The organism is Rhodococcus ruber NBRC 15591 (assembly GCF_001894945.1).
GTDB lineage: Bacteria > Actinomycetota > Actinomycetes > Mycobacteriales > Mycobacteriaceae > Rhodococcus > Rhodococcus ruber.
Window position 1 is genome coordinate 1 of record NZ_BCXE01000034.1, and the last position, 57,671, is coordinate 57,671.

Below are 57,671 nucleotides of genomic sequence, written 5' to 3' on the forward strand. Positions count from 1 at the left end.
AGGAGATTCCCGACTCAGACCGCAACCGCACCACCACCGGGAGGGAGGTGATCCGCTTGACTCACGTCGTCGACACCGGTGTGGCCACGCTCCGCCACAGCCAGAATCACTCTGGCAGCGTTCCGGTCCCGGCACGCGGTATGCCCGCACGCCCAGCACCGGAAGATACGTTCCCCGAGTCCGAGGGGTTGCTTGGCTCTCGCGAAACACCTCGAACACGTCATGGTCGTGTACGCGGGCCGCACCAGCACCACCTTCCGGCCGGCCCGCCTGCCCTGCTCGAGCAACTCCCGTTTCACCGTCGCGATCGCGGCATCGGCGGCCGTGCGCGCCATCGTCGACCTCGACAGGAACCGGGGTCGGAAATCCTCCACCGCGACCAGATGATGCGCCTCGACCACGGCCCGGGCCCAGATCCGGCCGTCGTGCCGGCTGCGTCGGGCCGCTTTCTTCTGCACCTTCGCGGCCCGGGTGCGGGCCCGGCGATAGCCCCTCGAGGGTGGGTGCCCCGTGCCTCGGCGGCGCCGCGCCATCGTCCGCTGCGCTCTCGCCACCTGCGCCGCACACCGTTTCCGGTGCCCGTGCTGCGGCAGGTCGAACCCCTCCTCGGTGGCCGTCGCGGTGCGGGCCACGCCCCAGTCGATCCCGACCGCGCTGCCCGGGTCGGCGGCCGGGATCGGCTCCACCTCGCGGGTCACCACGAACGAGGCGTACCAGTGCCCCAACGAATCGCGGGTGATGCGCACACTCGACGGCTCCGACGGCAGTGCCCGCGACCACACCACCGGCACACTCACGCCTTTGGGCAGCACCAACCGGCCGTGGCGGATCCGGAACCCGCGGCGGGTGTACTCGAGCGACGGCAGGGTCTTCCTCCGCGCCTTGAACCGCGGCCGGCCCCGGCCCTCGACCGTGAACGACGCGTCCAACGCCTGCGCGTAGGTACGCAGCATCTGCTGCTGGGCGACCTGGGAGCCGTCCCGCAACCACGACGAGCGGGCTCGGGCTTCGGTCAACTGTTTGCCGAGTGTCCCGAAACTCGGTGGGCGGCCCGTGGCGAACTGGTGGACGGCTTCGTTCCACAGGAACCGGCAGCGATGCCACTCGGCGATCAGGGCAGCCGCGGCGGTGGTGCCCGGCCGCAACCGGTAGTTGTAGCGCACCACCTCGACCCCCATGCCGGCACGCTAACCGACCCCACCGACAGGTTCGCCCGACACCACCACTCCCCCGAAAGGAGGACGGCGCTTCCTCTCCCTCGTGAATGAGGCAGTATCGCGCCGCACATCAGATGACCGAAGACATGACCGAACACAAGGTAGCCCTCGTCACCGGCGCGAGCCGCAGCGTCGGCAAGGGCATCGCGTGCGCACTCGGCTCCGACGGCTGGACGGTCTACGTCACCGCCCGCGGCCCGGTCGGCACCGACGGCCCACTGGACCGCACCGCCGCCGAGGTCACCGCCCGCGGCGGGACCGGCATCGCCGTGCAGTGCGACCACACCGACGACGAGCAGATCCAGGCGCTGTTCCGGCGCATCGCCGACGAGCAGGGCGGCCGGCTGGACCTGCTGGTGAACAACGTGTGGGCCGGGCCGCCCGGTTTCGCGGGTTTCTCCGAGCCGTTCTGGCAGCGCCCACTCTCGGACTGGGACTCGCTCGCCGGCCTCGGGCTGCGTGCGCACTACGTCGCGTCCGTCGAGGCGGCGAAGCTCATGGTGCCGCGCGGCAGCGGAACGATCGTCAACATCTCCTCGTTCGGCACGCGCGGCTACCTGCACTCGGTGCTGTACGGCATCTCGAAGGCGGGGCTGGACAAGATGGCCGCCGACATGGCCGTGGACCTGCGCGGGACCGGTGTGACCGCCCTGTCGGTGTGGCCGGGGCTGGTCAAGAACGAGGCCATGCTCGCCCGCGGCATCGACAACTTCGAGGGCTTCTCCCTCGCCAACGCCGAGACCCCCGAATTCGTCGGACGGGTGATCGTCGCGCTGGCGAACGACCCGAAGGTGAACGAGCGCAGCGGGCACACCCTGATCACCGCAGAGACCGCCCTCGACTACGGGGTCCTCGACGTGGAAGGTAATCAACCGGATTCGCATCGGGCGGCGTTCGGCGGCGGCCCGCTGTACTGATCCGCGGAGGGCCCGAAATCCTCTGTGGTCCTTCCCGGGGACGAGATAGCCTCCGGGAAAGGGCGAGAGGGCGGGCACCATGCACAGTGAGAACATCCCCGTCGCCGGCTCCGGCGGCACGGAATCGACGGCGGTGCTGGATCTGCCGGGAGACCCGCCGCGCGCGTTCGCGTTGTTCGCCCACCGCTCCGGCACGGCAGCGTCGCGGATCTCGGAGACCCTCACCGAGCACGGCCTCGCCGTCCTGCGCGTCGCCTGCGGGACCGGCGAGGGCACCGCCTCGAGTTCCGAGGTCACCGCCCTCGTGCACGCCGCGGATCACCTGCGCGACCACTACGCCGCTCCCAGCATCCTGATCGGCCACTCCCTCGGTGGCTCGGCCGTCCTCGCGGCGAGCAAGCACGTGCCCGAGACGCGAGCCGTGGTCACGATCGGCGCCCCTGCGGCAACCGAACAGATCCGCACGCTCGGTGCCGCACTGCTGGTGATGCACTCCCCCGACGACGACACCGTCGACATCGACAACGCCCGGCAGATCTTCGAGGCGGCCCGTCACCCCAAGTCCTTCCTGTCCGTCGACGGCGCCGACCACCTGCTCACCCGGCAGTCCGACGCCCGGTTCGTCGCCTCGACGCTGGCGGTCTGGGTGGGCAGATACCTCGACGAGCACACCGCGCCGCAGCCGTCCCCGGCCGAGGGCGTCGTCGACGTCTCGTGGAACGGAGCCACCCGGTTCGGGCAGCGCATCACCATGGGCCGGCACCTGGTGACCGCCGACGAACCCCCTCCCGCAGGCGACGACACCGGGCCGTCACCGTACGACCTGCTGCTCGCCTCCCTCGGCGCCTGCACGTCGATGACGCTGCGCATGTACGCCGACCGCAAGCAGTGGCCGCTCGAGAACGTGTCGGTTTCCTTGCATCACAGCCGCATCCACGCCGCCGACTGCGAGGACTGCGAGACCCGGACGGGGCGGCTCGACAGGGTCGAACGCGTGATCCGGCTCGCCGGTGATCTCGACGAGCAACAGCGGCAGCGCCTGCTCGAGATCGCCGACCGCTGTCCGGTGCACCGGACCCTGCACTCGGAGATCGTGGTGGACACCGCCCTGGCAGCCGGTGATCGGACCGACGACGTGCCGCCGCCCTGAGCGCCGTCCGTCAGCGGGTGTCACGCCAGGTGGCAGGCCACCTGCCCGCCCCCGGGCACCTCGGTGATCTCGGGGCGGCGTTCCCGGCACACCGGCAGCACCTTCGGGCAGCGGGTACTGAATGCGCACCCGGCGGGCGGGTTCGCCGGGTCGGGCAGCTCGCCCGTGAGCCGGATCCGTTCGCGGCGGCGTTGACGGGCCGGGTCCGGCACGGGCACCGCCGACAGCAGAGCCTGCGTGTACGGGTGCGCCGGCTCGGTGAACAGCCGCTCCGACGGCCCCCACTCGACGATCCGTCCCAGGTACATCACCGCCGTGGTGTGGGCGATGTGCCGGACCACCGCGAGGTCGTGCGCGATGAACAGGTACGCGATGCCCAGTTCGGCGGAGAGCTTCTCGAGGAGCGCGATCACCTGGTTCTGGGTGGAGACGTCGAGCGCGCTCACCGCCTCGTCGGCGACGACGAGTTTCGGCTCCACGGCGATGGCCCGGGCGATGGCGATGCGCTGGCGCTGCCCGCCGGAGAACTCGTACGGGTAGCGCTCGGCGTGTTCGGGTCGCAGCCCCACCTGTTCGAGCAGCTGCCCGACCTTCCGGCGGCGGGCAGTGGCGTCGAGGTCGGTGTGCACCTCGAGCGGTTCGGCGACGGCGTCGCCGACCGTACGCGACGGATCCAGCGACGAGTACGGATCCTGGAACACCATCTGCATCTCGCGGCGCGCGGCACGCAGCTCCGACTTTCCCAGAGCGGTGACGTCGACACCGTCGAGCACCACCGACCCGGCGGCGACGTCCACCAGCCGCAGGATGCCGCGCGCGGTGGTGGACTTCCCCGAGCCGGATTCCCCGACCAGGGCGAAGGTTTCGCCGGCCCGGATGTCGAACCCCACCTCGTCCACCGCGCGGATCGTGCGCTTCTTCGCGAACGGGCGCCCCCGCACCGGGAACTCGACCCGCAGGCCCCGCACGCTCAGCAGCGGCGCGTTCGTGTCCTTCTCGACGACGGTCATGCGGTTCCCTCCAGCATCAGGTCGGTCACCCGGGCGCAGCGCGCCGTCCGGTCGTCGCCCACGGCGAGCAGCGGCACGTCGCCGGCGCACTCGTCGGCGCGGTGGGGGCAGCGCGGCGCGAACCGGCAGCCGACGGGGATCGAGCCGGGCGGCGGCGGTGAGCCGGCGATGGTGTGCATTTCGCTGCGCCCGCCCACGTCGGGCACCGAACGCAGCAGGCCTGCGGTGTACGGGTGGCGGGGCGTCGCGTACAGCGGCTCGGTCCGTGCTCGTTCGACGACCTGCCCCGCGTACATCACGACGACCTCGGTGCACAGGTCGGCGACCACCCCGAGGTCGTGGGTCACGAACAGCACGCCCATCCCGAACCGGCCGGCCATCTCGCGGATCAGGTCGAGCACCTGCGCCTGGATGGTGACGTCGAGCGCGGTGGTGGGTTCGTCGGCGATGAGCAGCTTCGGTTCGCACGCCAGCGCCATCGCGATCATCACCCGCTGCCGCATGCCGCCGGAGAACTCGTGCGGGTACTGCCGGATCCGGCGGGCGGCGTCGGGGATGCCGACGAGGTCGAGCACCTCGACCGCGCGGGCCGTCGCCGCCTTCCGGTTGACGCGGCGGTGCCGCCGTACCACTTCGGCGATCTGGTCGCCGACCGTGAACACCGGGTTCAGGCTCGTCATCGGCTCCTGGAAGATCATGGCGATGTCGTTGCCGCGCACCGCTTCCAGTTCGCGCGACGGCATGTTCAGCAGGTCGCGGCCCTGGAAGCGGATGCGACCGGCGACGGTGCGGGACTGCCGGGGCGGCAGCAGCCGCAGCACCGACGAGCAGGTGACGGACTTGCCGGAGCCGGATTCGCCGACGAGGCCGACGAGTTGCCCGGCCGCGACGTCGAAGGAGACGTCCTGCAGCACCGGCGTCCAGCCGGACGCGGTGGCGAACTCGACGCCGAGACCGTCGACGCTCAACAGGGGTTCGGTCACTTCTCGCTCCGATTCTCGCGGCCCACCGAATCGCGGATCCCGTCGCCGAGGGTGTTGCAGGCGAGCACGGCGAGGATGATCGCGACGGCGGGGATCAGCACGGGCCAGGCGGTGTAGTTCCACGCCTCGCGGCCCTCGGCCAGCATCCGCCCCCAGCTCGGGTCCGGTGGTTGCACGCCGAGTCCGAGGAAGCTGAGCGAGGATTCGGCGAGCATCGCGAAGCCGCACGCGAGGCTGATCTGCACGATGAGCGGGGAGAGGGTGTGCGGGAGGATGTGCTGGCGCACGATCCGTGCGGTGGGGGTGCCGATGCTGCGGGACGCCTCGATGAAGGTGTTCTCCCGCACCGCGATCACCGCGCCGCGCACGACGCGGAAGAACCTCGGGCCGAACACGATTCCGATCGCGAACATGGCGTTGGTGAGGTCGGGTCCCATGACGCCGACGATCGCCATCGCCAGCAGCAACGGCGGGAAGCTGAGGAACGCGTCGGCGATGCGGGAGAGCAGCGCGTCCCAGCGGCCGCCGAGGAACCCGGCCACGAGGGCGGGGATCACGCCGATGAGCAGGCCGACCGTCACCGAGATCGCCGCGGCGGTGACCGCGACGCGGGCGCCGTACAGCAACCGCGACAGGGTGTCCCGGCCGAGGTTGTCGGTGCCGAGCAGGTAGCCGTCGGACAGCGGCGGCAGCCGGCGGGCCGTGAGTTCCTGCACCAGCGGGTCGTGCGGGGCGATCAACGGGGCGGCGAGCCCGAGCACGGTGATCAGGGCCAGGAACACCGCCGCGGCGACGGCGGCCCGCCGGCCCCGGAACCGGCGCAGGAACCGGCGGCGCGGCGATTCGACGGCGGCCGGCGCCGCCTCCACGACGGGCTGCGAGGGGGTGAGGGTGTCGCTCATGCCGCGCTCCTGGTCCGAGGGTTGAGGTACCCGTACGAGATGTCGACGAGCAGGCTCATCACGACGGTGGCGAAGACACCGAAGATGACGACGCCCTGGATGGCGGGCAGGTCGCCGGACAGCACCGCCTGCACGGCGAAGTCGCCGAGTCCCTTGAGCCCGAACACCGACTCGATGACGGCCGTGCCGCCGAGCAGGAACGCGATCTGCATGCCGAGCACGGTCGCGGTGGGGATGAACGCGTTCTTCAGGGCGTGCTTCCACAGGACCGAGCGCCGCCCGAGTCCCTTGGCGGTGGCGGTGCGCACGAAGTCCTGCTGCATCACCTCGATCATGGAACTGCGCAACTGGCGGGCGATCTCGGCGGCGGCGGCGAGGCCCAGCGCGATCGCCGGCAGCAACAGGTGACTGAGCCACGGCCACACGCCCTTGGCGAGCGGGGTGTAGCCGGTGGCGGGCAGCACCCTCAGTTGCAGCGCGAAGACGAGGACCAGGATGAGGCCGAGGACGAAGTTCGGGGTCGCGACGCCCAGGGTGGAGCCGACGCTGGTGGCGCGGTCCTGCCAGCTGCCCGGCCGGCTGCCGCCGACGATGCCGGCCGGGATGCCGACGGCCAGCGCGACGAGCACCGCCACCAGGGTCAGGGACACGGTGACCGGCAGCCGGTCGACGATCATCTCGAGCACGGGCGCCTTGTAGGTGAAGCTGGTGCCCAGATCACCCCGCACCAGTCCGCCGAGGAAGTCGGCGTACTGCACGACGACGGGCTGGTCGAGCCCGAGTTCGGTGCGCACCAGTTCGATCTGTTCGGGTGTCGCGGTCTCACCGGCGATCCGGTGTGCGGGATCGCCGGGGATCAGGAAGATCAGGCCGAAGGTGATGGCGGTGGCGATCAGCAGCAGCGGTAGCACCGCGAGCAGCCGTTGCCCGATCAATCGAAGCATCCTGCCGGTCCTTTACATCTGTCGAGGTGTCGCTCGGGGCGGTGCCGCCGCGGTCATTCGGCGGCGGTGAGGCCGATCCCTCCCCATTCGTCCAGTGCGCGGTACGGCTGGTAGCCGACGACCCGGTCGGTGAGGGTGGCGCCGAGGTCGGAGAAGGCCAGGGGGATCATCAGTGCCTGGTCCACGACCGTGGCGGAGACCTCGCCGAGGAGCTGTCCGCGGGCCTGCTGGTCCGGTTCGGCGTTCGCGGCGGCCAGGGCCTCGGCGAAACCGGGGGTGACGTCGTGCGACGGGTTCTGCGGCGAGTCCGGGGCGAAGTACGTGGTCAGCAGCAGCGACGGATCGGCCCGTCCGGAGAAGGTGGTCAGCACGGCGTCGAGCTCACCGCGGTTGAAGACCGGCGACATCTCGGCGGGGCTGAGCAGCCGGATCTGCATGGTGACGCCGATCGCGTCGAGTTGCTGCTGGACGATCTGCGCGATCCGCTCGTTCTCGGGCAGGTTCATCACCCCGGCGGTGAAGGTGAACCCGTCCGGCAGTCCGGCCGCCGCGAGTGTCTCGCGGGCGGCCCGCTCGTCGTAGGCGTAGCGGTCGGCCAGCTCCGGGTTGTAGGCGAAGTAGCCCTGCGGGAAGTTCTGGCTGGCCGCCTCGCCGTGACCTTCGAGGGCGGAGCCGACGAGGGCCTGCCGGTCGATCGCGGTGCTCAGCGCCCGGCGCACGTCCACCTTGCCGAATTCGCTGCGGGTGCGGTTGAAGTGCAGGACGTAGTGGTTCAGGCTCGTCTGCACCTGCGAGTTCAGCCCCTGGGCGGCAGCGGGGTCGATCGAGAGCGGGGTGGCCATCGCGATGTCGAGTTCGCCCGACGCCAGCGCGTTGATGCGGGTCTGCGGGTCGGTGACGACTTCCCATTCGAAACGCTCGGCGGTCACCGATGCCGGATCCCAGTAACCGTCCCAGGCCGCGAAGTCGTACGACGCGCCGGGCTGCGCGTCGGCCACGGTGTACCGGCCCGCACCGACCGGCCGCAGCACCAGGGCGGCGTCCTTGTCCGGCGTGCCGAAGGCATTCGGGCTGACCATCATTCCCGGCAGATCGGACAGCGTCAGGACGAGTTGCGTGCCGGGCCCGTTCAACCGCAGCACCACCGTGGTGGGATCGGGGGTCTCGATCGCCTCGACCGGAGCGAGCATCGTCGTGGTGATCGAGTCCGGCTCCTGGGCGCGTTCGAGATTGGCCCGGACCGCCTGTGCGTCCAGCGGGGTGCCGTCCTGGAACTGCAGGCCCTCCCGCAGACGGAAGGTGAGGGTGCGCCCGTCGTCGGAGAACTCCCACGACTCGGCCAGTCCCGGAATCGGATTCGCGTCCCGGTCGCGGTGCACCAACCGGTCGTACACCTGGGTCAGCATGATGTTGTCCTGCGCGACCCGGGTCTTGTGCGGGTCGAACGACGACGCCCCGTAGGTGGTCGCGTACCGCAGCGTCGCCTGCGGATCGACGACGTCGGACGGCGCGGTGCCGGCGGAACCGCACCCGGCGAGGAGCGCGACGGCCAGCGCGGCGCCCAGGGCGAGTCTCGTGCGACGAGCCATGATGTTCTCCGTTTCTCGGCGGGGGATGGAGACGGGCGTTACGGCGCGGCCACTCCCACTCCGCGCCACTCGTCGAGCACCCGGCTCGGCTCGTAGCCGACGACGGTGCCGGAGGTGATCGCGCCGAGTTCGGCGAACGCGACGGGCAGCATCGCGGCGTGGTCCATCACCACGGCGTTGACCTCCCCGAGCAGGGCGGCACGTTCGTCGGGGTCGGTGGCCCGGTTGGCCGCCTCCATCGCCGCCCGGAAGCCGGGGATGTCGTCGTGCGACGGGTTCTGCGGCGAGTCCTGCCCGTAGTACGAGGTCAGCAGCAGCGACGGTTCGGCGCGCCCGGTCAGGGTGGTGAGGATGGCGTCGAGTTCGCCGCGGTTGAACGCGGGATTGAGGTCGGTCGGCGTCATCGACCGGATCTCCATCGTGATGCCCACCCGCGCGAGCTGTTCCTGCATGATCTGCGCGATGAGCTGGTTCTCCGGCAGGTTCGACGCACCGGCGACGAACGAGAACCCGTTCGGCACGCCGGCCTGCGCGAGCAGGGCCTTCGCGCGTTCGGGGTCGAAGGCGTACTGGCCGTCGAGGGCGGCGTTGTGCGCGAAGTACCCCGTGGGGAAGTTCTGGCTGGCCGCCTCGCCGTGCCCCTCGAGGGCGGTTTCGACCACGGCCTCCCGGTCGACGGCGTGGGCGAGGGCCTGCCGCACCTCGAGGCGGCCGAATTCGCTGCGGGTCCGGTTGAGGTTGAGCACGTAGTTGTTGAGGGTGGTCTGCACGTCCGCTTCGAGGCCCTGCTGCTCGGCCGGGTCGACGGACAGCGGCGTGGCGATCGCGGCGTCGAGCTGGCCGGAGGCCACCGCGCTCACCCGGGTCTGCGGATCGGTCATGACGATCCACTCGAAGGCGCGGGACTGCACCGCCTCCGGATCCCAGTAGCCGTCCCGGGCGACGAATTCGTACTGCGCACCGGGCTGTGCCTGCGCGACGGTGTAGCGACCGGTGCCGGCCGGGGTCAGTACGAGGGCGGCGTCCTTGTCGGAGGTGCCGAACGCGTTGGGGTTGACCATCATTCCGGGCAGGTCGGAGAGGGTGAGCACGAGCTGCCCGCCCGGGCCGTCGAGCCGCAGCACCACGGTCTGCGGGTCGGGGGCCTCGACCGCGGCGACACCGGCGAGCATGGCGGCGGTGATCGAGTCGGGCTGCATCGCGCGTTCGAGGTTGGCCACCACCGCGGCCGCGTCGAACGGGGTGCCGTCGGAGAACGTCACGCCCTGCCGCAGGCGCAGCGTCAGGGTGGAGCCGTCGTCGGCGAACTCCCACGACTCGGCCAGGCCGGGAATCGGGTTCGCGTCCCGGTCACGGTGCACCAGCCGGTCGTAGACCAAATTGAGCATGATCGAGTCGCTGGTGATTCTCGTCTTGTGCGGGTCGAACGACGACGCGCCGTAGGTGGTGGCGTAGCGCAACGTCGCGTTCGGGTCGGCGGTCTGCGCGGCGTCCGTCGCCGCGGAGCTGCCGCACCCGGCCACCGCGACGGCGACGGCGAGCACGGACAGGGCGGCCTTCATCGATCTGCGAAACATGACAGTCCTCGGGGTGATTCGGGTCGTCGACGGGTTCACGGGGCGGCGACGCCGACGCCGCGCCACTCGTCGACGAGCAGGGTGGGTTCGTAGCCCACGACCTGATCGGTCAGGGTGGAGCCGAGCTCGAAGAACACCAGCGGGATCGCGAGCGCGTTGTCGCTCACCAGTTTCGACACGTCGCCGAGCTTGTCGGCACGCGCCTGCAGTTCGGACTCGCGGTTGGCCGCATCCAGAGCCTCCTGGAATCCGGGGGCCGTGCTGCGGGAAGGGTTCTGCGGCGACTGCGCCCCGTACAGCGAGGAGAACAGCAGGGCGGGATCGGACCGGCCGGTGAAGGTGGTGACGAGGGCGTCGGCGTCCCCGCGGTTGAACGTCGGGGAGGCTTCGGACGGCGGCATCGGCTTCAGCTGCATGTCGATGCCGACCTCGGCGAGCTGTTGCTGCACGATCTGCGCGACCTGCACGTTCTCGGGCAGGTTGAGCAGGATGGCGGTGAAGGAGAACCCGTTCGGCAGTCCTGCCTGCGCCAGGAGCTGTCGTGCCCTGTCCGGGTCGTACGGGTAGGCGCCGGCCAGGTCGGGCTCGTAGGCGAAGTAGTCCTTCGGGAAGTTCTGCGTCGCGGCCTCGGCGTGACCTTCCATCGCCGTGTCGGCGATGGCCTGCCGGTCGATCGCGTGCGCCAGCGCCTGCCGCACCTCGAGCTTGCCGAACTCCCCGCGCGACCGGTTGAGGTTGACGGCCATGTGGTCGAGCCGCAGCGCCGTCTCGACGCGCAGGCCCTGCTGCTCGGCGGCATCGATGGTCAGCGGGGTCGTGATGGCGGCGTGGAGGTCTCCGGAGGTGACGCCGGCGAGGCGGGCCTGTGGGTCGGTCATCACCGTCCACACCACGCTGTCGGTGCGGACCGCGTCGGGATCCCAGTAGCCGGGCCGCGCGGTGAACTCGTACTCGGCGCCCGGCTGCGCGCGGGTGACCGTGTAACGGCCGGCACCGGCCGGGGCGAGGGCCAGCGCGGCGTCCTTCTCCGGTGTCCCGAATGCGTCGGGGTCGACGATCATTCCCGGCAGGTCGGACAGCGCGAGGACGAGTTGCGCGCCGGGCCGGTCCAGGGCGAGCACGACGGTGCGCTCGTCGGGAGTCGTGATGCCGGTGACCCCGGCGAGCATCGGTGCCGTCACCGAGTCCGGTTCGAGCGCGCGGTTCAGGTTGGCCTGGACGGCGGCCGCGTCCACGGGGGAACCGTCGGCGAAGCTCACCCCCTCGCGCAGGTGCAGGGTGAGGGACTCGTCCGTCAGCTCCCACGATTCGGCCAGGCCGGGGACGGGTTGCGCGTCGACGTCGCGGTGCACGAGCCGGTCGTAGACCAGGTTGAGCATCGTGGCGTCACTGGTGATCTTCGTCTTGTGCGGGTCGAAGGAGGACGCGCCGAAGACCGTCGCGTAGCGCAGCGGGATCGCGGGGTCGGCGACGCCCGAATTCTCGGACACCTCGGAGCCGCACGCGGTCACGAGCACCGCGCACGTTCCGAGGGCGGCCGTCCACCGCCGGATGGAAAACCTGCCCGTTGCGACCGGCATCTCGCCCCTTCCTCGAAGCGCTCGCGCGCACAATCGATTTCAGGACGGACGCCGATGCGCACGGCCCTGTTGCCGACCGAACGTAGGGGCTTGTGACGTGCCGCACATCGCCGTTCCCACTGAACGAGACCGTGCGGCAGCCGGTGGTCAGCCGAGCGCGCCGAGAACGGCGGCGTTCACCTCCGCGGCCGGGACCATGGGCATCGTGTGGTGCGTCGCGCCCTCGACGAGCACCGGGCGCAGCCGCGGACTCGCGGCCTCGACCGTGGCCGCCACCGTCGCACTGTCGTGGACCTTGCTGCCGGCCGCGAGGACGACCGTCGTGTCCACGGCGAGTCCGGCGAGGGCGCGGCGGGCGGGACGTTTCGGGACGACGAGCTTGCCCGCCGGGAAGTGCTCGGCACCGAGGGCGACGAGCTCGAGCCAGTCCTCGTCGAGTGACCGGCCGCCGGTCTCCCAGCGCAGGAATCGTCGCTGGCGGTCTCCGCTGGGCCGCAGCAGCAGCGGGACCGCGCGAGCCAGGTATCCGGCGCGCATCCGGACGAAGCACGAATTCGGATCGAGCAACACCATGTTGCGGATCCGCTCGGGGCGTTCGAGTGCGTAGGCGAGCGCGACCATGGCCCCGTACGAGTGGCCGGCCAGGTGGAACGAGGACAGGCCGAGCGCCGCGGCGACGCCGTCGAGCCACGACCGCAGGTCGTCCACGTCGCGCACGGGCCTTCCGTGCGCGACGCTCCGACCCACGTCACCGATCGGATCCACGGCCAGCACCCGGTACCGGCCGGCGAGCGCGGCGGCGTTGGCGAACCACACCGTCGACGTCGCTCCCCCGCCGGGCAGCAGGACGACCGGCGGCGCGTCGTCGCTGCCGCAGACAGTGACATGCGTTGTGCCGAAGTCCGATTCGACCGTCACCGGACGGACGTCTGCCGGCCATTTCGCCAGCACGGCATCGTAGGCGCGGAGGAACCGTTCCCCCTCGGTGGTGGTTGCGAACCCTGTCGTCGACGCGCGCGGCATCGTCTCCCCCTTTCGTCCGGATCAGCCGGTCGGTCCGGCCATCCCGTAGAACCGTTCCACCCGCATCCGCAGCACGAGCCGGCGGTCGGCGACCATCGCGTCCCGGAACTCGTCCCAGTCCGGATGTTCGCCCTGCACCTTCCGGTACAGGGCGACGAGGTCCTCGACGGTGTCGTCGTGCGGGTCCGCCGCGACGGGCGACAGCTCGGCCGTGCCCTCGGCGACCGCGTACGCCCAGCCGCCGGCGGCGCTGACGTACAGGCTCACCCGGGGGTCGCGGCGCGCGTTCGCGGTCTTGGCGCGGCCGTCGGTGACGGAGACCGCGAAGGTCCGTGTGCCCGGGTCGTAGTGGTAGACGATGTTGGACAGCTGCGGCCGCCCGTCCCTCTTCAGGGTGACGAGGGCACCGATCGTCGAAGTGGCGAACAGCGTTTCGAGACTGTCGGCAGTCACGACCTCACCATCGCTTTCCGTGGGATCGGTAGCGTTTGACGTACTCCACCCAGTTCCAGGTGGACAGGAAGCCCTGCGCCGCCTCGTACCCCTTGGCGAACTGCGCCTCGATCTCGGACTTGTCGATGTCGAAGTCCAGGACGCCGACCTCGGTGGAGTCGACGCGGATCGTGCGGGCGCTCACCCACGGCTGATTGAGATGCGCCTGGTCGCGGCCGACGAGGACGGTGGTGACGATGCCCTCGATCAGCTCCGGGGAGTCACCGAGCGCCGAGAACGGGCGCAGCAGCCGCAGCGGGGGCAGGACCTTGTCGTTGCCGGCGGGCAGGTTCGGCAACACGGTGACACCGAACGTGGGCCAGCGGGGCTGCTCGGTGTCGATCCGGTCGAGCGAGTCGATGGGGAAGTTCGACAGCAGCCCGCCGTCGACCAGCGTCGACCGCAATCCGGACGTGGCCGTGAGCGTCGCGGGCCGGAAGTAGAACGGGATCGACATGGACGCGCGCACCGCGTCGGCCACCGACTGCTCGTCCGGATCGAGGCCGTAGACCGAGCGGTAGTCCCACGGCAGCCGGACCAGCAGCCCTCGCGTGATGTCCGTGACCGTGACCACCAGCCGGTACCGTCGCTCCTCGGGGAGGTCCTTGTCGTCCGTCCGCAGATCCCCGAAGGTGCTGACGCCCAGGTCCTTCAGCGTGTCCCGGATCCAGGCGTGCGCGTAGTCGCCGCGATAGAGGCCCGATCCGCGCAGCACCCCGAACGCGGGACCGAACAGGGGAATCCGCTCGACCGGTCCCGGGTCGAGGAACTTGTCGTACTCGATTCCGAAGACGGCGTCGCGCATCTGCTCCCCCGTCCACCCGGCCTTCGATCCGGCCGCGACGACGGCGCCGACCACCGCGCCCGCCGAGGTGCCCGAGACCCGTTTGAGCCGGTAGCCGGCGTCGGCGAGCGCCACGACGGCGCCGGCGAGCCCGATGCCCTTCACCCCGCCGCCGGCGAGGACGAGGTCGGCGGGGCCCGGGTCGGCGGTCATCGCCCGCCCCCGAGGCCGCGTCCGCCGCTCGGAGCGATCCGTTCACACCCGTCCATGGCCGCCCCCTCCTGCAGCTTTCCGGGAAAGGAGTCTTGGCTCCCCGTGCTCCCACCCTATGCCGCGCACCGCGGAGCGTCGGCGGTAATCGCAGCGTGTCCCCGTTCAACCCACGATGCTGTCGAGGGCGGCGATGATGCGGGACGGCGCGTGCCGGCTCTCCGTGCGCCGGATCATCCGGATCCAGGTGGCGAGCGGTTCCTCGGGTCGCGGAATCGGGCACAGGGACGGTCGTTGCGATTGAATCGCAACCGGACGGGTACGCCTCCGGCAGCGAAGACCACGACCGGAGGAGACAAGCCCGTGAACACTCACGTCACCGCGGACACGCTGCGCACGCTGCTCGAGTCGTCGCTCGACGGTGCGACGCTGATCCTGCAGGGCGGCCGGCCGCAGGTCGTCGCCGCGGACGACCTGACCGACGAGAACCGCGCGCTGGTGATCGTCACCCGCGACGAGCTGCGCGGGCAGTTGCCGAAGGACCGGGACTACAACGACACCGATCTCGAACTCCACGCCACGACGCTCGAGGCGACCGTCGCGAATCTCGGCGGCTGACCGGGACGAGCCGGCGCCGCGGGCGCCCGGTCAGCTCGGCCGGGCGTCGGGATGTTCGCGCACGAAGTTGAGATACGCCTTCGACGGCGTCGGCCCGCGCTGGCCCTGGTACTTGGAGCCGACGGCGGCGCTGCCGTAGGGGTGCTCGGCGGGGCTGGTCAACCGGAACAGGCACAGCTGCCCGATCTTCATCCCCGGCCACAGCGTGATCGGCAGGTTGGCCACGTTGGAGAGCTCGAGGGTGATATGCCCGCTGAAACCCGGGTCGATGAATCCGGCCGTGGAATGGGTGAGCAGCCCGAGCCGGCCGAGCGACGACTTGCCCTCGAGGCGACCGGCGAGATCGTCGGGCAGGCTGCACGTCTCCATCGTCGACCCGAGCACGAACTCGCCCGGGTGCAGGACGAACGGCTCGCCCGGCGGGGCCTGCACGAGCGAGGTGAGTTCGTCCTGCCGCAGCGCGGGGTCGATGTGCGTGTAGCGGGTGTTGTTGAAGACCCGGAACAGGCTGTCGAGCCGCACGTCCACGCTCGACGGCTGCACCATCGCGACGTCGAAGGGGTCGATGCCGAGACGCCCGGAGGCGACCTCGGCGCGGATGTCGCGATCGGAGAGCAGCACGGGGTAGAGACTAACAACCCGCCCCGGGCCGCCCCGCGGCTCGCGCGCCGGGCGGGCGCCGGCGGCCGGGCGCGGCGACTAAGCTCGGCCCCACATGGTGCACGATCGGTCCCTCGCGCCGTGCCCGGTGACAGACTGGAGCAACGAGCGCCGCAAAGCGTGCCTGCGCTCCACGCGGCTCGGGCACCGCTGGCGGCGGTTCGGGCGCGTGCGCCGCGGTCTCGCGTGGCTGGCGCTGCTGACGGTCCCGGTCTCGATCCTGGGCGGGCAGTACTGGATCCACGACGTCGCCCCCGAACGCGACCGGCTGGCCCACACCCGGCCGCACCTGCATCCGATCTTCGACGCGGCGGATCCGGCCGATCGCGCCACCGCGGTGGTGAGCATGGTCGGACTCGGCAATCTCGATGCCACCGACACCGCCCGTGCTCTACCGGCGCTGGCCGCGCTCGGGCAGGTGTGGGCGGTGCAGTACGACAACACCGGCCTCGACACCGCGGTCATCAGCCGGATGATCGTCGACCACGCGGAGCAGGCCGGGGTGGAACGCGTCGTGCTGACCGGGCACAGCATGGGCGGCATCATCGCCCTCGAGGTGGCCGGCCACGTCGTCGCCGACCCGGACCTGGATCTGCTGGCGGTGATCCTGGACTGCACTCCCGTCGATCTGCACGCGGTGCGGGCCGACAAGCGCGACACCGGGGAGGATCTGCTGCGCTGGGTGGGGTGGGTGCCCGGGGCCCGTGAGAGCCGCACCCTGCGGCTGGTGGTCGAGACCGCCGCCCGCAAGGACCGCTACGTCGTTCCGCATCCGCACGGCCTCCCCACCGTCGATCCCGGCGGGCTGGTCGACGCGGTCACCGAGGTGCTCGAGGACAAGATCTTCGACCGCGACGTGGCCAGCACCGGGCTGATCGAGTCCCAGTTCGAGGCCATCGTCGCCTCGGGTGCGCTCGATGATCTGCGGGCGCTGGCGTCGCGGCGCGGGGACAGTCGCGGGCCGGCGGTGGTGTTCGTGCGTCCCGGGCGCGGCACCGACGACGACGTCGTCGACGTGGACTACAGCCAGCGGGTGCTGTTCGAGCGGGTCGGCGGTTCGAGGGGTTCGCTGCTGGTGGTCCGGTTGGCCGGCACCGGGCACGCCAACCCGATCCAGCAGCCGCAGGCCTACGACGCCGCCGTCGCCACGAAGATCGTGCCGTTCGTCGATCGGCTCGCCGAACGGGACACGCGGCCGGTGCGGGCGAGCGAGCGGTGACCGACGCCGCGGTCGACCTCCGCGCGGCGCCGACGGAGGGTCAGGCGCCGGTGGCGTGCTCGCCCAGGATGGTGGTCAGTTCCTCCGCGTACGCGAGCTGGGTGCGCAGACGGGCGCAGCTGTCCTCGGCGCGCCGGTGGAACTCCGCGAGCACGCCGCGGGCGCCGGCGGCCGCCTGTCCGGAGGGCGCGGCGTCGGCGATCCGATCGAGAGCGGCGAGCAACTCGCGCATCTCCTCGAGGGTGAAGCCGAGCGGCTTCATCCGCCGGATCACCAGCAGGCGCCGTACGTCGTCGTCGGTGTAGAGACGGAACCCGCCGGTGCTGCGGGCGGACGGGGTGACCAGGCCCACCTCGTCGTAGTGACGGATGGTCTTGATCGACAGTTCGGTGCGCGCGGCCACCTGCCCGATCTGCATATGCCCCGAATCGATGGTCACAGCCGCACCCTTTCCTCCCGGTCGTCTCCACCGTAGCGAGCGGCCCGACCCTCGATTCGAACTCTACCCTCACCGGAGGGTAGAGTTCGGCGGGTTCCGCGGACGCGACGATGCCGTCCCGCCCGCGCACGGGGGTGCCTCGCCCCCGGTTCCCCATCCCGGCGCCGGAAAGAAGACCCGACTGTGACCACTCCTGCCGGCAGCGCGCCGGCCGTTCCCGAGGCGGACGCCGACCCCGCCTTCTCGGTGCGCGGCGCCCTGCGCTCCCCGAAACGCCTGAAGACCGAGGTCCTTGCCGGACTGGTCGTCGCGCTGGCGCTGATCCCGGAGGCGATCTCGTTCTCCATCATCGCCGGGGTGGACCCGCGGGTGGGGCTGTTCGCCTCGTTCACCATGGCCGTGACCATCTCCATCGTCGGCGGCCGCCCGGCGATGATCTCCGCCGCCACCGCCGCGATCGCGCTGGTCATCGCGCCGGTGACCCGCGAGTACGGCCTCGACTACCTCGTCGCCACCGTCATCCTGGGCGGAATCTTCCAGGTGGTGCTCTCGGTGCTGGGGGTGGCCAAGCTGATGCGGTTCATCCCGCGCAGTGTCATGGTCGGCTTCGTCAACGCCCTGGCCATCTTGATCTTCACCGCGCAGTTGCCGCACCTGATCGACGTCCCGTGGCTGGTCTATCCCCTCGTCGCGGTGGGGCTGGCGGTGATGTTCCTGCTGCCGAAGCTCACCTCCGTGGTGCCGGCGCCGCTGGTGGCCATCGTGGCGCTCACCGCCGCCGTGCTCGTCTTCGGCTGGGACGTGCCGAACGTCGGCGACGAGGGTGAGCTGCCCGAGTCGCTGCCGGCGCTGTTCGTCCCCGACGTGCCGCTGACCACCGAGACCCTGTCGATCATCGCGCCCTACGCGCTGGCGATGGCGCTGGTCGGCCTGCTCGAATCGCTCATGACCGCCAAGCTCGTCGACGACATCACCGACACCCACTCGAACAAGACCCGCGAGGGCTGGGGCCAGGGGGTGGCGAACCTGGTCACCGGGTTCTTCGGCGGCATGGGCGGCTGCGCGATGATCGGCCAGACCATGATCAACGTGAAGGTCTCCGGGGCGCGCACCCGCATCTCCACCTTCCTGGCCGGGGTGTTCCTGCTGATCCTCGTCGTGGCCCTCGGCGACATCGTCGCACTGATCCCGATGGCGGCCCTGGTCGCGGTGATGATCATGGTCTCGGTCGCCACCCTCGACTGGCACAGCATTCACCCCCGCACCCTGAAACTGCTGCCGCGCAGCGAAACCCTGGTGATGCTGGTGACCGTCGTCGCGACCGTCGCGACCCACAACCTCGCGATCGGGGTGATCCTCGGGGTGGTCACCGCGATGGTGCTCTTCGCCCGCCGCGTCGCCCACATGATCAGCATCGAGAAGGTCTCCGAGGCCGACACCGACCACGACGGCACGGTCGACACCCGTGTCTACAAGGTGCACGGCGAGCTGTTCTTCGCCTCGAGCAACGACCTGATCTACCAGTTCGACTACGTCGGGGATCCGCGCAACGTCGTCATCGACCTCACCGGCGCCGACATATGGGACGCGTCCACCGTGGCCACCCTCGATGCGATCCGGCACAAGTACGCCGCGAAGGGCAAGCACGTGGAGATCGTCGGCCTCGACGGCGCCAGCCTCGACCGCCTCGACCGGCTCTCCGGCCGACTCGGCGACGGCCACTGACCGCCGCCGGGCGGACGGCGGCTGCGTCAGCGCGCCTGCGACGACATGGTGAGCAGGAAGTCGGTGCACGCGTCGATGACCTCGTCCTGGCCGAGCGGGCTGTCGCCCTCGAGCCACGCCGTGAGGACCTGGGCGAGGCCGCCGACGACGAAGTGGGCGGCGAGGTCGAGCCGGGGCGTGGAGCTCACCTCGAAGAAGTCCACCGCCTGCGCCGTCACCAGGCCCGCGAACATGCGTGACGACTCCAGTCGCCGGCTCACCAGGTGCGGATTCGCCTGGCTGACGGAGAAGACGAGTCGGCCCAGGCGCGGGTCCTCGGCGACCTCACGGACGATGTTCTCCACGCCGGCGCGGACCACCGCCCGCTCGTCGCGCGGCGCCTCCGTCACCGCGCGCAGGGTGCTCTCGGCGATGCGCTGGATGACGTGGTCGTACACGGCGACGGTGAGTTCGTCGCGGTCGGCGAAGTTCTCGTAGAAGTAGCGGGAGGCCAGGCCGGTGCGCTTGCACACGCCGCGGACGGAGAGCGTGTGGTCGCCGTCGGGTCCGCCGAGGATGTCGAGCCCGGCCTCGATGAGCTGCGCCCGTCGTTCCGCCTGCCGCTGTTCTCCCCCGCGTCCTCCGTAGAGCCGTCCTGTCACCATCGGTCCATCTTCGCAGGCGACCCCTTTACCCCGGTCATATATGTGACTACAGTCGTGTTCACATATAGGACGGACGAAGGGATCGAACTCGTGACCACCCTCGAGAAGCCTGCGGAGTTCGACGACGTCATGGACGGGCTCGGCCTCATGGCCGGCGCGGCGAACGTCATCATGCAGCTGTCCCACCCCGGCGTCGGCTACGGCGTCGTCGAAAGCCGCGTCGCCTCCGGACGGCTGTTCGACCACCCGATCAAGCGCACCCGCACGACCCTCACCTACCTGGCCGTCGCGGCCACCGGCACCGACGAGGAGAAGAAGCTCTACCGCAAGGCCGTCAACACCGCCCACCGGCACGTCCGCTCCACCGAGACCAGCCCGGTCGAGTACAACGCGTTCGACCCCGACCTGCAGCTGTGGGTGGCCGCGTGCATCTACCGCGGATTCGAGGACGTGCACAACGCGCTCTACGGGCCGATCCCCGCCGAGGCCGTCGACTGGTACTACCGCAAGGGCGCCGCGTTCGGCACCACCCTGCAGGTGAAGCCTGATATGTGGCCCGCGGACCGCGAGGCGTTCGAGAAGTACTGGAACGACGCGCTCGCCCAGGTCGACATCGACGACGTCGTGCGCGAGCACCTCTACGCCATTGCCACCATGCGCTTCCTGCCCCGCCCGGTGTCGCTGCTGTTCGGCCGGCTCAACCTGTTCCTCACCACGGGCTTCCTGCCCCCGATGCTCCGCGACCGGATGCGGCTGCCGTGGAGCCCGCGCGACCAGCGCCGCTTCGACCGGCTCACGCGCACCCTCGGGGCGGTCAACTCGCGGATTCCGGTGGCGCTGCGGGAAGCGCCCTACCGGCTGCTCATGGCCGATCTGCGCCGGCGGATCCGGACGGGTCGTCCCCTGGTCTAGGCGCTCCGGGACCGGTGCGCAGCCACCTCAGCAACTGCCGGTAGACCTCGTCGTCGTTGAGCAGCGTCAGATGGTGCGCCGGCGCCCGGTGCATCCCGTCCTCCGTGCGGAAGCCGATGCGCCGGGTCCGGCCGTTCCCCGACGCGCTCGGCACGAGGACGAGTCCGTCCCCGAGCAACCGGCCCAGCGGATGCGTGGGACTGCGAGTCAGGGTCGCCGACACGAAGCAGTGCATCGCCCCGTCGAGCAGCGGCACCTCCCGGCACACGGCGCGCCGCAGGTCGTCCGCGTCGCGACCGGACCAGTCCTCGTCCACCACCGCGCCCCGGTTCAGGTCGCGGATGCCGGCGCTGCGCCGTCGCAGCAGCGTCCCGAACGGCTTCGACTCCGGGATCGCGACGAGCGCCGCGCTCGCATAGTGCACCGCCTGCTCGAGCGGCGCCCCCAGATGCGGGGACCCGAGCGAAACCACATGGCGCACACGGCGAGACCACGCCTTCTCGGTGCCGTAGAAGCAGGCGCTGCGCGCGACGAGTCCTCCCATCGAATGACCGACGAGGGCGATCTGCTCGACCTCGCGCGGCCACGCCCGCACGAGCGCGTCGAGCAGCTCCGACAGCTCGCGCCCATTGACGGAGATGTGCCGGCCGGTGTTGTAGCGCACGAACACCGACGTGCAGCCGAGATCGTCGACGAGCCGTTCGCCGTAGGTTCGGCGGCCGCCGAACCGCCACGTCGCCTCGGTCTCCATCAGCCCGTGCACGAACACCACCACGCGGTTCGTCGCGTGCGGGAGCGCGCGAGCGAGGGCGTCGGCCGTGAGCGGCACGGCCCGGCCGTCCACCCGCACCGACACGGGCAGCGCCAGCGGTGATCCCTCCGACTCGAGGACGTCCCCGATGAGGCCGTCGACCGCGGCGATCGCCATCGCGCCGCGAACGGTCTCCGACGGCGCCCGGTCCCCGGCGGACTCCGCGAGCCCGAACTCGGCCAGTGCCGCCGTCGCCGACGCGGCCTCCCGGATCACGGAATAGACCCCGTCGGTGATCGCGTCGTGCGCGGCCTTGACCGCCAGCGCCGGCGTCCCGACCCCCAGCGCGACCGCCCCGAACACCCGGTCCGCGATGCGGCGGTGCACCGCCTGCACGCCGCCGGTCGCCGCGCCCACCTCGTCGAGCAGCAGCCGAGCCAGCTCGGACGCCTCGGACCGCCCCGCCGTGGCCTTCATGCCTTCAGTGTGCGGGAACGGCGCGTCGCTGTCGTCTTGTCCGAGCATCTTGTCCGAGCGGGAGGATCTCGCGACGAACGGGCGGTTCCGGACGTCGCCACTCGGCGTTTGCCGCAGCCACGCCCCGTTCGACGCAGGAACGTCCCGGTCGGTGTGACAACGGCCGCGCGGAGTCTGCTACAGTGTGCGACGAGCTTGGGACGACGCCGAGAAATCGGCAAAAGCCCAGCGTGCCGATGTAGTTCAATGGTAGAACATCAGCTTCCCAAGCTGAATACGCGGGTTCGATTCCCGTCATCGGCTCTCCCGAAGGGCCCCGGCCGGCGCACCGCGCAGCCGGGGCCCTTCGCCGTCGGTCCGACTCGGCGCGCCGACTCGGGCCCGCGGGACGATGCACGGCTCAGCCGACCAGCAGAACTCCGGTGAGCGCGATCGTGACGACGATGACCGTGGAGGCGGCGGCGAGAGCGAAAGGTCGCCATCCGATACCACGCAACACGGACAGCCGGACCCCGGTACCGAGGGCGAACATCGCGGCGGTGAGCAGCGCGGTCTGGGTCACTCGCGCGGCGTCGAGCCACGCCGGTCCGAGAACGCCGGTGGCCCGCAACGCCACGCAGGCGAGGAATCCGATCAGGAACAGCGGCACCAGGGGCGGCCGCCTCGTCTGTGTGAGAGTGGCGGCGCGGCGTCGTGACGCCACCCCGATCCATGCGACCACCGGCGCCAGCAGCGCCACCCGGGCCAGCTTGACCGTCACCGCAACGGCCAGGGCGCCGCCGCCCACCGCCGCGGCCGACGACCCCGCGTCGAGCGCGCCGCCGGCAGCGACCACCTGCGCCACCTCGTGGATCGCGGCGCCGGCCCACATCCCTGCCTGGGCCGAGTCCAGGCCCAGGGCGGCCGCAGCCGCGGGCAGAGCCGGAATCATCACGGTGCCGAAGACGACGACCAGCGCGACCGTGGTCACCAGTTCCCGTTTGCGTGCGTTCACCACGCCGTCGACCGCAGCCGCGGCGGCGGCACCGCAGATCGAGAAACTGCACGCGATCAGCAGCCGTTGCGTCCAGCCGATCCCGAGCATCCTCCCGAGCACCATCGACCCGGCGATGCCGAGGCCGACCACGGCAGCGACCACCGCGAGCGTCCCCCATCCCAGCGCCAGCACGTTCGGCAGCAGCAATTGCAGACCGAGCAGCGCGACTCCGATGCGGAGCAGTCGCCGCGACGCGACGGTCACACCCGGTTCGAAGACCGCCGGCAGGGTCCTCACATTCGCGACCACTGCGCCGAGCAGGATCGCGATCAGCAGCGGACTGATCCCGCCGAACACGCGTGCCGCGACAACGGCCACTGCCGCCGCCGCGGCAGACAACACCAATCCGGGTAGCGATGCACGCACGCGCTCGAGCGAGACGTGCCGCGTGACTCCCGTACCACGGCCGCCGTTGCGTCCCCGGTCCCCCGGCTGGGCAACCTCGTCCGCGACCGGTCGCGTGTCCGGCCCGGCCGACCTGTCGTGTTCGGGATCTGTGCGGTCGGTCTCCGCGGCTGCGGTAGCACCCTGCACGCTGCACACTCTCTTTCTTCCACGTGTCGGCACGAGGACCCGGCCCGGCCGAGATATTCGGGCCTGTGGCCGGTTCGGACGTCGCCGTGATCGAGCGGGCCACGGTCGAGCGGCCCCGCCGAGGGATCCCCCTACGGGACCCCGAATGCGACGTACCTCACAGTATCCGGATCCGGCACGGCATACTTTTCCCAGCGGGACACGGTGTATTCGATACGGGACGCACCGAAGCGCAATTCTCGAACCCCCGACTACCGAGCCACGTCGATCGACGACGTGACACACCGCCCGGGGAGTCGGTGTGATGCCGGGAGGCGACCCGGATCAGCGTGGGGACTCGTCGCCGGGACGGGCGAAAACACGCCGGGGCCGACTCACGATTCGGGCCGGGTCGCCATGGCGCCGTTGCCGGACCGAAATGCCTTGGCAAGACACGCACAACCGTCGGTCCGGAAGCTCCCGCTCATACCGGCACGTCCCCGGCTCCGACGCCGGCATCGGTCCGGTGCTCGGCACGCCACTGTCGCGGACTGCAACCGAATTCGTTGCTGAACCAGCGGGAGAAGTTGCTCGGGGAGGAGAAGCCGAGCAGGTCGGCAACTTCGGTGAGCGAGTAGCGCCGACCGGCAACGAGGTGTTCGGCCAGGTCCACGCGGGTGGCATTGAGCACCGCGGTGTAGTTCTGCCCGGCCTCGGCGAGGTGACGGTGCACGGTGCGCCGGTCCACCCCGAGGCTGCGGGCGACCTGCTCGACCGAGCATCGCCCGGTGGGCAGCAGCAGTTCGATCAGCTCGCGCACCCGAGTGACGAGCATCGCGTCGGGCCGGGTGTCGAGGCTGTCGAGGTACTGGCGGGCATACGGACCGATCGAGGGACCCGACATGGCATTGGGAGCGTCGAGATCGCTTGTGTAGAGGACGATTCCGGTGAACTCCTGGTCGAACTTGACCATGGGCCCGAACACGTCGAGGTGGGTGCTGATGTCCTCGGGGGCGAGGTGGGTGAAGCAGACCGCCAATGGCCGCCAGCGGCCACCGCGGAAATCGCGCAACAGCCCGTGCAGGACCCCCATCACCAGTTCCATGGCCTGCCGGGTGTCGGCAGGTTCACCCAACTCGAGCGTCACCCGGATGGTCGCCACGTCCTCGGCCTCGACCAACCGCATCCGCAGGGCCTCGTTGTACATGTGCTGATAGCGCATCAGGAACTTCAGCGCGCTGCGGACGTCGGGTTCCTCCCGGAGGACCAGACTCACCGGGCCGAGGCTGGCGAAGCGCCGTCGCTCGACGAGCCGCAGCCCGAAGTCGGGGCAGCGGGCGGCGGCCGCCGAACGTTCCAGCAGGCGCGCGATCGCGACGGCAGGGATCCACCGGTCCGGCAGACCCAAACCCGTGGGATCGAGCCCGACGCTGCGCAGCAACGGCGTGGGGTCCATTCCGAGCGAGGCGCACAGGTCGGCATACCCGGTGATGGCGGCGTAGCGGGCCAACGGCTTCATGTCCGACCCCACATCCCGTCCCAGAGGGAACAACCCAGGTCACCTCAAGATACGCTCGCCCCGGCACGGGCGGGCGGGGGCATGCCTCGGTGATCGTCACGGCCGTCGTCCGGCTTCGTGGAGAAAGGCCTCGATCACCGGGGCGAGCCCGTCCGCGTCGGTGATCAGTTCGATGTGCCCGCCGTCGTGCCGGTGCAGGGTGGCGTGCGGCAGCAGTCGGTGCAGGATGTGGGCGTTGGCGATCGGGACGATGGGATCGTCGGTGCCGGCGACGATCAGGGTGGGCTGGCGGATGGCGGGAAGCAGCGGCAGGCTGGTCCACACGGCACCGGCCAGCAGCTGATGCAGGTAGCCGATCGCCGATCCGGCGTGGGTCTGGGCGCCGAAGAGGGCGGCGATGTCGTGGCTGCGGTCTGCCGCGGTACCGCCGTAGATCCGGCCGGCGATCGCCGCCGCACGCCCGGGGTCGGTGAACCGGCGACCGGTGACCATCTTGGCGAGCACCCGGGGGTGCCCGGGCACCATGAGCGCCCCGGTGGCAGTGGCGACGAGCACGAGTCGCCGACACCGGCGCGGGTTCTGGAACGCGAACTGCTGGGCCAGCGCCCCGCCCCAGGACAAGCCGAGCACGTCCACCGTGCCGATACCGAGCCGGTCGAGCACCCGCCCCAGGAGCCGTGCAAGGTAGCCGAACCCGTAGGGCGCGAGCGCGGGCGGCGACCCCCCGGCGCCGGGGACGTCGAACCGGACGATCGTGGTGGCCGGATCGAGGGCGGCGACGAAGGGGTCGAGCACCTCGAACCCGGCGCCGATCCCGTTGCACAGCACCAGCGGCACTCCGAACCCGTGCCGGACCTGGACCCGGATGCGTTGCCGGCCCACGAGGATCTCGTGCCGCGTGGTACGAGCGCCGCCGGTCATCGGTAGACGATGACGACCTCGGCCACGCACACCGGCCGCACCCCGCCCCGGATCTCGTAGGTGAGCGTGAACACCGCCTCGATGCCGGCTGGCTTCTCCACCGCGGCGGTGAGGGTGACCGTGGCGCGCAGTTCCGATGCGACCGGCACCGGCGCAGGAAACCGGACCTTGTTCGTCCCGTAGTTCACTGCCATACCGAGGTCGTCGAAGACCAGTACCTCGGCGAGCACGATCGGCGTCAGCGACAGGGTGAGGTAGCCGTGAGCAATGGTGGTGCCGAACGGTCCGGCCGCGGCCAACTCGGGCTCGGTGTGGATCCACTGGTGATCACCGGTGGCGTCGGCGAACCGGCCCACCTGTTCCTGGGTGATCTCGCGCCAGTCGGTGCGGCCGAGTTCGCGCCCGACCAGATCGAGCAGCGCGCGCGGGTTGTCGAGTGTGGTGGTCATGATGTCGTCTCCTGGGGTCAGCTGTGGTGAACGTAGGTGCCCGGTGCGGCGTCGAGCGGGGAGTGGGCGGCACCGCCGACGGTGGTGGGGGCAGGAACGGTGGGGCCGCTGCGCGCAGCGAGCCAGGCGGTGTAGTCGGGCCACCACGAGTCTCGGGTGACCTCCGCGCGGTCGAGCCACTGCTCCGGGGTGTCCGCGTCGACGGTCCCGACCCGGAAGGACGCCTTGGGGTTTCCAGGGGGGTTGACCAGCGCGGCGACGTGCCCGCTGGTGGAGAGCACGAACCGGGTGTCGGCACCGCCCAGCAGGGCGGCGCTGCGGTAGCAGCCTTGCCACGGCGAGATGTGGTCGGCGATCCCGCCGATCACGTACGCGTCGGCGGTGACCGCGCCGAGATCGATCGGGGTACCCGACAGCTCCATCGTGCCGGGGGCGGCCAGCGCGTTGGTGACGCCGATGCGGACCAGGTCGCGGTGCAGGCCGGCGGCCATGCGGGTGGTGTCGGCGTTCCAGTGCAGCACGTCGAACGGCGCGGGCGGGCGGCCCTGCAGGTAATTGTTGACCCAGTAGCGCCACACCAGGTCGGTCGGGCGCAGCCAGGCGAACACCTCGGCCAGCTCGTCCCCGTCCAGGTAGCCCCTCGACTGCGAGCGTTCGATCGCAGTCGCGGCGGTGCGTTCGTCGAGGGCGGCGGCGGCGAACCCGGCCCGCGCCTGGTCGAGCACGGTCACCGCCAGGGTCAGCCCGGCAACCCGGTCGCCGTGTCCGGTAGCGGCCAGGTACGCGGCGGTCGTCGCGGCCAGGATCCCGCCCGAACAGCTGCCTTGCAGGTGCGTGCGGCCGGTCCCGGTGATCGCCTGGACGGCGTCCATCGCATCGACGATCGCCGTGACGTACGTGTCGAGGCCCCAGTCCCGGTGTTCGGCATGGGGGTTGCGCCAGGAGATGGTGAACACCTGCTGGCCCTGGGCGACGAAGTACTCGATCATGCTGCGGCCTGGGGCGATGTCGGTGATGTAGTACTTGTTGATCACCGGGGGCACCATCAACAGCGGCACCTCGTGCACGGTGTCGGTGTGCGGCGCATACTGGATCAGCTCGAGTACCGGGGTTCGCAGCACCACCGCCCCGGGTGTCACCGCGACGGTCTCGCCGAGGGTGTAGGCACCGGGTTCGACCATGGCGGGCACCCGCGGCTTGGTGGCCATGTCGCAGGCGAATGCACGCGCCCCGCGCAGCGCGGACAGTCCGCCGGTGTCGATGAGCGCCTTCCATCCGAGCGGGTTGAGTACCGGATTGTTGCTCGGCGCGAGACCCTCGACGAGGTTGTCGAGCACGAACCGCATCCGTTCGGTGTCGCGCCAGTCCAGGCCGGCGTCGGCGAGCAGGGCATAGGCGGTGTCGGCGGTGGCGAGGTAGGCCTGCATGCTGCGACGCAACCACGGGTTGTGCTGCCATGCCGGGTCGGCGAATCGCTTGTCGCCCTTGGCGGGTGCGCGGTCGGCGCGGCCGGCGGCGACGGCGGCGAGTTCCCTGGCCAGGGTTCCGCCGCGGTGCGCGAGCGTGCCGGGGCGCGCGGCCAGTCCGCCCGCGAGCCGGGCCCAGCCTCGATCGGGCAGCATCCGGCGGGCCAGGCCGCGGGCCGAGCCGGCCAGCAGCAGGTCCACCGGCGCGGCGGGTTCGTCGGAACGGTGCACGGGCTCGGTGGTGGTGACGGTGGTGGTCATGCTCGGTTGCTGCTGCTTTCGAATGTGGGGATGGTGATGTCGCGACGCAGGATCTTGCCGGTGGGGCCCTGGGGCAGGGAGTCGAGGATCCAGACGTGGCGCGGATACTTGTAGGCGGCGACGCGCTGTCTGACGAATTTCACGATCTCGACGGGGTCGGCGCTCATGCCGACTCTGAGCGTGACCGCGGCGCCGATCTCCTCGCCGAGGGTGTCGTGCGGGATGCCGACCACCGCGGCCGCCGCCACGGCAGGATGCTCGTAGACAACCTCCTCGATCTCGCGGGGGTAGACGTTGAACCCACCGCGGATGATCAGGTCCTTCTTTCGGTCCACGATGTAGAAGTAGCCGTCGGTGTCCATGCGGCCGATGTCGCCGGTGGCGAACCAACCGGCCGCGTCGATCGCGGCCGCGGTCGCCTCGGGCAGGTTCCAGTAGCCCTTCATCACGTTCGGTCCCGCGATCTGGATCTCGCCGGGTCGGTCGGCCGGTACCTCGACACCGGAGCCGTCCACCACGCGCATCCGCACCCCCTCGATCGGGGTGCCGATCGAGCCCGTCTTGCGGACGCGGTCCGGGTGATTGAACGAGGCGACCGGCGAGGTTTCCGACAACCCGTACCCTTCCAGGATCACCGCGTCGAAGGTCCGCTCGAAGTCCTCGAGAACCGCCACCGGCAACGATGCACCGCCGGACACGCACACTCGCAGGCTCGCCGTCGCCGCCGCGTCGAATTCCTCTGCGACACCCAGCATCGCGGCGTACATCGTCGGCACGCCCTCGAACACGGTGACCCGGTCGCGGGCGATCACCTCGAGCGCGGTCCGTGGGTCGAAGCGCGGCACCAGGGTGAGCATGGCGCCCACGAGGACCGAGGCGTTGAGCCCGCACGTGAGTCCGAAGACGTGGAACAGCGGCAGTGCGCCCATCACCACGTCGTCGGCTCCGACCTGGATCAGGGTGCGGGCGGTCACCTCGGCATTGCCGGCCAGTCCGGCGTGGGTGAGTTCGGCGCCCTTGGGCTTGCCGGTGGTACCCGAGGTGTGCAGGATCACCGCGGTGTCCTCACCCGCCCGCGGCACCGGGGCGGCCTGCGCCGGCAGGTCGGCGATCAGCCGGGCGAGGGCGTCGTCGTCCACCAGCCACAACCGGGCGTCGGCCACATCGGCCGCAGCGCGGGCCTCCTCGGCGAACACCGGGGTCGCGAACAGCGCCGCCGCGGCGGTGTTCGTCAGGAAGAACTCGATCTCGCGGGCCTTCAGCAGCGGGTTCATCGGCACCGCGACCGCCCCGCGGCGCAGAATGCCGTAGAACACGATCGCGAACGCCGCGGTGTTGGGCAGCATCACCGCGACCCGGTCACCGGGTGCGATCCCCGCCCGTGCGAGCAGGGTTGCCACCCGCGCCGCGGCCGCGTCGAACTCCGCGAACGACAGCGTGTCCTCGCCGCACCGCAGGGCGGTCTTGTCGGGGTAGTTGCGCGCCGACACAACGAGATTGGTACTGAGGTTGGTCATGTAGTGGGTCTCCGGTGTGGTTCGAGAAAGGGGTCGTGGTCAATGGTCGTATCCGAGCCGGCGCGGGGCCGAGGGGGCACGCACAGCGCCGGAGCCCAGCGGATGGAGCCGAGCACCCAGGCCAGCCACGCGATGCGTGCGCCGGCGTCGAGCCGGGTGGGCCTCGGACGAGCGAGCCATTCGGTGGATTCGGCCGGGTGAGTGGTCGGCGCGGTGATGCTCACAGTCCGAGGTCCCGTCCGATGATCTCCTTCATGATCTCGTTGGACCCGGCCCAGATCTTGGTCACCCGCGCGTCCTTCCATGCCCGCGCAACCCGGTATTCGTTCATGAACCCGTAGCCGCCGTGCAGTTGCACGCAACTGTCGAGTATCTGGTTCTGCACCTGCGAGCTCCACCACTTGGCCTTCGCGGCGTCCACCGCGCTCAGCCGGCCTTCGGTATGCGCCTGCACGCACCGATCGACGAATGCCTGCGCCACCTCGAGCGTGGTGACCAGTTCGGCGAAGAGGAACTTGTTGTACTGGAACGAACCGATCGCCTGGCCGAACGCCCTGCGCTCCCGGGCATAGTCCAGAGTCTCGCCCAGGATCGCCTCGGCGTGCGCGAGATTCGACACCGCCGCGCAGATCCGCTCCTGCGGCAGCATTCGCATCATGTGCGCGAACCCGCTGTCGACCTCGCCGATCACGTTCGCCGCGGGGACCCGGACGTCGGTGAAGAACAGCTCGGCGGTGTCGGACTCCGGTTGACCGACCTTGTCCAGCTTGCGGCCCCGTTCGAAGCCCGCCATGCCGGTCTCGACTGCGAACAGGGTGATGCCCTTGGCCTTCTTCTCCGGGCTCGTCTTTGCTGCCACGATCACCAGGTCGGCGTGGTAACCGTTGGTGATGAACGTCTTGGAACCGTTGAGGATCCAGTCGTCCCCATCGCGTCGGGCCGTGGTCTTCAGCCCGGCCAGGTCCGATCCCGCGGCCGGTTCGGTCATCGCGATCGCCGTGACCAGCTCCCCGGTGCAGAATCCTGGCAGCCACCGCTGCTTCTGTTCCTCGGTGGTCAGCTCCACCAGATACGGCGCCACGATGTCGTAGTGGATTCCGAAACTCGACGCGATCGCCGCACTCACCCGCGAGAGTTCCTCCCCTACCACCGCGTTGAACCGGTAGTCCCCCGCCGCGCTGCCTCCGTACTGTTCGGGTACCTCCAAACCGAGTAGGCCGAGCTTGCCTGCCTCGATCCAGATCTCGCGGTCGATGAACCGCTGCTCGATGATCCGCTCGTGCTCCGGAATCAGGTGGCGTTGCGTGAAATCACGGACCGTGTCACGAAAGGCGAGGTGGTCGGCGGCGTAGATGGTCCTGGTCATCGGTCTTCCTGGTGGGGTGGCGATGGTGGCGTCCGAGTACTCCGGGCAGGTGGCTGCGCCTGCCGGCTGCAGCGACGATCTCGGAGCTGGTGATGTGGCCCGTCGAGTGCGGGATTCGATCGAGAACCCATGCGGGTCTTCGGGTTGCGACTCCACAGTAGTGGAACCGCACTTCCCGCACTTATCCCTTCGGGTCGGCAAACTGTTCAAATCGGGACAGGAGCGTACCTGCGCCGATGGCATTGCCTGCCGCACGAATCCGACGAGCACCCCGCCGGCACGGGCGCCCGGTCGACGCGATCGTCCGACACCGTTCCGCCCCGCGCCGTCCACACCGCCCCGGAGGCGACGTCGCCATCTCAAGCCCGTCGATCGGACCGGATCCGGCTACAGCGTCTCGAAGTGAATAGTTGATGTCCCACCAGGAAAAGTAATACCGAGAACGGGCACGTAGTGTTAGGTCCATCACAAGAGGAGCAGGTCGGTGACCGACCCCACATCCCGAACCGACACAACCGAACGAACGTGAAAACTGTTGTACACCCAGTTATTTCGAGTTGACGTCAGGACGCGTGGGGCCCGGGACCGACGAGGGAGATCCGCGGGCGAACATCGTTCGTTTCCGCGAGCCACCCGACACCGTACTCCACCCCAATTCATCTAGGAGACAACGAAATGTCTGTCACGAGCGAGACGCCCCGGCGGGCACGAACGGTGATCCCTTTCCGGGTCGAGCCGTTGACCGCCACGATCGGCGCGGAGCTGTTCGACGTGAACCTGGGCGAGGTGTCCCGCGACGACGCGCTGTTCGCCGAGCTGCGGGCACTGCTGCTCGAGCACAAGGTGCTGTTCCTGCGCGGGCAGGACATCACCCGCGCCGAGCACGTCGCCCTGGCCGAGCGGTTCGGTCCGCTCGAGGATCACCCGGTGGCCGGCAGCGACCCCGACCATCCCGGCCTGGTGCGGATCTACAAGGACCTCGGCAGCCCGCCCGAGCACTACGAGAACGCCTACCACTGCGACGCCACGTGGCGGGCGAACCCTCCGATGGGTTCGGTGCTGCGCGCGGTGGAGATCCCGCCGGTCGGCGGCGACACCATCTGGGTGAACATGGCGCAGGCCTACACGCGGCTGCCGCAGTCGGTGAAGGAGCGGATCGAGGGACTGCGCGCCCGGCACAGCATCGAGGCCAGCTTCGGTGCGAACATGCCCGTCGAGGCACGCCACGCCCTCCACCGGCGGTTCCCCGACGCCGAGCACCCGGTGGTGCGCACGCACCCGGAAACCGGCGAGAAGATCCTGTTCGTCAACGCCTTCACGACGCACATCGTCAACTACCACACCCCCGACAATGTGCGCTTCGGGATCGACTACGCCCCCGGCGCCGGGGATCTGCTGCGCTACCTGATCAGCCAGGCCACGATCCCGGAATACCAGGTGCGGTGGCGCTGGACGAAGAACAGCGTCGCCATCTGGGACAACCGATCCACGCAACACTATGCGGTGCAGGACTATTGGCCCGCCGTCCGCAGGATGGAACGCGCCGGCATCGTCGGCGACCCCACCTTCTGAACCGCCCTCTCACCCTCCCCACTCTCACGACAACTCCGATCGGAGCATCACCATGCACTTCCACGACGACGCCCTGTTCCCCGAGAACCAGGAGAAGCTGGTCATCACCGTCGCCCCCTACGGCCCCGAGTGGGACATCGACGACTTCGCCGAGGATCTGCCACTGACCATGGACGAGCACGTGCAGAAGGCGGTGGACTGCTACGACGCCGGAGCCACCGTGCTGCACATCCACGTCCGTGAACTGGACGGCAAGGGCTCCAAGCGGCTCTCGAAGTTCAACGAACTGCTGGCACGGCTGCGCGAGGCGGTGCCCGAGATGATCCTGCAGGTCGGCGGCTCGATCTCGTTCGCCCCCGAAGGCGAGGGCGCGGACGCGAAGTGGCTCTCCGACGACGCCCGCCACATGCTCGCCGAACTCGACCCCAAGCCCGACCAGGTCACCATCGCGATCAACACAAACCAGATGAACATCGTCGAGCTGATGACCGCCGACGACATCGCCGGCACCTCCTTCGAGCGCCCCGAGGTGTACGAGGCCTACCGCGAGATGACCGTCCCGGCCGGGCCGGGCTGGGTCGAGGAGCACCTGCGCCGGCTGCAGGCCAACGGCATCCAGCCGCACTTCCAGCTCGCCGACATCGCCCAGCTCGAAACCGTCGAGCGGTTGATCCGCCGCGGCGTCTACACCGGCCCGCTGATGGTGACCTGGGTCGGTATCGGCGGCGGTTTCGACGGCCCCAATCCGTACAACATGATGGAGTTCGTCCGCCGCACCCCCGACGGCGCGGTGCTCACCCTGGAAACCCTGATGCGCAGCGTGCTGCCGGTCAACACCATGGCCATCGCAATGGGTCTGCACGCCCGCTGCGGCACCGAGGACACCCTGTGGGGCCGCAAGGGCGAGAAGATGACTTCCGTCGCCCAGGTCGAACAGCTCGTCCGCATCGCGAACGAACTCGGTCGTGAGGTCGCCACCGGCAAGGAGGCCCGCGAGATCTACCGCCTCGACGAGCACTACACCGACGCCGACGAGACCCTCGCCAGGATCGGCTTTGCGCCCAACCGCCGCCCCGGTCAGCGCGGCTTCACCCAGCACGCCTGACGCGGTATCCGCGTGACCGGTGGGCGCGACACCACAACCCGGTGCCGCGCCCCCGGATACGCGAAACCCCCTCCCAGCCAACGTCATCGGTTCCACCTCGGCCGTCGAGCTCGTCCCCTCACCCAGATTCAGGAAGATCATGTCGTCTGTCACCACCACCGCGCCGGAGCGGCCCGCGGCCGTTTCGGCGCCGTCGCGCCGCAGCGGGCGATCCCGGTTCTACCCGTGGCTCGTGTTCGCGCTCACCTTCGGACTGCTGCTGTCGGACTACATGTCCCGGCAGGTCCTCAGCGCGGTGTTCCCGTTCCTGAAAGCCGAATGGGCGCTCTCGGATTCGCATCTCGCATCGCTGAACAGCGTGGTCGCGTTGATGGTGGGGTTGCTCACCCTGCCGCTGTCGATGCTCGCCGACCGGTGGGGCCGGGTGCGCAGCCTCGTCGTGATGGCCGCGTTGTGGAGCGTGGCGACCCTGCTGTGCGCGGTGGCGGGCTCCTACGAGCAGATGCTCGGCGCCCGGTTCCTGGTCGGGGTCGGTGAGGCCGCCTACGGCAGCGTCGGTATCGCAGTCGTGCTCAGCGTGTTCGCCCCGCGGCTGCGAGCCTCGCTCTCGGGTGCATTCATGGCCGGCGGTTCGTTCGGGTCGGTGATCGGCGTCGCATTCGGCGGGGTCATCGCCGTACAGCTGTCCTGGCGCTGGTCCTTCGCGTCGATGGCGGTCTTCGGGCTGGTCCTGGTCGCACTGTTCTGGGCGCTGGTCAGTGAACGCAAGCTCGCCCGCCACGCCGTCGACGACGACGACGCGAACACCACCCACATCGCTGCGCCCGGCACGGCTGCACGTGCCCCGATCTCGAGCCTGTTCACCAACCCCGCGGTGCTGTGCGCCTACATCGGCGGCGGGCTGCAGATGTTCACCGCCGCCGCGCTGATGGCGTGGCTGCCCAGCTTCTTCGGCCGCTCCTACGGGCTGGCCGCGGACAAGGCCGCCGCGATGGCCGCGGTCTTCGTGCTGCTCATCGGCGCCGGCATGATCGTGTGCGGCATCGTCGCCGACCGGGCCGCCCGCATCGACCCGGCCCGCAAGTGGACGGTCGCGATCGCGATCAGCCTCGCCGCCGGAGTACTGCTCATCGTCGGGTTCCAGCTGCCGGTCGGCACCGCGCAGCTGGTGCTGGTCGGACTGGGCGCGTTCTTCTCCGCCGGCTCCACCGGCGCGGTCACCGCGATGGTCGCCAACCTGACCCACCCCACCGTGCGGGCCTCGGCGTTCGGCACCACCACCCTGGCCAACAGCCTGCTCGGGCTGGCTGCGGGCCCGTTCGTGGTCGGCGTCCTCGCGGACAAGATCAGCCTCGCCAATGCGCTGCAGCTCGCGCCGCTCGTCTACCTGGGGGCCGTCGTGGCGCTGCTGGTCGGCAAGCGCGTCTACCCCGCCGGCGTCCGCAAGCTCGCCACCGTGTCCGCCGCCTCCACGCAACGGACCGGAACCGAGCAGTGAACTCTCCCGAACCCGAGGCAGGCTACGGCCACCGGCCCGCCGCGGAGGATGCCGTCCGCGAGCTCGCCGAGGCTCCGCAGCTCCCACCGGTCCCCGTCGCGGGCTGACCCCGGACCGTGGCGGCGAACCCCCTGGGGTTCGCCGCCACGGTCGCCGTTCGACGTCGATCCCTGGTGAAGTCCTCGGCGCGGCCGGATACCGTGGACCCGACACGGACAGGTCCGGGGAGCGCCGGATGATCACGCGAACGAGGTTCTTCTCCGTTCATCTCTCGAGGTCGGCGCGATCGGGGCCTCCCCCGGACCCGCCGCCTCCGCCGGCGCCGTCGAGCTGGTGAATTCCTGACTCAACGGCCTACGACGACAGCGCCCCCGTCGAAGAGAGGCGGGAAGCGCCGCAGGCCGAACCGATGCGTCGCATCGAGCACCTCTTCGTACCACTCGCCGATCCCGGCGACCCGAGTGAGGACCTCGGCGCGGCCGGATACCGTGGACCCGACACGGACAGGTCAGGGGAGCGCCGGATGATCACGCGAACGAGATTCTTCTCCGTTCATCTCTCGAGGTCGGCGCGATCGGGGCCGCCCCCGGACCCGCCGCCTCCGCCGGCGCCGTCGTCGGGCCTGTGGTGGCAACTGGTGGCCGTCGCCGTCCTGCTCGGTGGTCTGGTGGTCGCCCTGGCGCTGCAGACCCCGACGTCGAGCACCCTGTCCTACAGCGACTTCGTGGACCGGGTCGACGCGGGCACCGTCCAGCAGGTGACGATCGACGACCGCGGATCGGCCTACGGAACCCTCTCGGACGACACGGAATTCGTCACCCAGCTGCCGACCGCACTGAACCTCGCCGGGCTCGACGCGAAGCTGCGGGCGAAGCAGGTCCAGGTCAGCGCGGAACAGACCGACGACAGCCCGTGGGCCGCGATTCTGCTCAGCATGCTGCCCTTCGTCGTGTTCGCGGGGCTGTTGCTGTGGGTCGGCCGCCGGGCACAGCGCGCCTTCAGCGGCGGCGGCATCGGGGGCATGGGCGCGTTCGGCCGCTCGAAGGCCCGCGTGATCGAGGCGAACCGGCCGACCACGCGCTTCGCGGACGTCGCCGGGTACGACGGCGTCGAGCAGGAGGTCAGCGAGGTCGTCGACTTCCTGCGGGATCCGGAGAAGTACGCGGCCGCCGGCGCGAAGGGCCCCCGCGGGGTGCTGATGATCGGCCCGCCGGGCACCGGCAAGACACTGCTGGCCCGCGCGGTGGCCGGCGAGGCGGAGGTGCGCTTCCTGTCCGTCACGGGCTCGGAGTTCGTGGAGATGTTCGTCGGGGTCGGTGCCTCCCGGGTGCGGGACCTGTTCGAGCAGGCCCGCAAGAGCCCGCCGTCGATCATCTTCATCGACGAGATCGACGCCATCGGCAGCAAGCGCGGCGTCGGGACCTACGCCGGGAACGACGAGCGGGAACAGACGCTCAATCAGTTGCTGGCCGAGATGGACGGCTTCGACCAGAGCGTCGGCATCGTGGTGCTGGCGGCGACGAACCGCCCGGAGGCGCTCGATCCGGCCCTGCTGCGGCCGGGCCGGTTCGACCGCACGGTGGTGATCCCCCTGCCCACCCAGTCGGAACGGGCCGCGATCCTGGCGGTGCACCTGCAGGGCAAACACTTCGGACCCGACGTCGATCTGAGCGTGCTCGCCCGGGCCACCCCGGGCTTCTCGGGTGCGGATCTGGCGAACCTGGTCAACGAGGCCGCCATCAATGCCGTCCGGGACGACCGCACCGTCATCTGCGCCGACGACTTGTCGTCCGCGCGTGACCGCCTGCTGCTCGGACGCCGCGAGAGCGCCAATGCCCTGCTCCCCGACGAACGGACCTCGGTGGCGGTCCACGAATCGGGCCACGCGTTGCTCGCGGCCCTGTGCCCGCACGCCGACCCGGTGGCGAAGGTGACGATCCTGCCCGCGGGCATGGCCCTGGGATCGACCCAGCAGCTACCCGAGGTCGAACGCCACCTCTACAGCGAGGGATATCTCAACGACCTGCTCACCGTCCGGATCGGGGGGCGGGCCGCGGAGCTCGTCGTGTTCGGGGAGGGGTCGACCGGTGCCGCCGACGACCTGAGCGGCGCGACCCGCATCGCCGTGCGCATGGTGCGGGAATTCGGGCTGTCCGAAGCGTTCGGCCCGGTGGGGTACGGGTCGGGCGACCCCAACTACCTGCATGCCGACACCAGTGAGCGCAGCCTCGTGCGGCCCTACTCGGAACACACCCAGCAGCTCGTGGACCGCGAGGTCGCCCGGCTGCTGCGGGCCGCCGAGGAACGGGCCGTCGCGCTCCTGACGCAGCACCGGGCGGCGCTGGACCGGCTGGCCGCGATCCTCGTCGAGGAGGAGACCGTCGACGGCGAGGTCGTACTCGACGTGCTGCGGGCGGAGGCGGACGGCGCCCGGCCGCAGCGCCTCGGCACCACCTGAGCGGCGCGCGGGCCGGATCGCACTGTGCCGACATGATTTGCCGCGCCGACATGATTTGCCGCGCGGTGGGGAAACCGGTCTGCATGGCACCTCTCCCCGACCCCGCGACGATCCGGCGCTACCGCATCCATGCGACCCCCGACGGTCACCGGTGGGTGATCGGCACCCACGATCCGTCGCTCGGCATCGATTTCGGGCCGGGCCCGGAGGCGGAGGCCTGGGCGCGGGAGGCCTGCGCCGACCTGGAATCTCCGCCGCCGCAGAACCTGTACAACTGGCGGCCGGTGCCCCCGGGGCTCACGGGCTCGCGGTTCGGGCCCGACCGGGGCATGCCCGGGCCGAGGAGATGACCGCCGGCATGCGCCTACCGTAAACGAGGTGGACGCCCGTGCTCTCGTCACCACGGCCCGCGTCGCCCGGCTGGCCACGACCGGACCGGACGGGCGGCCGCACCTCGTGCCGATCGTGTTCGCGCTCGTCGGCGACGCGCTCTACACCTGCGTCGACGACAAGCCGAAGACGACGAGACGGTTGCGGCGCCTGCGCAACATCGAGAACGACCCGCGGGTGGCGGTGCTCGTCGACCACTACGACGACGACTGGTCCCGGCTGTGGTGGGTCCGTCTCGACGGCACGGCCACCGTCCACGATCCGCGCTCGGAGCTCGGCTCGGCCGGTCTCGCGGCGCTGGCCGTCAAGTACGCGCAGTACCGCGCGGCGCGCCCGTCGGGACCGGTGCTCCGGATCGACGGGCTGCGCTGGCGGTCGTGGTCCGCGGGCGGCGGCTCAGCCGATCGGGCGACGCCACGGCCCGGTGATCGCGAGGGTCAGGCCGGGTGACTGGATGTTGACGAACAGGGTCCTGCCGTCGGCGCTGAAGGCGGGCCCGCAGAACTCGCTGTCGTTGAGTTCGTTGCGTGCGATCGTGAACGGCTTCCCCTCGGCGGTGACGCCGATGAGGTGGCTGATGCCGTCGCCGTCCTCGGCGAGTATCACCCCGCCGTACGGCGAGACGGTGATGTTGTCGGGACCGTCGTAGTTGCCGGTGTCGACGGACGGGTCGGGGTTGACCCCGAACAGCGTCTTCAGCGTGACCGTCTGCGAGGCCGGATCGAAGAACCACACCTGGCCGTCGTGTTCGGCGATGCTGCCGTCGCTCGTGCGGGCGTAGCTGGCGACGAAGTAGGCGCCGCCGTCGCCCCACCACTGGCCCTCGAGCTTGCGGCTGCGGGTCACCTGGTCGGCGGCGAACTGCTCGCGCACCGGTGTGGTGGCGGCGTCGCGGTCGGGGACGTCGACCCACCGCACGGTGTAGCGCACCCCCGGCTCGGTGGCCTGCGACAGGTCGGGCACGTGCGCGCCGCCGTCGAAGCAGGCCATCGCCTGCAGGCTGCCCGCGGTGTCGCCGCCGGGCGACTGGGCGAGTTCACGCAGGGCACCCGGCCCGCCCCGGAAACCCTGCGGGGGCGTCCACCGGTAGAACAGGCCGTTGGGCTCGTCGGCGTCCTCGGTGAGGTAGATCGCGCCGGTGGCCGGGTCCACGGCGACCGCCTCGTGCGCGTACCGGCCGAGGAACTTCAGCGGCACCGGGCTCTTGCCGCGGTTGGCGTCCTGGCTCGCGGGGTCGACCTCGAACACGTAGCCGTGATCGAGCGTGAATCCCTTCGAGCCGGCCCGGTCCTCGGTCTCCTCGCACGTCAGCCACGTGCCCCACGGGGTGATGCCGCCGGCGCAGTTGTTCACGGTGCCGGCGAGGCTGACGTACTGGCCGGTGCGCTGCCCGTTCGGGCTCACGGTGACGGTGGTGGTGCCGCCGCGCGCGCCGGGGTCGTAGGTCAGGCCGTCGACGACGGGCACGCCGAACGGCTCGTCCTTGCCGATCTCGTGGTTGGTCACGATCGTGGAACCGTTGCCGTGCGCGAACACACCGTTGGCGTCGGGATCGCTGGGGACGGGCGTGCCGTCGTCGAGGGTCGTCTCCCCGGAGCGCGACACCACGGTGTACGAGAACCCTACGGGCAGAGCGAGAATGCGCTGGGGATCCGGGACGAGCGGGCCGTAGCCGATCGCCCCGCCGGGGACTGCGGACGCGAGTCCGGGACGGACGAGCGCCTCGACGCTGCCGGCGAGGGCCACGCCGAGGCCGGCCAGTGCGGTGCGCCCGAGGAATCCCCGGCGGTTCAGTGGTGCCGTCGTCACTGTTCTCGATACCTCCATCGATGCGGTCGGGTCCTCCGGACCGTAGGTGCCGGAAAGCCCGGTTCCGTGGCCGGCGAGTGACCGCGAATCGAACCGGAGGCGAACGTCGCGGGGGCGGTCAGGCGACGTCGGAGTCGACGGGCAGCCCGGCGAGTCGCCACTCGAGCACACCGTCGGCGGCGCGCCGGGCCGGCACACCGTGGGTGCGCAGCAGCCGGACGGCGTCGTGGGCGAGCACGCAGTACCGGCCGCGGCAGTAGGCGACGATCTCCCGGTCCGCCGGCAGGTCGGCGAGCCGCTCGGTCAGCTCGTCCAGCGGCACGTGCAGTGCGCCGGGCAGGTGCCCTGCGGCGTACTCGGCGGCGGGGCGCACGTCGAGCAGGACCACCTCGCCTGTCTCGAGGCGGTGCAGAAGTTCCTCGGTGTCGACGGCGGCGGTGTCGTCCGGGCCGAGGTAGGCGCGCCGGGCGAGCTCGGTGTGCGGGCGGTGCCGCTGGGCCACGCGACGCAGGGTGTCCCACAGTTCGGCGACGTCGTCCCCGGCGAGCGAGTAGAAGATCCGTTTGCCGTCGCGGCGGGACCGCACCAGCCCGGCCGCGCGCAGGGTCTGCAGGTGCGCCGAACAGGTGCTCACGCCGAGCCCGGCGGCGGCGGCGAGCTCGTCGACGCTGCGCGGTCCCTGCGCGAGCAGGTCGAGCAGTTCCAGACGTGCGGGATTGCCGAGCACCTTGCCGACGGCGGCGAACTCGGTGTACAGCGCGTCCTTGGCGGCTCGGTCAGCCACGGGTGGGTCCTTCCTGTGGGGCGCGGGTGGGCCGGGGATGCGTTTCGTACATGCGCACCGCGACGACCAGTCCGGACAGGGCGGTCAGCGCGGCCACGACCCACACGGCGGCGTGGATGCCGAACGCGTCGGCGACGACACCGGCCAGCAGGGCGCCGGCCGCGAAGCCGCCGTCGCGCCAGAGCCGGTACACGCCCACGGCCCGGGCCCGCCAGGCGGGATGGGCGACGTCGCCGATCGAGGCGAGCAGGGTCGGGTAGACCAGCGCGGTGCCCGCGCCGAGCGCGGCCGCGGCGATCGCCCACGGCAGGAAGGAGTCCGAGACGGCGATCACGGCCAGGGCGAGCGCCTGCAGCCACATGCCGGCGACGATCATCCACTTGCGGCCCCACCGGTCCGACAGTGCACCGGTGGCCAGCTGGCCGACTCCCCACACGGCCGGGTACAGCGCCGCGAGGATGCCGATCCGGCCGACGGACAGGCCGGCCGCGGCGAACAGGATCGGGAACAGCCCCCAGGCGAGGCCGTCGTTGAGGTTGTTGACCAGCCCGGCCTGGCTGGCCGAGGACAGGGCCGGTTCCTTGAAGCTGGTCTGGACGAGCACCTGCCGGTCGGTGAGCTTGTCGTGCAGGTGGTCGTGGCGTCCGTCGGCGCGGGCGACGTGGCCGACGGCCTCGAGACGCGCGTATTCGCGGGTCTCCTTCACGGCGAGGGTGGACAGTCCCAGACCGAGAGCCGCGAAGGCGATGCCGAGCAGGAAGGGCGCGGGCCGCAGCCCGTAGGCCTCGGCCAGATATCCGGTGGCCAGCGCGGTCGCGGCGACGGCGGCATACCCGGCGGCCTCGTTCAGTCCCATCGCGAATCCCCGCCGGGCCGGGCCGACGAGGTCGATCTTCATCACCACGGTGGTGGACCAGGTCAGTCCCTGGCTGATGCCGAGCAGCACGTTGGCGAAGATCACCCAGCCCCACGAGGGTGCCCAGATGAGCAGCAGCGGCACCGGGAGGGCGACCAGCCACCCGGCGACGAGCACCGGTTTGCGCCCGTACCGGTCGGAGAAGGTGCCGGCGAAGTAGTTGGTGATCGCCTTCGACAGGCCGAAGACGAGGATGAACGACAGCCCGGCGGTGTAGGCGCGGATGCCGAATTCCTCCTCGGCGAGCAGCGGCAGCACGGTGCGTTCCTGACCGAGCATGCCGCCGACGAGCGCGTTGACGACCACCAGCAGGGTGAACTGGGCGAGGTTGCGGCGCAGGCCCAGTCCGATCTGCTTGTCGGGCGGGGCGGTGGGTGGCGTGGGGGTGTTCATGAGCGCCTTCCGGGACCTGTCGTATGACCGTACGATACGACATTCTACGGAATTATGGAATGTCCCGGAGTGTCCGCCGCGGTCCGCTCACGACCGCGGAGCCCCGGCGTGCCCACAGCGTCACCGCGGCCGCAACCCAGATCGCGGCGAACCCCGCCGCGAGCCACCACCCCGCGTGCGCGAGGTCCACGCCCGCGGCCCAGGACGCGACGGGCTGATACCCCGGCAGCAGTTCGTCGACCGCGGACAGCGTGATGATCGCGCCGAGCACACCGGCGGCGACCACGGACACGGCGGTGACGACGACGTTGAACATCTGCCGATCGCGGCTGGGGATCTGCGCCGATCCGTACATCCGCACCATGGCGATCCCGTTGACCCCGTCGACGGCGGTCATCCCGGCCGCGAAGCACAGCGGCAGGCACAGCACCAGCCAGGTGGCGGCGCCCGAGAGGCTCGCCGTCACCACGAGCGCGATCAGACCCACCGACGAGGCGGTGTCGAAACCGAGACCGAACAGGAAGCCCAGGACGTAGACGTGGCGGGGATGACGCACCCGTCGCAGCGGCGCCGACAGGACCCGCGCCGCCGCGGACGAGTGCACCTCGTCGGTACCGCAACGCCGGGCGGCGAGCGTGCCGCGCAACGCAACCGCGTTGACCCCGGCGACGAGCAGCAGGAAGCCGCCCGCCACGGCGGCACCGAACGTCCCCAGGGCGGTGGCGGTCGCACCCTCGCCCGCCAGCAGACCGGTGGTCGACCCGATCCCGGCGACGACCGCCGACGTCGCCAGCAGCACGACGCTGCTGTGGCCGAGACTGAACGCCAGCCCCACCCCTACGGGGCGGCGCCCCTCGGCGACGAACTTGCGGATCGCGTTGTCGATGCCCGCGATGTGGTCCGCGTCGAGTGCGTGTCGGGCGCCCAGACCGTAGGCCGACAGGGCCACCCCGAGGGTGAGCGCGTCGCCGGCCGTGAGACGGGCCAGACCGAGCAGCCCGAAACCGAGCGCGTGGACCAGGACGACCGCGGCCACCGTGGCGGCGACACGCACCCGGGCGGGGGCGTGGGTGCGGACGTCCGAGCGCACGTAGTGCCACGGCGGCGAACCCGGTTGCGGCATCCCGGTCTCCCTTCTCCGGTCGTCTGTCGTAACTCACCGCGATGCCGGCGTGGGCCGACCGCGAGTGCACGGGCACACCCGCCGCGGGCGATCGAGGTGGGTCAGCGCAGGCTTTCCGCGTGCCGGACCGTCGTCTCCAGGTGCCGATCGACGCTGCGCAGGTCGAGTCGCGCGTCGGCGAGGAGGTCGAGGATCTCGAGGAGCGCGGCTTCGGCGGAGTCGCCGTGGGAATGCCGGTCGATGCGTCCGAACTCCTCGCTGAGCTCCTGGATCCGCCGGTCGAACCCGTGCAGATCCGCACGCAACTGCGAGGCCTGCCGGGCCAGCTCGGGAGTACTCATGGGCGGGACCGTCCTTCGAGTCGACGCGCGGGGTGTGCCCCCATCGTGGTGGACCGGGAGAGCCGGCGCCACGGATTCGGCCCGCGCCGGTTCGACCGGATCGACCCGCGGAATCACCTGTGCGATCCTTGCCCGAGTGGGATAATCACCGCCGAGCTACCGGTAATGCACCGCGGGGAGGCGTGGGGAGATGGATCCGGGACGGCAGAGCTTCGGTGTGCACAGGTGGTCGGACGAGCACCTGGATCGGCTGGTGGGAGAGAACCCCACGGACGGCGTGCTCGAGCGGAGCGGCCAGGTCCACGCCGCCCGGATCGAAGCGGCCCGCAGACGCGACGGCGGAACGTTCGACTGGACCGGCCTCGTCGAGGACCCCACCGATCCGGATCGCCGCCTCGATCCCCTGGTGCTGTCCCTGCCGACCGGCGTGACCGAAGAGCAGGTGCACGCGGCCCTGCTGGGCCGGGCGCGCGTCCTGTACGGGCCGCACGTGCTGATCGGGCACATCTGCGCCCGCGACTGACCGCCGGGCTCACGGGCCGTCGAAGGCCGTGAATCCCACCTCGGACAGCGACGTGCGGAAGCGGTCCCCGGCCGGTCCGAGCCGGGTGATCCACACCAGCACCTCCGACATCGGTGCCGCCGTCGCCGCCACCGGGATGCGCGTGATGCCCTCGTCGAGCGTGGCGGTGCCCACCACCTGGGACAGGTGGAGGGGACCGCCCCCGGCCGGGGCCGTCCGGATCTCGACGCGCGAACCGGCGCTGAGACTGTCGATCCACACCTCACCGAGCCGCACCGGTTGCGCGAACGCGACCGTCAGACCCAGTCCGGCCCGTCCCGCGGGGAGCTGACGCGGATACAGTTCGGTGCTCCACGCCGTGTTCGGGTTCCCGTCGACCGCCAGGTCGGCCGTCACGGCGTTGTCCGCCGCGCCCTCCTGCGCATGGGCACGCACCGCGCGGGGGACGACGGGGCCGGCGGTCCCGCCCTCCGTCGGGGGCGACGCGGCGGCGACCACCGGAAGCGTCGCCGGCGATGCCGACTCGGCACGCGGTCCGCTCAGCGCGGTGCCGGCCACCCAGCCGACCGCCGCGAGACACGCCACGCCCACCAGCGCCACCACGGCCGGCACCGCCGCACTGCGACGGGCGGTGGCCGGGGGCGGCTCCGGCTCCCGTGCGGGTGCCGCGGTCTCGGCCACCGGTTCCGGACGGTGCGGCGGCGCCCCCGGCAGCAGCCGTCCCAGCCGCTCGGCGAACACTGCTGCAGTGCACACACTTCCGTCGACCGCCTCGTCGGCCAGTGCCCGCATCGCCGGTGCACCACCCCGGTCTCCGAGCATGCACCTCAGGGCCGCGCCGAGACCGGCGACGTCGGTCGTCTCGTCCGCGCCGGGCAGCGTCGCGGGGAAGGCCAGGACCGCGGCGCCGGACTCGTCGACCCGGATGCGCACCGGATCGTCGAGGCCCAGGATCGTCGACTGCCGGTGCGCGGCACGCACCGTCTCGGCCAGACGAAGCATGATGCGCGCCGCGGCGGCCGGATCGGGACGGTCCCCGGCGACGTCGGGCAGCGACCGGCCTGGCGTCCATTCGGACACGACCACGCAGCAAGCGGAGTGGTCGGCGACATCGAAGACACGGGCCGCCGCTCCCACCCGTCCGAACGCGGCCGAGGCCGTGCGCGCACACAGCGCGTGGAAGAAGGCACCGTCGTCGCCCGCCGGTCGCGGGGCGACGGTCAGCGCGACGGTGCGGTTCATGACGGTGTCGTGTCCGCGCCAGCACTGCAGGCCGTCGACCGTTCCGTGCCGATCGACCAGAACATAGCGTCCGTCCGCGACGCGCGACCCGGCCGCCGGCTGCCGACTCGGCGGCCCACCCGGAGCCGCACCGTCGTTCTCGGTCATCGACGATCCCCTCCCCGGATCCGGGTCCCTGGCCGTCATTGTCCATCGCGGCGCTGCCGGAAGTACACGATTTCGGCACCGGCGCGCCGGTCGGCAGTTGCCGCGTCCGTCTCAGCGATCCTCGGCCGCGCGGCGTTCCGGCAACGCGCGGAGACGATCGAGAAGGCGCGCGAAACCGTCGTCGCCCGACGGTGCCGCCGGCGGGTCGATCGCCAGGCCGTCGCACAGCCCGCCGTACCAGGAGCCGAGGACCTCCGGCAGCTGCGCGTAGGTGCCGCACGGCACGAGGGCGTGCAGGACGTCGTCGGTCATCAGCGGGGCCATCTCCGCCCAGCGCCGGTCCCGGGCGAGCGCACCGAGCCGCTCGCCGAGACCGGCGAGACCGTGCATCTCCAGGGTGCGCCGGTAGGCGGGGGTCGAGTACAGGAACGCGAACTCCGAGCGTGCGGCGTCGGTGGCGGCGGCGACGGCGGCGTCGTCGCGTCCGGTGATCGGTTTGGGGACCACCACGACGCGGGGACCGCCGTCGCCCCGGCCGGCGCGGGCGGCGCCCTCCCGCAGTGCCGGCAGGACCCGCTCGCGCAGGAACAGCGGATGCGAATTCGTGGGGTGGGTGACGAAGCCGTCGGAGCGCTCCCCGGCGAGCACGCACATGCGGCGGTTGACCCCACCGGTCCACAACTGCGGGGCCGCGACGTCGAGCGGGCCGGGCCGGAAGTACGGCTGCAACCGGTCGAACGTGTAGTGGGTTCCGCTGTGCGACAACGGATTGTCGGTGGAAAACGCGTCGAAGATCGCCCGCAGGGAGTCGAGGTAGTCGCGCAGCTGCGCGGCGGGATCGCTCCACGGCATCGAGAAGCGGCCCACGATGTTGCCGCGGACCTGCGTCGCGATCCCGAGCTGGAAGCGGCTTCCGGAGAAGCGGGCCAGCTCCCAGGCGGAGTACGCGGTGACCATCGGGCTGCGGGCGAACGCCACGACCATGCTGGTCCGCACCGTCAGCCGCGAGGTGTGCTCGAGCGCCAGGGCGCACACCGCGAACGGATCGCGCACCGTCTCCGACACGTGCACGGTGTCGTATCCGAGGGCCTCGATCCGGCGCACCCGCTCGGCCACCCGGCTCAGCGGCGTGTCCGCCGGCAGTGATGCCACCACTTCCATCTCGGGACCTCCGTGTCGATCAGAAGACGACGATCCCGCGCAGGTTCCGTCCCTCGTGCATGTCGGTGAAGCCCTGCGCGATGTCGTCGAGCTTGTAGGTGGCGGTGACCAGTTCGTCGAGCTTCAGCTTGCCCGAGGTGTACAGCTCGATCATCCACGGGATGTCGGCGGTCGGGGCCGAGGCGCCGAACAGCGAACCCTGCAGCCGCTTCTGGTACAGCACCAGCTCCATCGGGCTGACGGGGATTCCCACGTCGCTCATCGCGCCGAGACCGGTGACCACGCACGTGCCGGCCTTGCGGATCGCGGCGAACGCCTGCGCGATGTGCTCGCCGGTCGTCACGCCCACGGTGACGATCGCGGCGTCGGCGCCCTGACCGTCGGTGCAGGAGCGGGCGATCTCCGTCGCCTCGGCCATGTCGGCGACGGCGTGCGTCGCACCGAACCGCAGCGCGCTCTCCCGCTTGAACGGCACCGGGTCGACGGCGATGATCCGGGCCGCGCCGGCGTGGGCGGCGCCCTGGACGGCGTTGATGCCGATGCCGCCGACGCCCTGCACGATCACGGTCTGCCCCGGATACACCTCGGCGGAGTTGACCGCCGCGCCCCAGCCGGTGCCCACCCCGCAGCCGAGCAGGCACAGCTTGTCCAGCGGCAGGTCCTTGTCGACCTTGATCGCCGAATCGACGCTCACCGTGGTGTATTCGCTGAAGGTGGACAGGCCGCAGGTCTGTGCGACCGGCGCCCCGTCGAGACTGAGCCGGAAACTCGCCGGGTCGTCGGGCCGGCTGCCGGTCATGATCGCCGCACCCCGGTCGCACAGGTTCTGCAGTCCCTTGGCGCACCACCGGCACCGGCCGCACGCGGCGAGGAACGAGAACACGACGTGGTCGCCTTCGCTCCAGCCGGACGTCTCGGGCCCGACCTGCACGACGACGCCGGCGCCTTCGTGGCCGCCGCAGATCGGGTAACTGCCGACCGCGTGGTCGCCGGTGGCGATGTGGTCGTCGGAGTGGCACAGGCCCGCCGCCACCATCTGCACCGTCAGTTCGCCGCGCCGCGGCTCGTCCAGTTCGAGGTCGGCGATCTCGTACGTGCCGGGTGCCTGGCGGATGATCGCGCCACGGGTTCTCATCGGGTTCCTTCGGATGGGTGGGACGGTGGCCGGGTTCGGTGCACCGTCAGGGGGTGACCTGGGCGTCCATCGCGGCGCGGTAGCCGTCGCCGTACGGCGGCAGCATCCCCCACTCGCGGCGCGGATCCTGGTCGGGGGCGACGAACACCGTTCGGGCGTGGCTGAATTCGAGGAAGCCCTCGCGGCCGTTGTAATGCCCCGTGCCGGAGGCACCGATCCCGCCGAACGGCGCGTCGAGCATGCCCGGATGCATCATCACGTCGTTGATCGTCACGCCCCCGGAGGTGGTGGATTCGACGACGGTGCGCTGCTCGTCGTCGTCCTTCCCGAAGTAGTACAGGGCCAGCGGTTTCGGCCCGGCGTTGAGCTGCGCGATCACGTCCGCGAGGTCGTCGTAGGTGCGCACGACCATGGCCGGTCCGAAGATCTCCTCCTGCGAGATCGCCGCGTCCGCCGGCGGGTCGACGACCAGCCGCAGGGGGCGGCGCCGGTCGGTCGCGTCGATCGGTTCCGCCGGCACGGTCTCGATGCGTGCCCCCCGCTGTTCGGCGTCGCGGATGTAGCCGTCGATGCGTGCCGCGTGCCGCTCGGTGACGACGGCCGTGGCGTCGGCGTTGCCGGCGGCGGTGGGCAGCAGTTCGAGATACGACGCGCGGACCGCGGCGACAAACGGCTCGAGGCTCTCCGACGGGACGTACACGGTGTCCGGGTTGACGCACAGCTGACCGGCGTTGGTGGCCTTGCCGACCGCGATCCGGTAGGCGGCGGCGGCGAGGTCGGCCGAACGCCCGACGATCGTCGGGGACTTGCCGCCGAGCTCGAGCGTGACGGGCACCAGGTTGCGGGCGGCGTTCTCCAGCACCGAGCGGCCCGCGGCCTGGCCGCCGGTGAACACGATGTGGTCGAACGGCAGTGCCGTCAGGGCCTGCGCCACGTCGGGACCGCCGGTGACGACCGCGACGTCGGCGGGGTCGAGGAACTCGGCGGCCGCCTCGGCCAGCACCTGTGCGGTGCGGGGGACGAGTTCGGACGGCTTGAGCACAGCCCGGTTCCCGGCGGCCAGCACCCCGGCGAGCGGGCTCAGGAGGGTGAACACCGGCGCGTTCCAGGTTCCGATGATCGCCACCGACCCCTTCGGCTGGTACTGCACCGAGGCGGTGGCGCCCAGCTGGTCGTACGGGGCGAAGACCGACCGGTGCTCGGGCCGCATCCACTCCTCGAGGTGGTCACGCGAGTACTTCAGCGCGGTCAGCGAGCCGAGCACGTCGTTGACGGTGGAGTACCCCGGGTGGCGGCCACCGAAGTCGGCGTCGATCGCCTCGACGATCCGCCCGCGGCGGGCGACGAGCATGTCGATCACCCGCTGGATCCGGGCGCGGCGCTGCGCCGCGGAGCTGGTCCGTCGTGCGCGAAACTCCCTCTGCTGGTTCTCGAGCAGCGCGTGCACGTCGGTGCCGATGGTTGCGGTCATGGCGCGGATGCTATGGGCGGTGCCGGCCGGTCCCCGGCGCAGTCCCGTTGAGCGAGACCGCTACCCGCTCAGTCGGTGGCGACGTACGCGCACCCCTCCCCCGTGCCGGGGGCACGTCGGTCCCGCCGGGTCCACAGCACCCCGTCACCCGGGGTCGGCCCCTGCCGGACCAGTTCGCGTTTGAGGATCTTGTTGGTGGCGGTCACCGGCAGGTCGGGGGCGATGCGCACGTGGCGGGGCCAGGCCTTCGGCGACAGATCGGGTTGCGCGGCGAGGAACTCCTCGAACCGGTCGGGGGTCAGCTCGGCGCCGTCCCGCAGGACGAGCGCGGCCATCACCTGATCGCCCACGTGCGCGTCGGGCACGGCGTAGACGGCGACGCGGCTCAGCGCCGGGAGCCGCTGCAGGATCCGCTCGATCGGGGCGGCGGTCAGGTTCTCGCCGTCGACCCGCATCCAGTCGGCGGTGCGGCCGGCCAGATAGATCCAGCCGTCGGCGTCCTTGTAGGCGAGATCGCCGGACCAGAACATGCCGTGCCGCAGCCGCTCGTCGGTGGCCTGCGGGTCGTTGTAGTACCCGGAGAAGAACCCGGCGCCGTGGGTGTTGACGAGTTCGCCGATCGCCTCGTCGGCGTTGAGCAGGGCGCCGGTGTCGTCGAACTCCGCGGCGGGGCATTCGGTGACGGTGGCGGAGTCGTACACGGCGACGCCCTCGAGACCCCGGCCGATCGAGCCGCGCGGGGTGCCCGGTTCGCGGGTGACGATGACGGCGTTCTCGGTGGATCCGAAGCCGTCCCACACGGTGCAGTCGAACCGACGCGCGAACTCCTCGATGTCGCGGTCCGTGGCCTCGTTGCCGAACGCCACCCGCAGCGGGTTGTCCCGGTCCTCGGGCCGCTCCGGGGTGGCGAGCACGTAGGCGAGAGGTTTGCCCACGTAGTTCATGTACGTCGCGCCGTAGCGGCGGACGTCGCCGAGGAACCGGGACGCCGAGAACGTGGCCGGGGCCATCGCCGCGCCGCTGCCGACGCCGACGCTCCACCCGGCGAGCACGGCGTTGGAGTGGAACAGCGGCATCGACAGGTAGCACACATCCCGGTCGGTGATGCCGAACCGCCCGATGAGGTTCTGGCCGGCGAACAGCACCATCAGGTGCGCGACGCGGACCGGTTTCGGGTCGCCGCTCGTGCCGGAGGTGAAGATCATCATGAACGTGTCCATCGCCTCGGCCTCGCGGTGCGGGCGCAGCTCGCCGGCGCCGGCGAGCAGATCCGCCCACTCGGGCGTCGACGTGTCGAGGATCCGCACCCCGGGTAGGTCGAGGCCGTCGAGCAGCGGCCGGTGCTGCCGATCGGTGACGACGATCTGGCAGTCGGCGCGCGAGATGTCGCGGGCCAGACCGTCGCCGCGACGGGTGGTGTTGATGCCGCACAGGACGTATCCGCCGAGTCCGGCCGCGGCGACGGCCTCGAGCATGTCGGGGGTGTTGCCGAGCACGGTTCCCACGTGCATCGGGCGGTTCGGGTCCGCGAGGGTGAGCAGCGCGGCGGCCTGGGCGGACGCACGACCGAGGTGCTCCTGCCACGTCCAGGCGCGGTCGCCGTACACCACGGCGGTGCCGGTCTGGCCGAGTCGCGCGCGCAGTGCCTGCTGGACGGTGTCTGCCACGGTCTCACCTCGTCGTCGTGGGGTCGGTGGTCAGGTGCCGGGACAGGAACGAGATCTGGTGCGCGACAGCAGCGTCGAACCATTCGTGCCCCGGCCAGACGCCGAAGTGGTCGCACGGGTAGTGGCGGACCTCGGCGCGGCCCCGCTCGGCGGCGAGCGCGGCGGCGCGCGGCGGCGCACTGCGGTCGAAGTCGGCGATCTGGACGAGCAGCGGGCAGCGCAGCCCGGCGGCGTCCTTGCCGGGACGGTAGGTGCCGAGTTCGAGTGCGATGCGGGCGTCGATCTCGTTGCGCCACGTCGGTCCGGCCAGGACGGTGTAGTCCTCGAAGTAGCCGTCGAGGGTGAGTGCCGCGGTCTCCCCGGGCCGGCCGACGACCGGGATGGTGACGGGTCCGCGGCCGGTCCGCGTCGAGACCCGGCTGCGAGCGCCGGTGGCCGCGGACCGCATCATCGTCCGTGCGGAGTGGTGCCGGCCGGCCAGCCGTCCCGCGGCCGGTCCGTCGACCAGCGGGGTGACGGCGACGACGGCGGCGACGTCGGAGCGGTGGGCGCCGACGGTGAGCACATGCCCACCGGAGAGCGATACTCCCCAGAGCACCAGTCGATTCCGGTCGACACCGTCGAGCGCCGCGGCCGCGTCGAGGGCTGCCCGGTAGTCGTCGGCCTGGCCGCGCAGGTCGACCCGTTGCCGCGGCGTGCCGCCGGAGGCGCCGAACCCGCGGTAGTCGAAGGCGACGACGTCGAGGCCGGCGTCGGCCAGGCGATCGGCGAACTCGCGGAGTCCGGAATCCTTGGTGCCGCCGAGGCCGTGCGCCATCACGACCGCCGGCCGTCCGTCGTCGCCGGTGAACGCGTCGCCGCGGCCGGGGAAGTGCCAGGCGTCGCAGTCGGCGTCGCCGGAGCGGAAGGTCAGGTTCCGGGGCGTCATCGGCGTGCCCCTTCCGGGACGTTGCCCACCGGGCGTGGGGAGTTCTGGGCCGCAGCACGTTTCAGTCCGTCGGGCAGCTCGTGCACCCGCAGGTCGTGCTCGTAGAGGAAGTAGTCGACCTGCTGGGTGTGCCGGGGCCGGTCGAGCATGTGCCCGGTGTACTTGCGCTGATCGGCGTCGATCACTCGTTCCATCTCGTCGGGCGGCGGCGGCCGGTACCGGCCGATCACGTGGGCCGCGACGAGCCGCGCCTGGCACTCGACGAAGGGGAACAGGGTCGGGGTGGCCTGCGCGAAGCCGACGAACGCGAGGTTGTCGATGCCGGGCGCGAAAATCCGCTTGTAGAGCCGGATGTGGTTGCCGGGTGCGGCGATGAAGTCTTCGTCGAAGAACGGGAAGGTGATGTTGTACCCGGTGGCGTAGACGACGACGTCGAAGTCCGAGGAGGTGCCGTCGGCGAAGTGCACCGTCGCGCCGTCGAGCAACCGGATGTCGGGTTTGGCGACGACGTCGCCGGAGCCGAGACGCAGCGGCAGTTCCACCGACTGGGTGGGGTGCGCTTCGAAGAACTTGTGGTTGGGCGTGGGCAGTCCGTACCGCTCGGGCCGGCCGGCGAGGAGTGGCTGGCCGAGCTGGGCGAGCTTGCGCTGCCACGACAGCGGCAGGTGCGGACTGGTCCGGTAGTACTTGTCGGCGGGCCGTCCGGCGATGTACTTCGGCACGATCCACGCGCTCGAACGGGTGGAGAGGGTGACCTCGTTGCCGAGCGCCTTCGACGACAGCTCCACCGCGATGTCGGCGGCGCTGTTGCCGATCCCGACGACGAGGATGCGCTTGTCGGAGAAGTCGATCGGCGTGCGCGGATCGATGTAGTGGTGGGAGTGCAGCGACGTGCCGGTGAACTCTCCCGGGAAGTCCGGGATCCGCGGGTCCCAGTGGTGCCCGTTCGCCACGACGAGGTAGTCGAAGTACCGGGTGCGCCCGTCCTCGGTGTCGAGTTCCCACCGGCCGTCGTCGCCCCGGCGGGCGTGCACGACGCCGTTGCGGAACTCGATCCGGGACTCGAGGTCGAACGCCGCGGCGTATCCGTCGAGGTACTGCTTGATCTGGGTGTGGTGCGGGAAGTCGGGGAAGGACTCCGGCATCGGGAAGTCCTTGAACGACAGCTGGTGCTTCGATGTGTCGATGTGCAGGGAGCGGTAGGCGCTGCTGTGACCGTTGGGGTTGCCGAACGCCCAGTTGCCGCCGATCCGGTCCGACGACTCGAAGCACGTGTAGGGCACGCCGTAGTCGCCGAGCATCTTTCCTGCGGTCAGACCGCTGATTCCCGCGCCGATGACGGCGGTGGTCGGTGCCGGCATGTCGCAGCTCCTCGTGTGCAGGTTCCGGCCCCCGGTGAGCCGGTCCGATCTCCGGCGCGAACGCGTCCGGTGACGACGACCCCAATGTAGAACATGTTCACCGCGGGTGTAGACACTTTTGGGAAAGTGTCTACTGCGCGTAGGGTCGGCTCGCGGGCCGCGCGGTCCGCGAGCCGAGAGGAACAGCGCGTGCCCACCGAGACGACACCCGGAAGCGTCCGCGAGCGGCTGCTCGCCGCGACCGAAGAAGTCCTGCGCGCCAAGGGAATCCGGGCGACGACGATGGCGGAGGTGGCCGAGGTGGCCGGGGTGTCCCGGGCCTGGCTGTACCGGCACTTCCCGGACAAGGTGAGCCTGGTCGGCAGCGTGATCGTCCGGCTCGACGACGCGTACTGGACCGCCGCCAGGACGGCCCTCGCCGGCTACGGCACCTTCGTCGAGCAGCTCGCGGCCGGCGTCCGGATCGGCCGGGCCACCTACGACGATCCGGGGGCGCTGCCGCTCCGGCTGCGCGCCGCCGAGCCCGAGGAGTTCGCGGCGTGCGCCGGCGCGGGGGTCCGCGAACTCGTTCCCGACCTCGCGGCGTTCTGGCTCGAGTTCGTGGTCGCGGCGATCGAACGCGGGGAGGTCCGCGACGACGCCGAGCCCGTCGAGGCCGCGGAGTGGGTGGCGCGCTCGCTCATCAGCCTCGCGACGGTGCCCGGCAACACCCTCGACCCCGACGACGACGCCGCCGTGCTGCGCTACGTGCGGCGCTACGTGCTCGCCGGCCTGTCGCCCGCCGCGCCGCGCTGATCGGCGCCCGTCAGCCCTCGCGTTCGAAGGTGACGAGCAATCCCTCGACCCCGCCCGGGCCGACGCGGCCCTTGATCTCGGCGGACGTGATGGCCTTCAGGCGCCACCCCTGCCGGGCATGCTCGTTGAGCAGATCCTCGAGCTTGTCACCGGACATCTTCCCGCCGAGCATCTTCTCGCGGACCTCGACGACCTTGTACGAGTACATCGCATCCCTCATGTCGTGGCGATCGGGAATCGGCAGGGGCGCCGACCTTTCGCATCCTACCCGCGCCCACCCCGGCGCGAGCCGCGCTCGACGACCGAAGGACGAATCCGCCCGAACCCGGCTGCCAGCAGGTTCCCAGCGTCCGTCCACGGTTTCCCCAGCATCGCTTCGTAGCGTGAACCTCACCGAACCGAGCCGAGAGGACACCGCAATGAGTTCACGCCGGGCGCGTCGCGTTCCCACCGATCCCGACCTCCACGAGCACGACCTGGGCCTGGCCCACGACATGAGGACGATGCTGTCCCGCCGGCGGATGCTGGCCGTCTTCGGCGCGGCCGGCACCGCCGCCCTCGCCGCGTGCTCGACGGGTGGGTCGACGTCCACCTCGGCGGCCGCCTCCGCCACCACGGCGTCGAGCACGACCGCGTCGGCCACGGGCGAGTGCGTGGCGGCCGCACCGCAGGAGACCGCCGGACCGTATCCCGGCGACGGGTCGAACGGGCCCAATGTCCTCATCGAGTCGGGAATCGTGCGGCGCGACCTCACCACCAGCTTCGGCAGCTACACCGGCACCGCCGAGGGCGTGCCGACGACCGTCACGCTGCACCTGCAGGATCTGGCGGCCGACTGCGCCGCCGGTGCGGGCATGGCGGTCTACCTGTGGCACTGCGACCGCGACGGCAACTACTCGCTCTACAGCGAGGGTGTCACCGAGCAGAACTACCTGCGCGGCGTGCAGGTGGCCGGGGCCGACGGCACCGTCTCGTTCACCTCGATCTTCCCGGCCTGCTATTCGGGACGCTGGCCGCACATCCACTTCGAGGTCTACGACTCCCTCGAGGTCGCCGTCGCCGGTGACAACGCCCGGCTGACGTCGCAGATCGCCCTCCCCCAGGACGTGTGCGAGACGGTGTACGCGCAGGCCGAAGGTTATTCGCAGAGCACCCGCAACCTCGTGCAGGTCGGTCTCGACTCCGACAACGTCTTCGGGGACGGCTGGGACGCCGAACTCGCCGCCGTCAGCGGCAGCATCGACACCGGCTACGCCGTCGACATCACGATCGGTGTCGCCGAGAAATCGGCGAACGTCCAGTCCGACATGCCGCCGCAGGGCGGGATGGGTGGTGGCCCGGCAGGGGGCCGCCCGGCAGGTCCGCCGGCCGGGCAGTGACGGGACCGCCCGCGCCGATTCGGCGTGCCCTTACGCTTCGTCCGCTCCATTTCGGCCCTGCCCTGTGGGGGTGCGACGGCGGCAGACTCGCCCCATCGCCGCCGCCCCGGAAAGGACCCCCCGTGAGCGCCCCCTCCCTGTCCCAGCACACGACGACCCTGCGTTTCCTCGATCCTGCCGACGGCACTCCGCTCGGCTGTGTCGCGACCTGGCCGGACCACCGGTTCACCCTCACCGACGTCGTCGACGTCCTGCGGCGCTTCGGCCTCCACGTCAGCGATCACCGGCCGCTGGACGAGCCGGGGACGCACCACTTCACGATCGCACCGGCCGCAACCGTCGCTCCGGATCCCGGGGTGCTCGAGCTGATCGCGGACGCGTTCGTCGCGGGCACCGAGGGCCGCACCGAGATCGACGACTTCTCTATTCTCGTTCTGCAGGAGGGAATCTCGTGGAGGTGGGTCGATCTCGTGCGGGCGGCCGTCCGGTTCCTGGCCCAGGCCGGGATCGGCCTGTCGCCGGCGTACATGCTCGGCTGCCTGACCGCCACCCCCGGCTTCGCGGCGGACCTCGCCGCGCTGTTCGACGCCCGGTTCCGGCCCGGGCTGCCCGACCGGGACGGCGCCGTGGCCGCCGCGGGCGCGGCGGTGGCCGGCCACATCGATCGCGCCGCGACGTTCGATCTGGACCGGACCCTGCGGGGGCTGCGCTCGTTCGTCGACGCGACGCTGCGCACCAACTGGTTCCAGCGTGGGGGCAGCAGATCGTACGCGTCGTTCAAGCTCGATCCGTCCGCGCTGAGCGTCGGCGCAGCGATCGTGCCGGTGCGGGAGATCTACGTCCACTCCCGTGACGTAGAGGGCGTGCATGTGCGGGCCGAGCTCGTCGCGCGCGGCGGACTGCGATTCTCCGAACGCCCGGAGGACTACCGCACCGAGGTCCTCGGGCTGATGGCGACCCAGGCCGTCAAGAACGCGCCCATCGTCCCCGGCGGCGCGAAGGGCGCGTTCGTGATCCGGCCCGGCTCCGGCGCGGACCTCACCACCGCCTACACCACGTTCGTGCGCGGCCTGCTCGACGTCGTCGACAACATCGTCGACGGCTCGCCCGTCACCCCGCCCGACACCGTCGCCTACGACGGCGCGGACGCCTACCTGGTGGTCGCCGCCGACAAGGGCACCGCCCGCATGTCCGACACCGCCAATGCCGTGGCCGCCGAATACGGTTACTGGCTCGGCGACGCCTTCGCCTCGGGCGGGTCGGCCGGCTACGACCACAAGGCGATGGGCATCACCGCCCGCGGCGCGTGGGTGGCCGTGCGGCACCGCTTCGCCGAGCTCGGACACGACGTCGACACGCAGACCTTCACCGTCGCGGGCATCGGCGACATGTCGGGTGACGTCTTCGGCAACGGCATGCTGCTCAGCGACCGCATCCGCCTCGTCGCCGCGTTCGACCACCGGCACATCTTCCTCGACCCCGACCCGGACCCCGCCGCCGCCCACCGCGAGCGTGCGCGGCTGTTCGCGCTGCCGCGCTCGTCCTGGGCCGACTACGACCCCGCGGTGATCTCCGCGGGCGGCGGCGTGTGGCCGCGCACCGCCAAGTCCGTGCCGCTGTCCGCCCCTGCCCGCGCGGCCCTCGGGATCGACGCCGAGACGCTGACACCCGACGAGCTGATCAAGGCCGTCCTGCGCGCGCCTGTGGACCTGCTGTGGAACGGCGGTGTCGGCACGTACGTGAAGGCCTCCGGCGAAACACACGGCGACGCCGCCGATCCCGCCAACGACCGGGTCCGGGTCGACGCCCGCGAGGTACGGGCCCGCGTCGTCGGGGAGGGCGGCAACCTGGGCTTCACCCGCGCCGCCCGCATCGAGTACGCGCGCTGCGGCGGCCGCTGCGACGGCGATTTCGTCGACAACGCCGCCGGCGTCGCCACCTCGGACCGGGAGGTCAACATCAAGATCGCGGTCGACCGCGCGGTGGCGGCCGGGACGCTGGCGCCCGGGCGGCGGGAGACGCTGCTCGCCGCGGTGACCGACGACGTGGCCGCGGCGGTGCTCACGGCCTCCCGCGATCAGGTGCTCGCCCTGGGAGCCGGCGAGCACGACGCCCCAGCGCTGCTCACCCAGCACGAACGCCTGATCGAGGACCTGGTGCGGGCCGGCCGGATCCCCCGCAGCGACGACAGCCTGCCCACCACGGACGAGATCCGGGAGCGGCGGCGAGCGGGCACGGGCCTGCTGCGCCCGGAGCTGGCGGTGCTCCTGGCGCAGTCGAAGAACGTCGTCGCGAGCGAGCTGGCCGCGTCGTCGCTGCCGGACTCCCCGGCCTGCGCCCCGTGGGCCGAGAGCTACTTCCCCGCCGAGATCCGGGCCCGCGCCGCGAGCGGCGTGGCCGAGCATCCCCTGCGCCGGGAGATCGTCGTCGCGTCGCTCGCGGACGAACTCGTCAACCGGCTCGGCCCCGGCGCCCTGTACCGGTTCGAGGAACGGTTCGGCGCCGCCACCGAGGACTCGGCGCTCGCCTACGTGGTGGTCAGCCGGGTACTGCACACCGAGGACATCCGGGCCCGGATCCTCGCGGCAGGCGCCGACGCGCG

General features: G+C 71.0%; 51 protein-coding genes and 1 tRNA gene (1 of these 52 running past the window's edge). 17 read left to right on the forward strand and 35 right to left on the reverse strand.

Annotation, left to right across the window (positions count from 1 at the left end):
• Positions 1-14 precede the first annotated feature (14 nt).
• Positions 15-1,178, reverse strand: coding sequence for an RNA-guided endonuclease InsQ/TnpB family protein (locus RR3_RS19965; protein WP_072786545.1), 1,164 nt, complete (start codon positions 1,176-1,178; stop codon positions 15-17).
• A gap of 125 nt (positions 1,179-1,303) precedes the next feature.
• Between RR3_RS19965 and RR3_RS19970 the strand changes: the two genes are divergently transcribed.
• Both RR3_RS19970 and RR3_RS19975 read left to right on the forward strand, forming a co-directional pair.
• A complete protein-coding gene (locus tag RR3_RS19970; RefSeq protein WP_026137579.1) occupies positions 1,304-2,134 on the forward strand; it encodes an SDR family NAD(P)-dependent oxidoreductase in 831 nt (276 codons plus the stop codon).
• A gap of 79 nt (positions 2,135-2,213) precedes the next feature.
• Positions 2,214-3,284 (forward strand): bifunctional alpha/beta hydrolase/OsmC family protein, encoded by a 1,071-nt coding sequence (locus tag RR3_RS19975; RefSeq protein WP_017679937.1) that lies wholly within the window; start codon positions 2,214-2,216, stop codon positions 3,282-3,284.
• Positions 3,285-3,304: 20 nt separating this feature from the next.
• On the opposite strand, the gene RR3_RS19980 is transcribed toward RR3_RS19975, so the two are convergent.
• From RR3_RS19980 to RR3_RS20025, 10 genes are all read right to left on the reverse strand, one after another.
• A complete protein-coding gene (locus RR3_RS19980) occupies positions 3,305-4,294 on the reverse strand; it encodes an ABC transporter ATP-binding protein (RefSeq protein WP_017679936.1) in 990 nt (329 codons plus the stop codon).
• Positions 4,291-5,277: an ABC transporter ATP-binding protein gene (locus tag RR3_RS19985; RefSeq protein WP_059174971.1), complete on the reverse strand. Its 987-nt coding sequence runs from the start codon at positions 5,275-5,277 to the stop codon at positions 4,291-4,293. The genes RR3_RS19980 and RR3_RS19985 overlap by 4 nt, the downstream gene beginning before the upstream one ends.
• The gene (locus RR3_RS19990; RefSeq protein WP_017679934.1) at positions 5,274-6,179 is read right to left on the reverse strand and encodes an ABC transporter permease; all 906 of its coding nucleotides are present in this window, start codon (positions 6,177-6,179) and stop codon (positions 5,274-5,276) included. Before RR3_RS19990 ends, RR3_RS19985 begins: the two co-directional genes overlap by 4 nt.
• Entirely contained in the window at positions 6,176-7,123 is a 948-nt protein-coding gene (locus tag RR3_RS19995; protein WP_026137578.1) for an ABC transporter permease, read from the reverse strand. Before RR3_RS19995 ends, RR3_RS19990 begins: the two co-directional genes overlap by 4 nt.
• A 53-nt stretch (positions 7,124-7,176) precedes the next feature.
• Positions 7,177-8,712 carry an ABC transporter substrate-binding protein gene (locus tag RR3_RS20000; RefSeq protein WP_040270226.1) on the reverse strand — a complete coding sequence of 512 codons (1,536 nt, stop codon included), beginning with the start codon at positions 8,710-8,712 and terminating at the stop codon, positions 7,177-7,179.
• A gap of 38 nt (positions 8,713-8,750) precedes the next feature.
• On the reverse strand, positions 8,751-10,274 hold the full coding sequence (locus RR3_RS20005) for an ABC transporter substrate-binding protein (protein ID WP_064065715.1): 1,524 nt from the start codon (positions 10,272-10,274) through the stop codon (positions 8,751-8,753).
• A gap of 50 nt (positions 10,275-10,324) precedes the next feature.
• Positions 10,325-11,869: an ABC transporter substrate-binding protein gene (locus RR3_RS20010; protein ID WP_064065714.1), complete on the reverse strand. Its 1,545-nt coding sequence runs from the start codon at positions 11,867-11,869 to the stop codon at positions 10,325-10,327.
• Between the two features lie 147 nt (positions 11,870-12,016).
• On the reverse strand, positions 12,017-12,892 hold the full coding sequence (locus RR3_RS20015; RefSeq protein WP_010596822.1) for an alpha/beta fold hydrolase: 876 nt from the start codon (positions 12,890-12,892) through the stop codon (positions 12,017-12,019).
• A gap of 21 nt (positions 12,893-12,913) precedes the next feature.
• Entirely contained in the window at positions 12,914-13,345 is a 432-nt protein-coding gene (locus RR3_RS20020; protein ID WP_048773289.1) for a PPOX class F420-dependent oxidoreductase, read from the reverse strand.
• Between the two features lie 4 nt (positions 13,346-13,349).
• Positions 13,350-14,381, reverse strand: a complete 1,032-nt coding sequence (locus RR3_RS20025; protein WP_064065713.1) for a patatin-like phospholipase family protein — start codon at positions 14,379-14,381, stop codon at positions 13,350-13,352.
• Between the two features lie 360 nt (positions 14,382-14,741).
• On the opposite strand from RR3_RS20025, the gene RR3_RS20030 reads away from it, so the two are divergent.
• Positions 14,742-14,996, forward strand: a complete 255-nt coding sequence (locus RR3_RS20030) for a hypothetical protein (protein WP_017679926.1) — start codon at positions 14,742-14,744, stop codon at positions 14,994-14,996.
• A gap of 30 nt (positions 14,997-15,026) precedes the next feature.
• On the opposite strand, the gene dcd is transcribed toward RR3_RS20030, so the two are convergent.
• A complete protein-coding gene (gene dcd, locus RR3_RS20035) occupies positions 15,027-15,617 on the reverse strand; it encodes a dCTP deaminase (RefSeq protein ID WP_003934612.1) in 591 nt (196 codons plus the stop codon).
• A gap of 94 nt (positions 15,618-15,711) precedes the next feature.
• Between dcd and RR3_RS20040 the strand changes: the two genes are divergently transcribed.
• A complete protein-coding gene (locus RR3_RS20040) occupies positions 15,712-16,875 on the forward strand; it encodes an alpha/beta fold hydrolase (protein WP_040270216.1) in 1,164 nt (387 codons plus the stop codon).
• A gap of 40 nt (positions 16,876-16,915) precedes the next feature.
• Here RR3_RS20040 and RR3_RS20045 read toward each other — a convergent pair whose 3' ends face one another.
• Entirely contained in the window at positions 16,916-17,293 is a 378-nt protein-coding gene (locus tag RR3_RS20045) for a MerR family transcriptional regulator (RefSeq protein WP_064065712.1), read from the reverse strand.
• A gap of 204 nt (positions 17,294-17,497) precedes the next feature.
• On the opposite strand from RR3_RS20045, the gene RR3_RS20050 reads away from it, so the two are divergent.
• A complete protein-coding gene (locus RR3_RS20050) occupies positions 17,498-19,039 on the forward strand; it encodes a SulP family inorganic anion transporter (protein ID WP_064065711.1) in 1,542 nt (513 codons plus the stop codon).
• 26 nt (positions 19,040-19,065) lie between these two features.
• On the opposite strand, the gene RR3_RS20055 is transcribed toward RR3_RS20050, so the two are convergent.
• Positions 19,066-19,683 carry a TetR/AcrR family transcriptional regulator gene (locus RR3_RS20055; protein ID WP_010596815.1) on the reverse strand — a complete coding sequence of 206 codons (618 nt, stop codon included), beginning with the start codon at positions 19,681-19,683 and terminating at the stop codon, positions 19,066-19,068.
• 90 nt (positions 19,684-19,773) lie between these two features.
• Between RR3_RS20055 and RR3_RS20060 the strand changes: the two genes are divergently transcribed.
• The gene (locus tag RR3_RS20060) at positions 19,774-20,595 is read left to right on the forward strand and encodes an oxygenase MpaB family protein (protein WP_064065710.1); all 822 of its coding nucleotides are present in this window, start codon (positions 19,774-19,776) and stop codon (positions 20,593-20,595) included.
• Here RR3_RS20060 and RR3_RS20065 read toward each other — a convergent pair.
• The gene (locus RR3_RS20065; protein ID WP_064065709.1) at positions 20,546-21,823 is read right to left on the reverse strand and encodes an esterase/lipase family protein; all 1,278 of its coding nucleotides are present in this window, start codon (positions 21,821-21,823) and stop codon (positions 20,546-20,548) included. The genes RR3_RS20060 and RR3_RS20065 overlap by 50 nt on opposite strands.
• Positions 21,824-22,055: 232 nt before the next feature.
• On the opposite strand from RR3_RS20065, the gene RR3_RS20070 reads away from it, so the two are divergent.
• Positions 22,056-22,126, forward strand: a tRNA-Gly gene (locus tag RR3_RS20070).
• Positions 22,127-22,223: 97 nt separating this feature from the next.
• On the opposite strand, the gene RR3_RS20075 is transcribed toward RR3_RS20070, so the two are convergent.
• The 7 genes from RR3_RS20075 to RR3_RS20105 form a co-directional block, all read right to left on the reverse strand.
• Positions 22,224-23,225 (reverse strand): YeiH family protein, encoded by a 1,002-nt coding sequence (locus tag RR3_RS20075; RefSeq protein ID WP_059175000.1) that lies wholly within the window; start codon positions 23,223-23,225, stop codon positions 22,224-22,226.
• 631 nt (positions 23,226-23,856) lie between these two features.
• Positions 23,857-24,891 carry an AraC family transcriptional regulator gene (locus RR3_RS20080; protein ID WP_010596811.1) on the reverse strand — a complete coding sequence of 345 codons (1,035 nt, stop codon included), beginning with the start codon at positions 24,889-24,891 and terminating at the stop codon, positions 23,857-23,859.
• Between the two features lie 96 nt (positions 24,892-24,987).
• The gene (gene phaZ, locus RR3_RS20085) at positions 24,988-25,812 is read right to left on the reverse strand and encodes a poly(3-hydroxyalkanoate) depolymerase (RefSeq protein ID WP_017679920.1); all 825 of its coding nucleotides are present in this window, start codon (positions 25,810-25,812) and stop codon (positions 24,988-24,990) included.
• A complete protein-coding gene (locus RR3_RS20090; protein ID WP_010596809.1) occupies positions 25,809-26,261 on the reverse strand; it encodes a MaoC family dehydratase in 453 nt (150 codons plus the stop codon). Before RR3_RS20090 ends, phaZ begins: the two co-directional genes overlap by 4 nt.
• Before the next feature lie 17 nt (positions 26,262-26,278).
• Complete coding sequence (locus RR3_RS20095) at positions 26,279-27,988, reverse strand: PHA/PHB synthase family protein (RefSeq protein WP_010596808.1); 1,710 nt, start codon at positions 27,986-27,988, stop codon at positions 26,279-26,281.
• Positions 27,985-29,505, reverse strand: a complete 1,521-nt coding sequence (locus RR3_RS20100) for a long-chain-fatty-acid--CoA ligase (RefSeq protein ID WP_040270209.1) — start codon at positions 29,503-29,505, stop codon at positions 27,985-27,987. Before RR3_RS20100 ends, RR3_RS20095 begins: the two co-directional genes overlap by 4 nt.
• A 220-nt stretch (positions 29,506-29,725) precedes the next feature.
• Complete coding sequence (locus RR3_RS20105) at positions 29,726-30,871, reverse strand: acyl-CoA dehydrogenase family protein (protein WP_010596806.1); 1,146 nt, start codon at positions 30,869-30,871, stop codon at positions 29,726-29,728.
• A gap of 675 nt (positions 30,872-31,546) precedes the next feature.
• Between RR3_RS20105 and RR3_RS20110 the strand changes: the two genes are divergently transcribed.
• From RR3_RS20110 to RR3_RS20135, 6 genes are all read left to right on the forward strand, one after another.
• The gene (locus tag RR3_RS20110; RefSeq protein WP_026137573.1) at positions 31,547-32,443 is read left to right on the forward strand and encodes a TauD/TfdA dioxygenase family protein; all 897 of its coding nucleotides are present in this window, start codon (positions 31,547-31,549) and stop codon (positions 32,441-32,443) included.
• A 52-nt stretch (positions 32,444-32,495) separates the two neighbouring features.
• Positions 32,496-33,548 carry a beta-keto acid cleavage family enzyme gene (locus tag RR3_RS20115; RefSeq protein ID WP_010596804.1) on the forward strand — a complete coding sequence of 351 codons (1,053 nt, stop codon included), beginning with the start codon at positions 32,496-32,498 and terminating at the stop codon, positions 33,546-33,548.
• A gap of 139 nt (positions 33,549-33,687) precedes the next feature.
• Positions 33,688-35,046, forward strand: coding sequence for an MFS transporter (locus RR3_RS20120; RefSeq protein WP_064065708.1), 1,359 nt, complete (start codon positions 33,688-33,690; stop codon positions 35,044-35,046).
• 637 nt (positions 35,047-35,683) lie between these two features.
• Positions 35,684-37,504 carry an ATP-dependent zinc metalloprotease FtsH gene (gene ftsH, locus RR3_RS20125; RefSeq protein WP_064065707.1) on the forward strand — a complete coding sequence of 607 codons (1,821 nt, stop codon included), beginning with the start codon at positions 35,684-35,686 and terminating at the stop codon, positions 37,502-37,504.
• Positions 37,505-37,587: 83 nt separating this feature from the next.
• A complete protein-coding gene (locus RR3_RS20130; protein ID WP_010596020.1) occupies positions 37,588-37,854 on the forward strand; it encodes a hypothetical protein in 267 nt (88 codons plus the stop codon).
• A 28-nt stretch (positions 37,855-37,882) separates the two neighbouring features.
• Complete coding sequence (locus RR3_RS20135) at positions 37,883-38,344, forward strand: TIGR03668 family PPOX class F420-dependent oxidoreductase (protein WP_040270206.1); 462 nt, start codon at positions 37,883-37,885, stop codon at positions 38,342-38,344.
• On the opposite strand, the gene RR3_RS20140 is transcribed toward RR3_RS20135, so the two are convergent.
• The 5 genes from RR3_RS20140 to RR3_RS20160 form a co-directional block, all read right to left on the reverse strand.
• A complete protein-coding gene (locus tag RR3_RS20140; RefSeq protein ID WP_010596022.1) occupies positions 38,291-39,703 on the reverse strand; it encodes an alkaline phosphatase PhoX in 1,413 nt (470 codons plus the stop codon). The two genes, RR3_RS20135 and RR3_RS20140, sit on opposite strands and share 54 nt — an antisense overlap.
• Positions 39,704-39,821: 118 nt before the next feature.
• On the reverse strand, positions 39,822-40,487 hold the full coding sequence (locus tag RR3_RS20145; RefSeq protein WP_010596023.1) for an ArsR/SmtB family transcription factor: 666 nt from the start codon (positions 40,485-40,487) through the stop codon (positions 39,822-39,824).
• On the reverse strand, positions 40,480-41,796 hold the full coding sequence (locus RR3_RS20150; protein ID WP_017679911.1) for an MFS transporter: 1,317 nt from the start codon (positions 41,794-41,796) through the stop codon (positions 40,480-40,482). The genes RR3_RS20145 and RR3_RS20150 overlap by 8 nt, the downstream gene beginning before the upstream one ends.
• Positions 41,797-41,848: 52 nt before the next feature.
• Complete coding sequence (locus tag RR3_RS20155) at positions 41,849-42,919, reverse strand: HoxN/HupN/NixA family nickel/cobalt transporter (RefSeq protein WP_064065706.1); 1,071 nt, start codon at positions 42,917-42,919, stop codon at positions 41,849-41,851.
• Between the two features lie 101 nt (positions 42,920-43,020).
• Positions 43,021-43,260 (reverse strand): hypothetical protein, encoded by a 240-nt coding sequence (locus RR3_RS20160; protein ID WP_010596026.1) that lies wholly within the window; start codon positions 43,258-43,260, stop codon positions 43,021-43,023.
• A gap of 190 nt (positions 43,261-43,450) precedes the next feature.
• On the opposite strand from RR3_RS20160, the gene RR3_RS20165 reads away from it, so the two are divergent.
• The gene (locus RR3_RS20165) at positions 43,451-43,783 is read left to right on the forward strand and encodes a hypothetical protein (protein WP_040270203.1); all 333 of its coding nucleotides are present in this window, start codon (positions 43,451-43,453) and stop codon (positions 43,781-43,783) included.
• Between the two features lie 9 nt (positions 43,784-43,792).
• Here the strand turns inward: RR3_RS20165 and RR3_RS20170 are convergent, their stop codons facing one another.
• The 7 genes from RR3_RS20170 to RR3_RS20200 all read right to left on the reverse strand — a co-directional run bounded on the left by RR3_RS20170 (position 43,793) and on the right by RR3_RS20200 (position 52,895).
• Positions 43,793-45,172: a hypothetical protein gene (locus tag RR3_RS20170; RefSeq protein ID WP_064065705.1), complete on the reverse strand. Its 1,380-nt coding sequence runs from the start codon at positions 45,170-45,172 to the stop codon at positions 43,793-43,795.
• A gap of 111 nt (positions 45,173-45,283) precedes the next feature.
• On the reverse strand, positions 45,284-46,333 hold the full coding sequence (locus RR3_RS20175) for a TIGR03617 family F420-dependent LLM class oxidoreductase (protein ID WP_064065704.1): 1,050 nt from the start codon (positions 46,331-46,333) through the stop codon (positions 45,284-45,286).
• Between the two features lie 19 nt (positions 46,334-46,352).
• Complete coding sequence (locus tag RR3_RS20180) at positions 46,353-47,468, reverse strand: NDMA-dependent alcohol dehydrogenase (RefSeq protein WP_010596031.1); 1,116 nt, start codon at positions 47,466-47,468, stop codon at positions 46,353-46,355.
• 46 nt (positions 47,469-47,514) lie between these two features.
• Positions 47,515-48,948, reverse strand: coding sequence for an aldehyde dehydrogenase family protein (locus RR3_RS20185; protein ID WP_108754935.1), 1,434 nt, complete (start codon positions 48,946-48,948; stop codon positions 47,515-47,517).
• 59 nt (positions 48,949-49,007) lie between these two features.
• A complete protein-coding gene (gene fadD1, locus RR3_RS20190) occupies positions 49,008-50,606 on the reverse strand; it encodes a fatty-acid--CoA ligase FadD1 (protein WP_064065703.1) in 1,599 nt (532 codons plus the stop codon).
• Positions 50,607-50,610: 4 nt separating this feature from the next.
• Positions 50,611-51,534, reverse strand: coding sequence for an alpha/beta hydrolase (locus tag RR3_RS20195; RefSeq protein WP_064065702.1), 924 nt, complete (start codon positions 51,532-51,534; stop codon positions 50,611-50,613).
• Entirely contained in the window at positions 51,531-52,895 is a 1,365-nt protein-coding gene (locus RR3_RS20200) for a flavin-containing monooxygenase (RefSeq protein WP_017679903.1), read from the reverse strand. The genes RR3_RS20195 and RR3_RS20200 overlap by 4 nt, the downstream gene beginning before the upstream one ends.
• A gap of 189 nt (positions 52,896-53,084) precedes the next feature.
• Here RR3_RS20200 and RR3_RS20205 point away from each other — a divergent pair, with 189 nt between their 5' ends.
• Complete coding sequence (locus RR3_RS20205) at positions 53,085-53,690, forward strand: TetR/AcrR family transcriptional regulator (RefSeq protein WP_017679902.1); 606 nt, start codon at positions 53,085-53,087, stop codon at positions 53,688-53,690.
• A gap of 10 nt (positions 53,691-53,700) precedes the next feature.
• Here the strand turns inward: RR3_RS20205 and RR3_RS20210 are convergent, their stop codons facing one another.
• A complete protein-coding gene (locus RR3_RS20210; RefSeq protein WP_006935226.1) occupies positions 53,701-53,898 on the reverse strand; it encodes a DUF4177 domain-containing protein in 198 nt (65 codons plus the stop codon).
• A 211-nt stretch (positions 53,899-54,109) separates the two neighbouring features.
• Between RR3_RS20210 and RR3_RS20215 the strand changes: the two genes are divergently transcribed.
• Both RR3_RS20215 and RR3_RS20220 read left to right on the forward strand, forming a co-directional pair.
• A complete protein-coding gene (locus RR3_RS20215; protein ID WP_017679901.1) occupies positions 54,110-55,069 on the forward strand; it encodes an intradiol ring-cleavage dioxygenase in 960 nt (319 codons plus the stop codon).
• Between the two features lie 122 nt (positions 55,070-55,191).
• Positions 55,192-57,671: the 5' portion of an NAD-glutamate dehydrogenase domain-containing protein gene (locus RR3_RS20220; RefSeq protein ID WP_017679900.1), read on the forward strand. Its footprint extends 556 nt past the window's final position; the window shows 2,480 of its 3,036 coding nt (coding positions 1-2,480); its start codon is at positions 55,192-55,194; its stop codon lies beyond the right edge, outside the window.

Bases quoted from the DNA above. Each gene is read 5' to 3' on its own strand.
- RR3_RS19965 (WP_072786545.1), bottom strand. From the start codon at position 1,178: ATGGGGGTCGAGGTGGTGCGCTACAACTACCGGTTGCGGCCGGGCACC.
- RR3_RS19970 (WP_026137579.1), top strand. From the start codon at position 1,304: ATGACCGAACACAAGGTAGCCCTCGTCACCGGCGCGAGCCGCAGCGTC.
- RR3_RS19975 (WP_017679937.1), top strand. From the start codon at position 2,214: ATGCACAGTGAGAACATCCCCGTCGCCGGCTCCGGCGGCACGGAATCG.
- RR3_RS19980 (WP_017679936.1), bottom strand. From the start codon at position 4,294: ATGACCGTCGTCGAGAAGGACACGAACGCGCCGCTGCTGAGCGTGCGG.
- RR3_RS19990 (WP_017679934.1), bottom strand. From the start codon at position 6,179: ATGAGCGACACCCTCACCCCCTCGCAGCCCGTCGTGGAGGCGGCGCCG.
- RR3_RS19995 (WP_026137578.1), bottom strand. From the start codon at position 7,123: ATGCTTCGATTGATCGGGCAACGGCTGCTCGCGGTGCTACCGCTGCTG.
- RR3_RS20000 (WP_040270226.1), bottom strand. From the start codon at position 8,712: ATGGCTCGTCGCACGAGACTCGCCCTGGGCGCCGCGCTGGCCGTCGCG.
- RR3_RS20005 (WP_064065715.1), bottom strand. From the start codon at position 10,274: ATGAAGGCCGCCCTGTCCGTGCTCGCCGTCGCCGTCGCGGTGGCCGGG.
- RR3_RS20010 (WP_064065714.1), bottom strand. From the start codon at position 11,869: ATGCCGGTCGCAACGGGCAGGTTTTCCATCCGGCGGTGGACGGCCGCC.
- RR3_RS20015 (WP_010596822.1), bottom strand. From the start codon at position 12,892: ATGCCGCGCGCGTCGACGACAGGGTTCGCAACCACCACCGAGGGGGAA.
- RR3_RS20025 (WP_064065713.1), bottom strand. From the start codon at position 14,381: ATGACCGCCGACCCGGGCCCCGCCGACCTCGTCCTCGCCGGCGGCGGG.
- RR3_RS20040 (WP_040270216.1), top strand. From the start codon at position 15,712: ATGGTGCACGATCGGTCCCTCGCGCCGTGCCCGGTGACAGACTGGAGC.
- RR3_RS20045 (WP_064065712.1), bottom strand. From the start codon at position 17,293: ATGCAGATCGGGCAGGTGGCCGCGCGCACCGAACTGTCGATCAAGACC.
- RR3_RS20055 (WP_010596815.1), bottom strand. From the start codon at position 19,683: ATGGTGACAGGACGGCTCTACGGAGGACGCGGGGGAGAACAGCGGCAG.
- RR3_RS20065 (WP_064065709.1), bottom strand. From the start codon at position 21,823: ATGAAGGCCACGGCGGGGCGGTCCGAGGCGTCCGAGCTGGCTCGGCTG.
- RR3_RS20080 (WP_010596811.1), bottom strand. From the start codon at position 24,891: ATGAAGCCGTTGGCCCGCTACGCCGCCATCACCGGGTATGCCGACCTG.
- phaZ (WP_017679920.1), bottom strand. From the start codon at position 25,812: ATGACCGGCGGCGCTCGTACCACGCGGCACGAGATCCTCGTGGGCCGG.
- RR3_RS20090 (WP_010596809.1), bottom strand. From the start codon at position 26,261: ATGACCACCACACTCGACAACCCGCGCGCGCTGCTCGATCTGGTCGGG.
- RR3_RS20095 (WP_010596808.1), bottom strand. From the start codon at position 27,988: ATGACCACCACCGTCACCACCACCGAGCCCGTGCACCGTTCCGACGAA.
- RR3_RS20100 (WP_040270209.1), bottom strand. From the start codon at position 29,505: ATGACCAACCTCAGTACCAATCTCGTTGTGTCGGCGCGCAACTACCCC.
- RR3_RS20105 (WP_010596806.1), bottom strand. From the start codon at position 30,871: ATGACCAGGACCATCTACGCCGCCGACCACCTCGCCTTTCGTGACACG.
- RR3_RS20110 (WP_026137573.1), top strand. From the start codon at position 31,547: ATGTCTGTCACGAGCGAGACGCCCCGGCGGGCACGAACGGTGATCCCT.
- RR3_RS20115 (WP_010596804.1), top strand. From the start codon at position 32,496: ATGCACTTCCACGACGACGCCCTGTTCCCCGAGAACCAGGAGAAGCTG.
- RR3_RS20120 (WP_064065708.1), top strand. From the start codon at position 33,688: ATGTCGTCTGTCACCACCACCGCGCCGGAGCGGCCCGCGGCCGTTTCG.
- RR3_RS20130 (WP_010596020.1), top strand. From the start codon at position 37,588: ATGGCACCTCTCCCCGACCCCGCGACGATCCGGCGCTACCGCATCCAT.
- RR3_RS20150 (WP_017679911.1), bottom strand. From the start codon at position 41,796: ATGAACACCCCCACGCCACCCACCGCCCCGCCCGACAAGCAGATCGGA.
- RR3_RS20155 (WP_064065706.1), bottom strand. From the start codon at position 42,919: ATGCCGCAACCGGGTTCGCCGCCGTGGCACTACGTGCGCTCGGACGTC.
- RR3_RS20160 (WP_010596026.1), bottom strand. From the start codon at position 43,260: ATGAGTACTCCCGAGCTGGCCCGGCAGGCCTCGCAGTTGCGTGCGGAT.
- RR3_RS20165 (WP_040270203.1), top strand. From the start codon at position 43,451: ATGGATCCGGGACGGCAGAGCTTCGGTGTGCACAGGTGGTCGGACGAG.
- RR3_RS20170 (WP_064065705.1), bottom strand. From the start codon at position 45,172: ATGACCGAGAACGACGGTGCGGCTCCGGGTGGGCCGCCGAGTCGGCAG.
- RR3_RS20175 (WP_064065704.1), bottom strand. From the start codon at position 46,333: ATGGAAGTGGTGGCATCACTGCCGGCGGACACGCCGCTGAGCCGGGTG.
- RR3_RS20180 (WP_010596031.1), bottom strand. From the start codon at position 47,468: ATGAGAACCCGTGGCGCGATCATCCGCCAGGCACCCGGCACGTACGAG.
- RR3_RS20195 (WP_064065702.1), bottom strand. From the start codon at position 51,534: ATGACGCCCCGGAACCTGACCTTCCGCTCCGGCGACGCCGACTGCGAC.
- RR3_RS20200 (WP_017679903.1), bottom strand. From the start codon at position 52,895: ATGCCGGCACCGACCACCGCCGTCATCGGCGCGGGAATCAGCGGTCTG.
- RR3_RS20210 (WP_006935226.1), bottom strand. From the start codon at position 53,898: ATGTACTCGTACAAGGTCGTCGAGGTCCGCGAGAAGATGCTCGGCGGG.
- RR3_RS20215 (WP_017679901.1), top strand. From the start codon at position 54,110: ATGAGTTCACGCCGGGCGCGTCGCGTTCCCACCGATCCCGACCTCCAC.